Consider the following 57,671-nt stretch of genomic DNA (forward strand, 5'->3'; position numbering starts at 1 on the left):
TATCCCAAAAAATAGCATTTTTGAAAGCGGCAGGTAAAATGGGCAAACTTTCAGAAGTGATTACATAAGTACTTTTTAAATCGACTACTTTTTCGGCTAGAGTTTCGGTACTTTCATAACCGGTACAATGAATAATATGATTGGCGGTAATCGTGAATTTATTTTCGGTATGCGCGATACATTTTCCTTTTTGGTGTTGAATAGTTGTAATGTTGGTACGATCCAGAATTTGCATTCCCTTTTTTTGGCAATAAACCAGTAAATCATTTGCCAGCCTAAACGGATCCATGATGGCAGCGGTATTAGATTCTATTGCTGCAATTGCATTTAAACCCATTTTTTCGAGATCCCATCTTTCTAGCCAGTTTACATCAAATCCATGTTCTTTTCGGCATTTAAATTCATTTCGTAAAAACGGAATATCTTTTTTTACAGATGTAAAATAAATGCTTTTTTTAAATTCAAACTGGCAATCACTTTTTATAGTATCGATAATAGTACGCAAATCAAATATGGCTTTTTTACCATTTTGATAGCTGTCAACAGCACATTTTTCTCCTCTTATTTTAATTAGTTCGTGTAGCGAAATATCAATTTCGTATTGCAGTAAAGCGGTGCTGGCCGCAGTACTTCCGTTACAGACATCGCGACGATCTACAAGTATTACTTTTTTGCCTTCGGTAATTAATTTGTAAGCCATTAAAGCTCCTGTTATTCCGCCTCCAATGATAAGAATAGTGGTATTCAAATCTGAATTAATTGACGGATAACTGTTTTTCATAGCATTTTTTAATGGCCAGAAAGTTTCGGTAGAGCGTAGTTTCATTTTTTATTGATATTTCGGGTACGGGATTTAGTTCTGTTTTTGTCTTTGCGTTCGTGTTGTTCTAGCGCTTCTGCAATAGAATGTGAATTTCTGATGCTCTCATCTTTCTTCGCTAATTCACTTAGTCTATGATAGTATTTTTGAACTATGATCATTTCTTCTTCGGTCATACTCTCAATATCTACAAGGCTATTGCTCGAGTATTCGTTTGATGCTACCAGTTCATTTAATTTTAACTGAATTGCCAGTGAATCTTTGTTCTGTGCTTTCTGAATTAAAAAAACCATCAAAAATGTAATGATCGTTGTTCCTGTATTGATTACTAATTGCCAGGTTTCTGAATAATCGAAAATTGGACCTGAAATTGCCCAGGCGACTACAATTAAAAATGCGCCAATAAAAGCAGGCGTGCTTCCTGCTGCTTTAGAGACATTTGTCGCAAATTTTTCAAAGGCGCTGCTTTTATTTTGTTTTTTAGTTTTCATTTCAATTTGATTTATGGTTTACTCACTTTTTCTTCCCGAATTACTTTATTGTGTACTTCGTCATAAATGGCGTCGTTTATTTTTTTACCGGTTTTACTAAAAACTTTAATTTTTGGATCTTGATGTGTACCGGTTATAACGATTGGAATTCCAATAAGACCAAATGGCGGAAGCCCTAATCGCATTCTTAAATCCAGTAAACCATCAAAACTTGTAGTTCCTTTTATTGTAGGTTTAAAGGCAGCTACGGTAAAGGAGAAAGGTTCTACATGAATTAAATTGTTATCGATACTTGATTTAATTTCAATTCCTTTCATATCAGGATTATCCAAACCTTTTTGACCGGTTTTAGAACTAATTCCGTCAAATAATTTTAAACCTTTCAGTTGTACATCGCGCAAGTTTAAAGTTCCGCCGCCTTCAAGAGATTCGTAAATTGGTCCCATATTTCCGTTTAAATCTCCTTTAATTTTATAATCGACAGAAATAATTCCTTTTGCTTTTTCGGCTACGGTAACCATATCATGAAACATCGGAATTTCTTTGTAAGCTCTTTCTACACTAAAATCTTTGGCTTTAAAATGAGCATCAAAATGTGCCGAAGTTGGCGTTTCATCTTTATACGAAGCGTCGATTCCTAAAATGCAGTCAATGATATTAAAAGTGCCATTTTCTAAATAAAAACCACTTTTAGCAATTCCTACTTTTCCGGAAAGTTTATTCAGGACTAATCCATTATATTCTACTTTATCGGCATTGGCATTAAGAGTAACATTTAAATTTTTGGGAACAATAACGACACCGCTCATTTTAGGATGATCTTCTTTTGCATATTCTACTTCGATATTGCGATCTGTGTTTTCTCCTTTTTTAAGTGCCATAAATTCATCAACATTAATAAGTTTAGATTTCATGTTGAAGTTTCCTGTCAAAGTTCCGTGCGATTCCAAAAAGTAATTAATCGTATTGAGTAAATATCCGTTAATATCAAAATCTGATTTTCCATAGGAAGCATAGAATTTATCGAACCACATTTTTTCATTTTGAAAGCGAAAATTTCCTTGTTTGATAAAAAATGCTTTCGGGAATAACTCAGATGTAGCTTTAATGTTTTTTAATACAAGAGTTCCGCGATTATCCAGTTTATCGTATTGTCCTTTAGTGGCATAACTTTGTTTTCCTTTAAGTGAAAGATCGGCTTTTGCATAACCTGTAACATCAAGACCTTTTTGAGAAAAAACCTGATAAATTCGCCCGACATTTAATTCACCTTTAATTTTGGCATTGTAAGCCAAATCGCTAAAGTCTGAAAGTGTAGCATTTACATACATCGGATTTCTTTCAAAAACAAACGATGCGGGAGCTACAGCAACAATTAAATCCTGATAGGTTCCGGCTTTATTAAGCACATTGGCGACAAACGTAATATTGGTAATAGGATTAGGGTAAGAGTCTGTTTTAAACCAGCCATCTCGAAGTGAGATTCCGCCAATAGTTTTAGGAAACAATTTTTTAGTAGTACTAAAAATCCCTTTTGCCTGAATGTTTGTTTTTAAAATTCCTTTTATGTCAATAGAACTTAAGCCCAAGGCAGCATCGACTGTAGCTAAATCCAGAGCACCTTTTACGCTGGCATCGACTGTCATTTCAGTAAAACCTTTACTGCGCAAATAAGCGTTAAAATAATCTTTTTCACCAACTTTAAATTTAAAGGTTTCAAGATTAATTAAAAGCTTTTCGACATCAAGTGATGGCAAAACAGCATTTAGATTCATTTGAAAATCTGTTAATGGAGCAGGTGCATTTTGATAATTTATAGCGCCTTTATCAATTTTTAAATTGAAAGCTAAATCGGGTTTTTGCTTTTTGGCAACATTATAATTTCCTCTAAAAGTAAAAAGTAAATCACTTTTACCGGAAATTTCGGTTTCTTCCAGCCAGGTTAAATATTCTGGTGGCATGACCGAAAATAAATCTTTTAAGGTTGTGTTTGTAGATGCTGCTTTAATATTGATTTTATAACCATCTCTTAAAATAGTAAACAAACCAGTAAATTCTAGTGGTAATTTATTGATTTTTAATTCGTTTTTTTGAAGTATAAACGAAAGAGCATGTGTATTAATTCTGGTAATTAAATCTGCACGGACTTCTTTTTTTCTAAGATAAGCCGTTCTGTCGTAATAAAAATCGACAGTATCAATTCGGGCATCAGTATTTAAATCAAAAATATCTTCGCTTAAATTTCCTTTTCCAATATAATTAAAACCTTTTGCATCAACTAGAATTTTGGCAGATCGATCATTGTATTTTACATGACAATCTTCAAGATCAATTCGTTCCAGCCTTATAGCAGTTCCTTCTTCAGGAGCATTAGGATCGTTTTGTTTTTCGTCGCGATCTTCGGGCGCAACATAAATATTATAATTGGCTTGACCTTTTTGGTTTACCATAATATTTATAAGTGCTTTTGAAACATATAGTTTATTAATTTTTACTTCATTATCAAAAATTAATCTTTTTAAATTAATTCCAAAAGCAACCTGATTTGCTTTCAGTAAAGTATCATTACGAAAAGGCGCAGATCCGGTAAGTGATACATCATCAAGCGAAACTGTTAATGAAGGAAAATGTGTAAAAAATGACAATCTGGACTTGGTAAAATCTAATTTTGTATCTAAACGTTCGTTCGCAACTTTTTTAACTTCAGTAGCAACTGTTCCAGGGAATAGCAATGGTATTAAAAACAATAATAGCAAGATACTTGCTATTATTATTCCTGTAATTTTTAGTATTTTTAGGCTTATATTTTTATATGAAGTTCTCATATTTAAGGCTTTGATGTGTTACTTTTTTGCTTTGTCGGCCTGAGCTTTTTTAGCGTCTTCTTCTTTTTGCTTATCCTGCTTTTCTTTCTCTTTTGCGGCTTTTTCCTGTTTTTCTTTCTCCTCTTTTGCTTTTTCTTCTTTAGCCTTTTCCGCTTTTTTTTGCTGCTCTTCCTGTTTCTCTTTTATTTCTTCTTGTTTCTTTTCTTTAGCTTTTTCTTTTTTCTTGAAATATCCTTTTAGCAGGAAATTACTTTTTGCAGCTTCCATATTTTCGCTAAAACCTTTGGTACCTGATTCTAAATTACTAATTGTATTCGAAACGCTACTCGCCATTTTATCATCACGAACTAATCTTGCCAGCGCACCGTTTCCGTTATTCATACTATGGCTAAAAATGGCTAATTCGTCAGTTATTACAGCAGCATTGTCAACACTTTTCTTTACACTTTTCATTAAATCCTGCATTTCGATTCCATTTATCGAAGCAATTGCGCCACCATTTTCGATCACTTTTCGAGATTTTACACCTGGAGAAATAGTCAATACTTTATCGCCCATTAAACCATCAGAACCAATACTTGCGCGAGCATCTGTTTTAATAAATTCTCGTACATCATCTTTTATAACCATAGACACCACAACCGAAGAATCGTTTATAAGCCTGATTTCTTCGACAGTTCCAATATTAATTCCTGAAAAACGTACATTATTACCTACTTCTAAACCACTAACGGTTTTAAATTTTGAGGTAAGATGAAATGTTGAGCCAAATAGATTTTTTTGTTTCCCAATAAAGTAAACTGCCATTATAAAAAGCAATAAACCTATTGTTACAAACATTCCTAATTTCCAAGTATATCCAGATTGCTTATCCATGATTTCTAATGATTTATTTTTAATGTTATTGAAAAAAAGAGCGAACCCATTCGTCTTCGTCTTTTTCTAGTTCTTCATAAGTTCCTTCGGCGTGAATGATTCCATCTTTCAAAACCATAATACGATCTGCAGTTAATTTGGCGCAAGCCATATCGTGCGTAATAATGATCGAGGTTGTTTTTCGTTTATGTTTAATATCTAGAATTAATTCACTTATTTCTCTTGATGTAATGGTATCTAATCCTGTTGTTGGTTCATCGTATAAAATGATTTCCGGTTTTAAGATCAAGGTTCTGGCCAAGCCAATTCTCTTTTGCATTCCTCCAGATAATTCAGATGGCATTTTATCAATTGCATCGCTCAAACCAACATTATCCAGCGCTTCCATTACTTCGCTTTCAACTTCCTCCGGAGTAAGATCTTTTTTGTGTTTTTTTAGTGTAAAAGCTAAGTTTTCTCGAACAGACATTGAATCGTACAAAGCACCACTTTGAAACAAAAATCCAATTCGGACTCTAATTTTGTTTAATTCAGATTTGCTTAAATTCAATACGTTTTCATTAAACACTTTTATCTCGCCTTGATCAGGTTCAATTAAACCAACGATACATTTTATAGTAACTGATTTTCCTGAGCCTGAACGTCCAAGAATCACTAAATCTTCGCCTTTATTAACGCTTAGATTTACGCCTTGTAAAATTTTGTTATCTGTACCAAAAGTTTTGTGCAAATTCTTAATCTCAAGGATTGGGGTTTTGCTTTTTTCTTTTGTTTTAGGTTCTATATTTTTTTTCTCTTTAATCATTTTTAGAAGAATAAATCGGTTATTTGAACTGCGACCATATCAAGTATAAAAATGGTTAGCGAAGCCGTTACTACTGCAGAATTTGCAGCTTTACCAACACTTTCTGTTCCATTTGAGGCATTAAAACCTTTGTAGCACCCAATCATTCCAATAAAGAAGCCAAAAAAGAAGGTTTTAATAGTGGCCGGAATTAAATCTAAAAATTCTAACGACTGAAAAATTTGGGTTAGATATCTGTAGAAGTTAACATCACCATGAATGTTAATACCAACATAACCACCAAGAATACCTACAGCATCTGCAAAAAAGACTAGTAGTGGCACCATTAAAGTACAAGCCAAAATTCGGGTAACTACTAAATAATTATATGGGTTTATTGCCGAAACTTCCATGGCATCAATTTGTTCTGTAACTTTCATTGAACCTAATTCGGCACCAATTCCAGATGAAATTTTTCCGGCACAAATTAGGGCTGTAATTACAGGTGCAATTTCTCTAATTAAAGAAAGTGCCACCATTCCGGGTAACCAAGATTCTGCACCAAATTTTACCAAAGTTGGTCTTGATTGTAGCGTAAGAACCAATCCCATTATAAAACCGGTTATTGCTACTAAAGGCAGGGATTTGTACCCAATAATATAACATTGTTTCAAAAGCTCTTTTGTTTCATAAGGAGGAACAAAAACTTCCTTAAAAAACTGCTTAGCAAACAAAGTTACGTTGCCTATTTCGGTGAATGTATTTTTTAAAGTGAGTATCAAAATACTAATGTTTTAGTCGTTAAACCTGCTGAATGAAAACCAACAGTTTAGATGGTTATAAACTCTTAATTATTATAGATTAAAATTACTTTAGAAGTAAGGAAAAAATCTTACACAACTTTTTACGAAGTTTATATAATTAACATAATGAAACACAATAATTAAAATAAAGTAGCGTTAGTGCGAAAATGTTAAAAAACAAAAAATCCCTTCGAAAAGGGATTTTTAGGGTCAATAGTATATTTAGTTAGGAATATAATATTAGTCAATTATGAATTAATTGCGATTCCGGATTTAGTTTTCATAAGTGGGATAACTTTAATTTCAGATAATTTAAGGTTCTCCATTAATAATCTCGCATTTAAATAACATACAGTAGATTCAGCACCTTGGTTTAGATTTACGTTTTCTTTTTCGAGTCCGTCATAACCGCCTCCGCTTATTGGATTGTACATTATTTGTCCAAGATGATTTTTTCCTAAAAACCAGTTAAAGGCTATTTTCATTTTTTGCTTGTATTCTGGAGTACCAAAAGCATTATAAAATGAATTTAAGGTATGAATAGTGTAGGCAACATCAATAGGTTGTTCTCCGTATTCCTGAGGTTCAGAGCCTTTATGTAACCATCCATTATTAGAAATTACTTTAAAGTTTTTATCGTTAAACATTTTCGACATTAAAAAGTCAAGTGAATCTAAAGCTACTTTTTTGTAAATAGGTTTATTGGTGGTTAAAAAAGCAAAAAGCATAGATTCCGGTAAAATACCATTTCCGTATGTCATGTAGTTTTCAAACCATTTCCAATCTTTTGTAGCATGGATTTCATAATTAGAAAGCAATTTAGCATTTAGTTTATTGATAATTGCTGAAACGTACAAATTAGGAACGGCTGTATGATAAAGATATAAGCCTTTTGTAGCAAAACCTATTGAACGTGGCGACTGAATAGTTTCGGCCCATTTTAATGAATTTAATAAACATTGCGATGCTTTTTTAGATATAGCTTCAGGAAGAATATCGCCAATCGAAATTACAGTTCCTAAAGCCCAGATTGCTCTTGCATTAGAATCTTCGAGGTTAACTTCGGCATTTTGTTCAATGTGTTCGCGATTTTCCTGATCGACATAATTGATAAAATCTCCTTTGGGCTGTTGGCAACGAATGATAAAGTCTAAATAAATTAAGATATAAGCTAAATCTTCTTTGTCCTGAGTAAGTTTATAATGCATACAAATTGCAATTAATGCACGTGCATTATCATCTAGTGTGTATCCTGATTCTAAGTCCGGGATTGAAATTTTGCTAAATTGAATAATTCCCAAATCTGTTGTCATTCTTTTAATATGCCCTAATTGAATAGATGGATATGTGTATTTTATTTCTGCCGGATTTTCAATTAGTTTTTTATAAGTATCCATATGTGTAATGGCTACGTTTTCCCAAGATGAAGCTCTAGTTTTTCTAAACGCATTAATTCCCATTTCTCGTCTTAAATTATCATCAGAAAGGAGTTTAATAGTGGCTTTTGCAAATTGATCTACATTTCCAATATCAACTAAAATTCCAGAATCTGGGGTTAATACTTCTAGTGTATGCGGAATTTTTGATGCGACTATCGGGCAAGCGCAACTCATAGCATAAGAAAAAGTGCCGCTTACTGCCTGATTAGGATCTTTTGAGGTAAACAAATAAACATCGGTTGCTTTTAAGTAATCCAAAAGTTCATTTGTATCTAAATATTGATTGATAAAACGAACATTGTCTTTTAAGTCTAAATCTTCGACCAAAGCTTCCAATTTATCACGATAAGCATCAACGCCATCAATAATTAAATTTGGATGTGTTTTTCCGATAATTAAATATAAAACATTAGGTTCTTTTTTGATGATTTTTGGAAGTGCTTGTAAACCGGTTTCAATGTTTTTTCCTTCGCCCAGAAGTCCAAAAGTCGAAAGTACTTTCCTGTCTTGAATATCAAATTTTAATTTTGCCTGATCTGGAGTTTCATAAATTACAATATGAGTTCCGTGTGGTACACAAGTAATAATTTCTTTTTCGATTCCGTAATCATTAATTAGAATTTCTTTGGATTGATTTGTCATTACAAAAACGGAGTTGCTGTAACTCAAAAGTAATTTTACAAAAGTCCTCAATTCGTTATTTGGATTTGGAATAACGCTGTGAAAAGTATAGGTTAAAGGCTTCTTGATTACGTTTAAAAAATCTAATAGATAATCGCCATAATTTCCACCAAATAAACCAAACTCGTGCTGTATATGAACCAATTTTACCGATTTATCTTTGTTGATTGCTTCGGCAACTTTGGCGTATTCTTTTTTATCTTTTGTATTTAAGGTAAAGGCTTGCGTAGGTTTTTCTTTTGGACTATCAACTAATTCACAAATTTGGCAACTGACTGATTTGCCAAAAACATCTGTAATTCCTTTAATGGTGTCTTGCGTATACGTAGCTATGCCACATTGTGTTGGCGGAAATGTAGATAGAAAAACTATTTTTGATTTATTTGATATCGTCTTCATGGGGTTTTTACTTTAAATCGATTAATAAGTCGTTTGAAATTCAGTCAAGCCACCGCAATTTTATTGTTAGTAGCACCGTAATAAATATATAAAAGGCTGTCAAAAAAGGCATTTCTCGATAGAAAGCAACATATTTTAGATAACCATGACGTTCATATAATTCAGATCGTTTTAGGATCCTTTTTTGCATTTTTATGCTAAAGGATAAATAATCAACTATGCGTAAATAAGTACTTTTAACAGTCTTAACTCAGTGCCAAATTTGTTGCTAAAAATACTTTCAGTTATGGTTGATTCCATGTGTCTGAATTTTTATCTAAAATTACTTTGAGAATGAAGGGAGCTTTAATCCAATCAATCAAAAAATTAACTCAAAAGCATTCATATGGGAATTTTGTAATTAAAAAGAGGGATTCTAAAATTACACTAATATTTTGATTTAGAATTAATTGAGTTAATAAATTATTGTTAAGAGTTAATGTGATGCGTAGAAAATAATCAACTTTGAGTAACAATTAAAATAGATCTTAATTGATCTTTATTATGAACTTAAAAATCAAGATTATGTTACGATGGACCGTTATTTTTGTAATTCTCGCGATTATAGCCGGAATTTTTGGTTTTGGTGGAATTGCCGCCGGAGCTGCTAGTATTGCTAAAGTTTTATTCTTCATATTTATTGTATTATTTATTATTTCACTAATAAGCGGAAGAACAAAAGTGTAGCAGTGAGTTTTAATGAAACAAAAAAAGCGAAACTAATATAGTTTCGCTTTTTTTGTTTCGAGTTTTGCTTCAACTTAAATTATTTGCGCAATAATTGATGTTTTTTGTTGATTAATGCAATTGGAATTCCAATGCAAAAAATTAAAATAAGTATTGATAACACTAAAGGGAAATCGAAATTTTTGGCTGGTAAAACAGGAAATACAACTGGTAAAACGACCAAATTCATAACAATCCAAGTAAAGACGCCGTAAATAATTCCAGATCGATAAACATTCTTTTTTAAGAATGAGAAATACGGATAGACTGCAAAATAAAACCACGCAAAAACAAAGGCTATCAAGTAGTGTAATAACAAACCATACAAAGCCATTTGCGATCCGCCTGTGTAAGCCTCTTTATGAAAAACGCCGCTTGCAATAGATTGTAGAATTTTAATGGCGCTTGTTTTATTGAGTATAACAGCATAGATAAGTATTGCTGCAAGGATATCTAATGTTCCCGCAATTAATCCGGACAAGAAAATGGCTCCGCTTTTTGATTTCATATAAATGGTTTACTGATTTTGGTTTTGAAAGGTAGAAATTTAAACCTGAGTGAGCCTTCTAAAAATTGAATTTAATTGATGTGTATGTCTTTGCGTATGAACGAGTGCAAAATTAATCCATTCATATATTGTAAACTTCTCAAAACCCGGAACCTCAAAATCTAGACAAGTCAAGGTTAAATCTTGCGTTTCTGCTGCTTTAAGTAAATCAGATTCTATTTTTGCCAAAGCCAAATTTAATGAATCTTTGTTGTAGTTGGTTATTGCAGGTTTTAGAAAATCAGGCGCATTCATTTTAATGTCGAAGTTTAAAAACAGTTCTTCCAATTCTTTTACATGCTCATCATATTTGCGAATTGTTTTTTGTGTGTTTCCGGCAAATAATTCGGGAAATCCGGAACTCGCGAGAATAATGTGTTGAGTAGTTTGTCCTCCAGTCCAACTGTCTTTGTATGGTATAATATTAAATTCTTCTTCTGAAAAAGAAGAAATGGTTTCATTTAATTTTTTAAATGTTTCCTCAATATTTTCTTTAACTGCTGTTTTCATTGTAATGATTTTGAAGATTTAAAGTATACTTAAAGTTATAATGAATTATTAGGTTGGAAGTATTTTGATATTTATTATTAATGTGAAATATTTACAAAAGTACTTCGCAGTAATATCCGTAAGAATCGAGAAGTTCTATTATTTTTTGGTTTGAGATAGATGATCCGTGAACGCGCAAAATTTTATCACAATCTTCGAGATCAAAATTAATGGCACTGTTTGGAAAATGTTCAAGAAGTTTTCCAACTATAAAAATAGATTGCTCGACTTCCTGAACATTTGTTTTAAAGACTTCTATCATCAGTTTGAAGTGTTACAAAGCGATATTTTTGTATCGTTCTATTTTATGATAATAAATATAAGAAAGCCCCAGAATCACAATAAATATTAAAGGAAAGAAAGCTTCAAACCCAACACCATCGACTGCGAAATGACTAATGGAAGCAAATATAAAATCGAATAAAAAGCCGGCATAAGCCCATTCTTTAATGCGATGTGATACTTGTGGAATTATTAAAGCAAGCACTCCTAATATTTTAAAAACAACTAATGCATTCATAAAATACTGCGGATATCCCAGATGTCGAATTCCTTCTTTTGCCATTTCAGATTGTGAAGTTAGGGCAGGCATAACTCCTTCGAATAAGAAAATAATAATTGTAGTAATCCAGAAAATAATTTTTGCTTTCTTCATAAGTTTGTTTTTTTTAAATGGTTATTAGTTAATGTATTACAAACTTACGAATCTTATTTTTCTGAGTAAATATGTATTTAAGACTATTTTAGGGGCATATGGGACAAAGTGGGAGATTTTAGATTTTTTTTGAAGAAGGAAAGAGGAAATAATAAAGAAAATAGATTTTAGATTTTTTAATGGAGTTTACCGCACAGTTTGTCTTCCTGAGCGAAGTCGAAGGACACACAAGTAACTCTGCAATCAAGATCACCAATCTTTAGCGAGCTTCTTACGTGTCCTTCGACTTCGCTCAGGATGACAAGATTGCGAATAGCTATTGTGAGTAAATAAAAAAAATCCGTTTTAAATCCGCGCTTTCGCGATAGCGAATCCGCGTCATCCGTGTGCCAATAACAGCAAACCACTAAGCAATAACATAATTCTTAATAACAAACAAATCCTCAAAACCTAATTTGGTATAAATGTCTTTTCCCATTGCGGATGCTTGCAATAAAGCATAATCTGCTTTTAAATCAATAGAAAGGTTAAGTGCAAATTTCATGATTTCTTCGGCAAAGCCTTTTCTGCGCATTTCAGGGATTACGCCAACACCATGAATTCCGATATTGTTTTGAGTTTGAAAAAGCATGAAAGTTCCAATTGGCTTTTCTTCTAAAGAAACTAAATAGAACTGAACATCATTATGATTGTGAATCAGGATTTCTTTACTAATAAGATAACCAAAAGCATTTGGATACAAGTCCGACCAAATTTTGGCATCTTGTTCGTTCGAAACTCTTTTAAAACAAAGATTATTTTGCATTGTAAACTTCTGATCTAGTTTCATCGCCATTGCAACTTGTTCGGTTTTTACCGTAAAACCATAAGCATCTAAGATTTCATAAGATTTTGTTTTGTAGATATCCCAGTATGGTAAAACCAAACTAGAATTGGTTTGCATTGCTTTTTTAATATCCGAAAGATCATTTTTGGTGATGTCTTTTCGAAGCCACAATTTATTTGGCCAACCAGAATTTTCGATTTTGCAATACTCGAAAGTGTCGTTTTTATGGTAGGATAGAAAAGGAATTCCAACGGTTTTCCATAATTGGGTAAGGTTATTAATATTTTCTTCTAGGAGGTCTATATTTTTCATTTTGATATTATTTATGCAGAATATAAAACAAAGGTAATTATAGCCTTTACGGGAAACCTTTACATATGTTGATTTATAAATCTTTTTCTAAAGTTTTTCTAATGCGACTTAACTGTGTAGGTGTAATTCCTAAATGCGATGCAATATGCAGTAACGGAATTCGTTCTGAAATATCCGGATGTTTTGATAGAAGATCAAGATATCTTTCGGTTGCATTTTCCATTACGATCGAGATTTCTCTTTGTTCTTTTTCAATTACCCAATTTCTTTCCAGATATGCAATATAGAAGTTTTTTAAGTCATCGTTTTGAAAAATGAGTTCTCTGTATTTTTTATAATTTATGTTTATCAGAATGGAATCTTCGAGTGCTTCTATAGAAAAGTCTGAAGGTGTTTGTTGAATCAAAGAAACTGTTGAACCTGCAAAATCACCATCTAGAAAAATGTTTTTGTTGTAAATATTTCCTGGCGCATCCGTTATAAAAGCTCTCATGGCACCTTGAACTATAAAGTGGATTTCTTTTGCAATTTGCCCGTTTTGTAAAAGTATTTCTCCTTTTTTAATAGATTGTACTTCAATGATATTTTCGATTAATTGCCAGGATGCTGGAGAAATAGGAGCGTAGCTTACGAATTTCAGTTTTAAATCTTCACCGTATTTATCTTGATTAAGTGTCATTGTAAGGAATAATTATGTACTATCAAAAGTAAAGAAATAATGCGGAATGACGGCACGCGGATAACGCGGATTCGCTATCGCGAAAGCGCGGATTAAAAACGGATTTTTATTGTTTTTTCTCGCAATCTTGCACTCGCATTATTTGTCATCCTGATGGAGGAAGGATCTCCACTAGTAGCTCGACAAAGATTGGAGATTTATTTATGGAGTTTAGTCAGCATAATGATATATACTTCTTTTAACCGTATCTTTTATTTTTTCTAGCGTTACTTCGGTCACGCCGCCTTCATAATTCATAGTAATGGCGACTTTATCTTTTGTGATTTCATAATCAATTGAGATTAATCCGTTTTTATTTATTTCGACAGATTTATTCTCGTTTGGAATTGTCTTTAAAAAATAATCTGATTCTTCTACTTCTTTATTTTTAATTATATTTTGATAGACTTTATCTAAGTCGGTGTTCTCTAAGATACATTCTCTTCCGTCTCCCATTTCAACCAATACATCTTTGCAATCTTCTTTTACTGCTTCTTTTTTTTCTTCTTTTACAACAGCACTTGTATTTACTGGTTTTGTTACAGGTTTTAAATCTTCATTCGAATTGTTTTGTTTGCAATTTGTAAAAACTAAAGCTAAAAGCGCAATGCATGCAATTTTCTTCATTGGGTTTGATTTAATTATTAAGGATTATTTTATTTTTTAATTTATAAAAATGATATTTTTCGTTCTTAAAGTAATTTAATCAAAAATAAAAAAATAATCTGAAATATGGGGATTGGCGGGTAAATGGTACACGGATGACACGGATTCGCTTCGCAAAAACACGGATTTAAAACGGATTTTTTTTCCTGTTTTTTGTCATCCTGACGGAGGAAGGATCACACACGGAACTCTATAAAGATTGTCGATTTAGTTTGTGGCATTTCTTGTGTGATCCTTCCTCCGTCAGGATGATAAGAATACGACAAGATCCATTGTGAGTAAAATAAAACCTGTGTAAATCCGTGCTTTCGCGAAGCGAATCCGCGTCATCCGCGTGCCATATCTCAACAACATAAAAAAACGCCATGAAACTAAATGTTTCACAGCGTTTTCTTCTCAAAAAAAAATAATTAACGGGTATTATCTCCAACCACCGCCCAACGCACGATATAACTCGGTATTGGCAGTAAGTTGCTCTCTTTTTATGTTGGCAAGTTCCAGCTCGCTTTGCAATAAATTTGCTTGCGCAGATAGTACTTCTAAGTATTCAGCCATACCATTTTTGAATAACAAATTGGCATTTTTGATGGCTTGTTGCAAGGTTTTTACTCTTTCCTTAAGGAAAGATTCTTGCTGTTGCAATTTCTCCACTTTTACCAAAGCATCAGATACTTCGCTAACCGCAACCAAAACTGATTGTCTGAAACTTAAAACAGCTTTTTCTCTTTCGGCAACTGCAATATTATATTGAGTTCTTACCTTTTTGTTGTTCAATAAAGGTTGTGTTAAACCTCCGGCAACGGTTCCGAATAATGAAGCCGGAATGTTGAACCAATTACTGGTTTCGAAAGAGTTTACTCCGCCTTGAGCAGTAATTTTAAGTGCAGGATATAAGTCTGCTTTTGTGATTCCAACATTTGCGTTGGCTACTTTAAGCGCTAATTCGGCACTTTTTACGTCTGGTCTGCGGCTTACTAATGAAGACGGGATTCCGATTGCATTATTGTTTTTAACTTCAAGAGCACTTAAACGTGTGGTTCTTGTTTTAGAATTCGGGAATGATCCTGTTAGAACACTTAAAGCATTTTCCTGAATGGCAATGTTTTGTTCTAATTGTGGAATTAATTGTGCCGAAACTAATTTTTGTGCTTCAGATTGTTGAATTGCTAATGATGTTACCTGACCTGCATCGTATTTTAATTTAATGATGTTGGTTGTACTATCATTTAATTTGTAATTCTGTTTAGCAATTTCTAATTGTGCATCCAACATTAAAAGATTGTAATAACCTTTAGAAACATTGGCTACAATAGTAGTTTGCAACGCTTTTTTTACTTCTTCTGATTGAAGGTAACCTGCAAAAGCTCCTTTTTTCTGATTTTTGATTTTACCCCAAATATCGGCTTCCCACGAAAGTGTTGCTCCGGCAGAATAATCGTCAATATGGTTTTGACCTAAAGCCTGACCTAAATTTTTTCCGGTAAAACTATTATCAGATGGATTGCTCGTACTTGCACTTACATTTAAATTTAGCTGAGGAACATTTCCCCATTTGGATTGTGTGAATTTGTACTGTGCAATTTCAATATTTTTAGTAGCAATCTGTAAATCATTATTTCGGGTTACAGCGCTATCGATAAGCTGAATAATATCTTTTTCTGTAAAGAAATTTTTCCACTCCAGATCAGCAATACTCGTTGTATCTTTTGAAACCGATGCATTCCTGAAATTTTCAGGAAATGCATCTTTTGGAGTTTCAATATCCTTCGAAACTTTACAGGATATTATAGTCGTGATCAAAATGGCGATCATCACGATTTTGGTTATATAATTTTTCATTTTATATGTTGTCATTAAATTTCTGTACAAGTATCTTTTCTGTTATCAAGATCTCTTGAGATTTTATAGGATATGTATCCAACGCCAATTATAATGGCTACGAGGATTGTCGTTATATAATTTTCCATTTTTATTTTTCTTCGTTATGAATTACGGCAACTGGTTTTCCAGAAACCTTTTCTTGTAAATGTTGGAAGATGATAAACAGAACCGGGATGATAAACAATCCAAGTACTACTCCTGATATCATACCTCCGGCGGCACCAATACTAATAGAGTGGTTACCTTGTGCTGATGGACCTTTTGCGCTCATCATCGGGATTAATCCCACAACAAATGCTAATGATGTCATGATAATTGGTCTTAGACGTAGTTTTGCAGCATCGATTGACGCTCTTACTAATGCCTGACCTGATTTTCGTTTCTGGACGGCAAACTCGACGATCAAGATGGCGTTCTTGGCGAGTAAACCAATAAGCATTACCAGTGCAACTTGTACATAAATGTTGTTTTCGATTCCAGTTAATCCAATGGCAACAAATACTCCAAAAATACCTGCAGGAATTGATAAGATTACAGCCAATGGCAATATGTAACTTTCATACTGTGCAGCAAGTAAGAAATAGATGAATATCAAACACAGTAAGAAAATCGTTGCTGACTGACCTCCAGAAGAAATCTCTTCACGAGTTTGTCCTGAAAACTCAAAACCATAACCCGCAGGTAATTGTTGTGCTGCAACTTCCTGAATTGCTTTAATGGCATCTCCGGAACTAAATCCTGGTTTAGGAATTGCATTGATCGAAATTGAATTAAACAAATTGTATCTCGAAGCCGTTTCTGAACCATAAATGCGAGTAAGTTTTACTAAAGTATTTATGGGTACCATATCGCCCGTTTTGTTTTTTACAAATACTCTGTCAATTGATGATGGATCAGCTCTATCGTCGATATCGGCTTGAACTACAACTCTGTAATATTTACCAAATCTATTAAAGTCAGAAGCTTGCGCACTACCAAAGTAGGTTTGCATGGTTTGTAAAATGTCTTTTACTTTTACGCCTAATTGATCTGCTTTTTCATCATTAATATCCAATTGCAATTGAGGATAATCGGCTTTGAAGGAAGTAAACGCTACTGCAATTTCCGGACGTTTCATCAACTCTCCGATGAAGTTTTGTGAAATTCCACTAAACTTATCCAGTTTTCCTCCGGTTTTATCCTGAAGTACTAAATCTAAAGCCTCAACGTTACTAAATCCGGGAACGGTTGGGAAACTAAATACGAAGAAACTTCCGCCAGAAATAGCTCCAAGTTTACCACGAACCTGATTCATGATTTCGTCAATATTTTTAACATCTCCACGATCTTCATTTGGTTTAAGCAATACGAAAACAACTGCCGAAGATGGGCTTGTAGAATTCGTCAATAAGTTGAATCCTGAAATCGCTGTTACAAATCGAGATGCATCTAAACCTCTTAATGTATTTTCGGCCTCAGTCATTACTTTTTGAGTTCCGTCTAATGATGTTCCAGAAGGAGTATTTACTGCAATGGCAATAAATCCTTGATCTTCTGTTGGGATAAATCCTGCCGGAGTTGTTTTAACCATTACTATAGTTGCTACAGTAATTAAAGCTAAACCTCCTAAACTTAACCATTTTCTACGGATTAAGAATTTCAAACCTCCAACATAACGGTTGGTAAGGGAATCAAAACTTTTATTGAATCCGTTAAAGAATTTCTCTTTAAATCCTTTTTTCTCATAAGGTGCATCACCGTGTGCTCCGTGATTGTCTTTTAAGAATAAAGCAGCAAGTGCAGGGCTTAAAGTTAAAGCGTTTACTGCCGAAATTACAATTGCAATTGCCATTGTAAAGGCAAACTGACGATAGAAAACTCCTGTTGAGCCTTCCATAAAACCAACCGGCAGGAATACAGCAGCCATTACCAACGTAATCGAGATAATAGCACCCGTTATTTCGTGCATTGCTTCATGAGTTGCTATTTTTGGAGACAAATGTTTGTGCTCCATTTTAGCATGCACGGCTTCGACGACCACAATGGCATCATCGACCACAATACCAATCGCCAGAATTAATGCGAAAAGCGTAAGAAGGTTGATCGAAAATCCGAATAACTGCATGAAGAAGAACGTTCCTAAAATTGCTACAGGTACAGCAATAGCCGGGATTAATGTTGATCTAAAATCCTGAAGGAATATAAATACTACGATGAATACTAATATAAATGCTTCAAGTAAAGTATGCTGAACCTGCTCTATAGATTGATCTAAGGCAACTTTTGTACTATAGAAAATGTTATGTTTTATTCCTTTTGGAAAGTCCTTAGAGGCTTTTTCCATCAATTTGTTAATCGCAACCTGAATATCATTTGAGTTAGAACCTGCTAACTGGATAATACCAATTACAACTCCTTTTTTACCATTTAAACGTGTTAAACTGTTATAAGAGTAAGCACCAAGTTCGACTCTGGCAACATCTTTTAAACGAAGAACCGAACCATCTGCATTAGAACGAATCGCGATATTTTCATATTCTTCTGGTTTGGTTAGTTTTCCTTTATATTTAATTACATATTCGAAAACTTCTTTACTTCTTTCTCCAAATTTACCCGGAGCAGCTTCCAAACTTTTATCCTGAATCGCGCCCATGATTTCGTTTGGAGTCACTTTGTAAGTCGACATTTGTGTTGGATTCAACCAAACACGCATAGAGTAATCTTTTACACCTCCAAAAATACTGGCAGAACCAACTCCTGGAATACGTTTAATCTCCGGAATAATATTAATTTGTGCATAATTGGCAACAAAAGTCTGATCGTATTTTGACTCATCTTCGGTAAACATACCAATGGCCATGATAAAACTGTTTTGTTGTTTCGCAGTGGTTACACCTTGTTGCACAACCTCTGCAGGTAACTGACTTGTTGCCTGCGCAACTCTGTTTTGTACGTTAACCGCAGCCTGATCTGCATTAGTTCCTAATTTAAAGAAAACTGTAATAGCAAGAGATCCGTCATTACTGGCTGTAGAACTCATGTACGTCATGTTCTCAACACCATTTATTGATTCTTCCAGAGAAGGTGCCACAGAACGTAAAACCGTTTCTGCGTTAGCTCCCGGATAAACTGCCGTTACCAAAACCGATGGTGGCGCAATATCAGGAAACTGTTGTAAGGGTAATTTTGTAAGTCCAAGTATACCCAAGATCACCAATAAAATGGAGATAACGGTAGCGAGTACTGGTCTTTGTATAAATATTTTGAACATTTTCGTAAAAATTATTTTTTGTTAATTATTTGGGCAACTTTTGAAGGAGTTGATTTTTCAGGCTGAATTACTTGTCCTTCCTGAAGTTTATCGATACCGCTTAATACAATTTGGTCACCAGATTTTACACCGTCTTTGATTAAGTAGTTTGTACCACTTTTGCCAATAACTGTAATAGGCATTTTAGCAACTTTGTTTTCTTTGTTTACTGTAAAAACAAAAACTTTATCCTGCATTTCTACTGTAGCCGATTGTGGTACTAAAACAGCATCATCATGTTGAAGACCTAAACGAATTTTTCCAGTATTTCCTGAACGTAAAGTTCCGCCAGTATTAGGGAAAGTGGCTCTTAAAGTAATTGCACCAGTTGTTTTATCAAATTGACCGTCTACCATATCGATTTTTCCGGTTTGAGCATAAGCATTGTTATCTGCTAAAATCAAAGTTACCGGAGGTAGTTTTTTTAGTTTATCACCTAAACTGTTTCCAGCATATTGCGCTTTAAAGTTGATGAAATCCGTTTCACCTAAAGAGAAATAAGCATACACTTCATGAACGTCAGATAAGTTTGTTAAAGGTTCAACATCAGTTGCAGATACTAAACTTCCTTGTTTTTTAGGTAATCTTCCAATGTAACCGCTAACAGGAGCAGTTACTGTAGTATATCCTAAATTAATTTTGGCAGATCCTACCATTGCTTTTGCTTGTTCGATGTTTGCAGCGGCAATTTTTTGAGAAGCTTTAGCTGTTTTTAATTGATAATCAGAAACTACTTTGTTTTGTACAAGTGGAGTCAATTTATCAACTTCTAACTGAGCGTTAATTAAAGCAGCTTCGGCAGCATGAAGATTAGCTAAAGCATTGTTTAATTGCTCACGAAAAGGACGTTCGTTTATTTTAAATAAAGTTTGACCTTTGCTTACATATGCACCTTCGTCTACAAAAACTCTTTCAAGGTTTCCGCTTACTTGTGGGCGAATTTCAACATCAACCGTTCCTTGTATCGAAGCAGGATATTCTGCATCAGTAGTAGTATTTTCGCTTGAGATTGCTAAAACAGGTAATAATGGGGGAGCAGGAGCTGCTGGAGCCTGCGACTTATCTGCACAACTGCTTAACACAAGTGCCAGAATAAAACTGGTTATAATTACATTTTTCATTTTCGTATTGGTTTTAATTTGTTGGACATTCTTATTGTTTAAATTTTGTGGTATTCGGATATTCTGGGTATTCATATTTAATTATATTAAATTATCTAACGTTGTTAAGTATAATTGTGCAAAATTCCAATAAAAGTGACTTCCCGATCTATTTAAGAATAGGGATTAAATTATTTATCACTGTTAAGTAACTTCAGAAAAAAAGCCTCTCTATTACTCTATTAAATTTTCTAACACTGTTAAGTAAAGTAGTAAAAAAATAGTTGCTAAATTACTCTATTAAATCATTTATCACTGTTAAGTAAAAATGAAATTTTTTTTATTGTATTGATTTTATAATACCACTAATTGCATCTTTTAAGATTTGAGCATTTATGGTTGCCATTATATCACTTTTATTAATGATATTAATTGCAATTAAGCCATGAATAACAGAAAAGAAAGTAAAGTACTTTTGTTTGATTATATCTTCGGTTGGATTACTGTTTTTCATTATTTCAGCAATTACAGACGTAAACAACTTGTAAGGTGCTTCGGCAGCAGAACATCGTTCAGAACAACACGTCATTTGTACACCAAACATTACCTGATACATTTCGGTATCCGTAAATGCAAAATCCCAATATGCCATCCACATAGCTTCTAATTGATCTTCAGGTTTTTCAAATTTTGATCTTGCTTTTTCAAGCTCTTTACTTAATTTAATAAAGCCTTTACCGGTTAGTTCACTTAAAATAGCCTCTTTATTAGAGAAATATTCATAAATAATAGGAGCCGTGTATTCTATTCTGTCAGCAATTTTACGCATACTTAAACCATTCCAGCCGTCTTCTTTTACGATATCATAAGCAGCGCCAAGAATATTATTTCTTGTCTCTTCTTTTTGTCTTAAAATACGATCTTTACTTGCCATTTTGATTAAGTATTAAATTGTTTAACACCGTTAGGCAAATGTATGGCGGTTTTTCTAATAATGAAATATTTTTGTCATAATATTTTCTTATTGTTGTATAGACAAGTATTAAAAACCGCCGAAAGGCCATAATTATAAGGAATTTTTTAAGTTTAATTTTTTAAGGAGCTGATGGTTTTTTGTATTTCAAAACCATTTTTCCCGCTCTACACTATATCTTTTATGGTGAAACCCACCATAAAAGGATGCCGTTTCGATCGGGGCTAGGCGAGAAAATATCTTTTTTATGAGATTTTGGTTTAATAAAGCGATAAAATTCCAAAGAATAATTCCATATTGTAGAGCTGGATTTTAATCCAATTAAAAATGGAATATCATTGGTTGCGCAAAATTATGCTGGATTAAAATCCAGCCCTATAATATAATTAGAGCCTATAGCTCTTTGTTCATCTTGAAACTAAATTTAAAGCATAATCACAAAATAAACTGAATTCCGAAGGAATAATAAATGTTGTAGGGCTGGACTTTAGTCCAGTTTAATATAAAGTTACATTAGGAAGCCAGATACAGAGTATTAATTTTCTCATTCACACCATTATAATAAGGAGTTTCAATTCCGAATTTAACAGCATTTTCAATCACATAATCCACTAAAAATTGTTTCTCGGTTTGATTGTGGTTTTCAAAATCCAATTGAAGGGATGATTTAGATTCAAACGGAAATTTAGTCAATAAATCTTTAGAAGTTTCAATATCTTCATTCGTCAAAATGATGTTGTTTTTAGCGCCAAGTGACTGAATCTCAATCATCATATTTCCTAAAATTTGCATGAGATTTTGATCTTCAAGAAGTTGACCAAAAGTAACTTTATAAGCAGATGTTATGGCAGCAACGGGAGCAACAAACAAATATTTCTTCCATAAGATTTCGCTGATACTAGCAACATAAGTAATATCTAAACCTCCTTCAACTAATAAAGGGATTAAAGCTTTGTTTTCTTTTCCTCCAATGAAAATTTTTCCAGGCCCGCCAAGATGTTGAACATGTCCTGGTTTCTTTACATTCGAGGCTACATAAATACAACCTTCCATAATCTGACCAACTTCGGGTAAAGTTTCTCTGATTATTTCTTTGGCATTAACTACATTTTGCAACGTTATTATAATCGTTTTTTCGTTTACACAATCTTTGTAAGTTGCTAATATGTTGTTTATTGAATAAGATTTTGAGGTAAGAATCAATACGTCGAGAATTCCAATTTCTGCTGGATTATCTGATACTAAATCGGGAAATATAGTTTCGCTTATACCTTTAGATTCAAATAATAAACCTTCATTTTGAATCACTTTTTTGGTTTCGCCTCTGCATATGAATATAATTTTAGTGCTGCTATCTTTATATTTTTTGGCTAGGGGAGCACCAACAAATCCGCCAATTCCACCAATTCCAAGAATTCCTATTTTTAATGTATCTGAGTTCATATTGTAGTATTTTGGGTTTTAAATCTTGGTACAAAGTAAATAGGTTCAGGATCATTAATTGATGTAAAAATATCGGTTATATTTGTAAAAATTAAGGATTATGAAAGACACGTTTTTTATATACAAAGATTTCGAAATTTATTCGGTCGAAGAACTTACCTGGAAAAAGGAAGTGCATAGACATAATTTTTTCGAACTATTATATATCGAATACGGAACGGGAAATCATATCTTAAACTCAATTCATCATCATTACAAAGAGCATGATATTTATTTGCTTACGCCAAAGGATTATCACTCTTTTAAAACTCTTGAACCTACCAAATTTCACTGCTTAAGGTTTCTGCCTAATTTCTTTTCGAATAAAAAGGAAATTGAAGAAATAGAGAAGTTATTTTACTACCACAATCAAACCAATGGAAATTTGATTTTCCTCGAAGAAGATAAAGATTTTTGTGAAGTTTTAATTTTAAAAATATTGGAAGAAGTTGCGAAACAAAAAGGACAAAACGAAATTATAATCAAAAGTTTGATGATGTCTTTGATTCAAATAATAAGAAGAAACGCAACTACAAACGAAAGTAGTTTAGAATTTCAAACTATAGAGGTTTTAAAGATTGATACTATTTTAAGTTACATTAGGTCAAATATTGCCAATCCGCATTTATTGAAGAAGAAAGAAATAGCCAATCATTTTAACGTTTCTATCCACTACATTGGTGAATATTTTAAAAACCATTTGAACATTACTTTAAGAGATTATATCGAGCAAACAAAACTAAAAGTAGTGAGGGAAAAGTTAAGTAAAAGCAATTTGACTTTTTCAGAAATAAGTAATGATTTGGGTTTTATTGATAGTAGCCACTTTAATAAATTCATCATGCGAAGCACAGGAGTTTCTCCATCAGAGTTTAAAAAATCATTGAGTACTTCTTAGTAGAAATCCAAACCTTTTAGTTGTTTTATGGCTACTAAGAAATACTTTATTGATTATTATTTTATAAAATCCATTTCGACGTGTTCAATTCCGGCATCTAGAAAATAATTATCAGTTTGTCTAAAACCATTTTTGATGTAAAAGCGACTTGCATTAACTTGTGCATATAAGAAAATCTTACTTTCATCTTTTAAATCCTCTAGTATTTTGAGTAAAATAGCTTCACCAATTCGTTTGCCTCTATAAGTATTAAGAACAGCAATTCTTTCAATTTTTGCTCCTTTTTCGGTTTTTCTGTAGCGTGCGGCGCCAGCTGGTAAGCCATTAACAGTTGCTAGGTAATGAACGGCTTCGTTGTCGTCCATAGATTCACGTTCTTGCGATACATTTTGTTCCTCTACAAATACTTGTCTGCGGATAGCAAAAGCTATTTCGATTAGTTTTTCGTCAGTTACTTGGTCAACTTTAATAGAATTTTCTTTTGTTGTTGCAGTAGAATTGTCTTTTATTTCTTTAATAGCAGTCATTCGGTCAAAAAGATTTTTTGATTTTAAATTTTGATTTACTTCGTTTATGGCTTTGAATAAATTATTTTCGGTATCGGTAAGTTCAACTAAAGCTTCGGTCATAATTAACCATAATGGCTGTAATTGAATGATCATTTTGTTGGCTTTGTCTGTTAGTGTTATTAAACGTTTTCTCTCATCTTTAGCATCTTTGGTAGACCCAATCAATTCCTTTTTTTCTAATTCTTTCAGTAATGAAATTGTGGTAGGATGTGAGTATCCAATTTCCTGAGATAGTTCGACAATACTAATAGCTTGTTTTTGAGCAAGCACATAGATAACCGGAAACCATTTGGGCTCAAAATCTATATTTTGACTCTTGTAGAATTGCTGAGCTTCTTTCCTTAGGTTTTCATTCAATCGTTGCAAAAGATTACCTAATACTAATGATTTTGATTTTTCTAATACCATAAAAATAATTTGTAAACAAATTTACGTAGTTAACTACATATAATCAAAAAGAATTAAAATATTTTAAGATATATTTATAATATTTAAGCCAGAGATTCTTGTTTTTAAAGTTCAAAAAATAGATTATAATTCTTTTTACGTTTAAGATTTCGTATGTTTTTCAAAATATTCTATTGCCATTGCAACAATTATTTCTCTAGTTGTAAATCTATATTTTATTCCATTATTTGAAGTGTATAAATCGTCTAGTTTTGGGTGATATTCTTTTCCGTTTTCATTAAATGGTTTTATAACTGTCAGCCAGTAATTACGATCTTGATCTTTAAAAGAAAATAAATGATAATTTGATGCAATAAATATGGTACCATTATCTGTGTCTAGAATAGAGGTGTAAATACTAGCTTGATGTGTGCCCAAAATACTAATATTAGAATTGTAATTTTTCGATAATAATTCATTGATTTTTTGTGTAGTTTGCATCTTAGGAGTTTTTAATTTTTGGCGTGGTTTCGTAAATATAATAATGTGGGTTTTAGCCGTATTGCCTCTAAAAGTTTTTTTTGTAACAGAATAAGGTTAAAAATAATAATCATAAAGCGATAAAGGATGTACAAAAGCATAGTGAATTTGTACCATTTCGACTGGGTTTATTGTGTGTATCTTTGTGATATTAGTTTAAATAAAAAAGATAAAATATATGAAAGCAATAGGATTTATAACCTCATTATCAATAGAGAAGGAAGATAGTTTTATTGAGTTTGAAATTCCAAAACCAATTCCGGGATCACAAGATTTATTAGTTAAAATTGAAGCAGTTTCGGTTAATCCGGTCGATTTTAAAATACGCCAGAACAGTGCAAAAGACACTATTTTAGAAACTCCAAAAATCATTGGTTGGGATGCCGTAGGAATCGTTGAAGCTGTTGGAGATAAAGTAAGTTTATTTAAAGTGGGTGACGAAGTTTTTTATGCGGGAGATCTTACCAAACCAGGAAGTAATGCCGAATATCAAGTTATCGATGAACGAATTGTGGGTAAAAAACCAAAATCGCTTACTGTAGAGCAATCTGCCGTAATGCCATTAACGGGTTTAACAGCTTGGGAGATTTTATTTGACAGGATTCGAATCGATCGTGAAAAAGACAAAAGCAAAACCGTTTTAATAATTGGTGGAGCTGGCGGAGTAGGTTCTGTAGCCATTCAATTGGCCAAAAAAGTTGCGGGATTAACCGTAATCGCTACAGCTTCTCGCCCCGAATCTATAGAATGGTGTAAACAACAAGGTGCAGATTTTGTTGTAAATCATAAGAATTTAGTAGAGGAAGTTCGCAATGCAGGTTTTCAGCAAGTTGATTTTATTTTAGATTTCGTTGATGTAAACCAATATTGGAGTGCATTTGTCGAATTAATTAAACCGCAAGGACATATTGGCTCTATTAGTGATCCAAAGGAAGATGTAAATCTTCGCGAATTAAAAGGTAAAAGCGCTAGTTTTCATTGGGAATTAATGTTTACGCGATCAATGTTTCAAACAAATGATATGATTGAGCAACATTATATTTTAAATAAATTATCTGATTTATTAGAAAACGGTACAATTCAGTCTACCTTAAAAACTACATTGAATGGTTTGACTGTTGAAAATTTCAAAAAAGCGCATCAATTGTTAGAATCAGGAACTACAATTGGTAAAATTGCAATTAAATTCTAGGTACTGTATGAAGTTGAGATGCTTCTTTAGCCTATAATTTTTTAAACAGATTTTAATATTCTATAAGACTTCGATAGTTAGATTTATCTATAAAATAAATCTTATTATGTTGTTTTTTAGACTTTTAAGATCTGTTTTTGTTTTGTCGTGTGGCTACATTTGCACCGTAGATTTTAAAAAGCTATTTTATGAAAATTTTCAATTTGACTTTGTTTTTTATAGTAAGTTTTTTTTGTAGTGCAAAAGAGAATAAAATTGAGGTTGTACCAATAAAGCCAGAAATAGAGCGATTTAATAATCAGCTGGCTGCTGTAAAAGAATTACTGAATAAAGAGGGTAAATACAATGCTAAAATTGCCTTTTTTATTGATATGAGAATTAAATCCGGTAAAAACAGATTCTTTATTTACGACTTGGTTAACGATAAAATTTTAGAAGAAGGACTTGTTGCAAACGGTTCAGGTTCTGAAACTAAAGTTCGAGGAGACTTAAAGTTTAGTAATGAACCCAATTCTAATTCGACTTCTTTAGGACGATATTCTGTAGGTAAATCGTATAGAGGAATGTTTGGTAAATCATACAAATTATCCGGATTAGACGATACAAATAGTAATGCCGAAAAAAGAGCAATTGTATTACACTCTTATTCTGCGGTTCCAGAAGGAGAACAAGATTATTACATTTCTAACAGTCATGGTTGTCCAATGGTTAGTGACGTTTTCTTTAAAAAACTGGAGAAAATAATTGACGGTTCTAAGTCTAAAATAATTATGAATATCTATTATTAAAAAATAGCATTTCCAGTTTTATCATAAAGTCTAAGGACTATAAACAAACATGCCAACTTTAGTTAAAAGTTGGCATGTTTTATAAAACCCAAAAAGTTTTTTTAAGAGTCAATTATTTTACAATAATTTCTTTGTTTAAGTATTGAGTTCCTATCTGGAAAACAAAAAAGTACAATCCTTTAGACCAACCAGATACTTCTACTTGTGTAGGATTTGCAATCGTTTTTACTAAAGCACCCGTAACCGAATAAATTTTTACTGCATCGATTGGGCTTGGAGAATTAATTGTTACCACATGACTTGCTGGATTTGGATAAACGTGAACTGCGCTATCTAAAACAACATCATTTAAACCTAAATTATATTGACAATTTGTGCTAAAAGTTGCTTTAGTATCATATTGCCATGTTCCAACTCGAACACTATTAAGATTATCAACTTGTATACACGTTAAATTAGCATTTCCGGTAGATTTCATTAAATTAAAGAAAAGTGTTTTTCCGTTATTTAAGTTCAAAGATTTAAGTAGATTGGATCTACAATCTATAGAAGTTAGTTTAACGTTTAAACTAATATCTATATTCTCAATCTTGTTATTTTCGCAACCAAGATCATAAAGTAACAGGTTTTTAGACAAGTCTAATGCTGTAAGTAAATTCGATCCGGTTCTTAATGTTTCTAATTTAGTATTTTTAGAAAGATTTAATGCAGTAATCTTATTTATACCACATTCAAGATTTTTTAACTCTAAAAGTGGTGCTGTATTCAATGCAGTTAAATAATTTGCAACGCAATACAAGGATGTTAATTTTAAATTACTACTTAAATCCAATGTCGTCGAATTGTTGTAATTTGTATTTAAACCGGTAAGGTTTATAAAAGATTCAATTCCGGCTAAATTTACGATTGATTTGGAGCTACAATCCATGTAACCCGTAAAAGCTTCTGCTTCGGTTTTGCTTATTTCGGCATCACCATTGGTATTAATGGCAGTATTTGCAACTAAATAAGCTTTGAATTTGGCATCGGGAATTGTAATGTTTTGGGATTGTACTAGTGTAATTGCTAGTAAGAAGAATGTAGATAGAGTAATTTTCATTTTCATAAATATGATTTAGGGATTATTAGTAGTGCAATTTATAAATTTTAACATTACAAAAAAATGTTAATTTAAAAATTTATACAAAAATATCTTACAGTCTTAATTGCCTTAAAAAATTAAACTTCAAGTAGATACTCTTTCATAAATCTTGATACAAAAGGAAGAATCTGGTTTTGTTTTTTCTAAAAAAAAGAATGAACTAATAACAATATTGAAGTGGGAGCGATGCTGAAAAATCGTGTGTAATAGTTAATAATCTTTAAGAAAGAATACTTTGAAGATCATAAAATTCAGTACAAATCGTTAATGTTTTATTTGTAGGAAAAGTTTGTTGATGATGTGTCTTTTTTACTATATTTGTTATTCCTAAACGTACAGAAATAACTATTGTAAAACTTACTCTTCATTATGTGAACAGTATCGGAAACGACTGTAATTGCTATTGAATGCATGAAAAACACAATAAGACAAGAGTTATTATTCTTAAATTAGGATTATGAATACAAACAATCTTTCTAAAGAAGCCGAAACTAGGCTTATTAATTTTTTCAACAACGCAATCGATCCACAAGAAATGGCGAAATCTATCAGGCAAGTAAATTATGTTCTTGCTTTAGGAGCTTTGAGACAACATGAAACAATCCAAAACGAAATTACCAATTTGCAAAACAGCTTTTATTGGCTGAATGAATTGGCAGAAGTTTTAAACCCTTATTTGGATTTGGATTAAGATTTTTGAAGTATTATATTTTATAAAAGAAAACCTCGACTTTCTAAAAGTCGAGGTTTTTTTGTTATAGATTTTTTGCCATTCTTTGTGATCACGAGTTGGACGCTCGCGCTAGCAGGGGATTTAATAAAGGAAAACTCCGTAAATTTTTGCGAGTTTACGGAGTAGATGTATATTATTTGTTTTAGATTGTGAAGGTTAATGATTTACAAAAACTTTTGCATTGCTTATTTTACCATCTGAAAGTGTAACCTTAATAAAATAGATTCCTGCAGATAATTTACTCACATCGAATTTTACTTCATTTTTTAAGTCTTCATTTAATTCTGTATAGATTTTTTTTCCTGAGAAATCCCATAACTCAAATTTAGTAATTTCAGAATGATCAAGAGATTTAATGTTAACTAATTTATTTGCTGGATTTGGATAAACAGTTATTCGTTTTAAATTATTGTTTTCGAGATTGATATGATCAGAAATCCCTAACGAAGAACTATTTATTTTAGTAATATAAAGTTCATTTCCACTGAGATCATTCCTGCCTTGAAAATATAAATTATTAGAAGTTGCTCCTAATTCATATATAGAATTATTTTCTTCAAAATTTGGGCCATTTAAAACATTTATATTTAGATCAAGTGGTTTACTTAGATTATCATTAATCAGCCATATTTTACGAGCGAATAATTCAGCTAGATACAATATATTATCGTTATAACAGGTAAGATCTTTAATTGATACAAGATCTTTTGAATCCTGTCCGACAATTTTTTCGGTTGTTTTACCATTCGTTCTCCATAATTCTTTATTAGAACCAAAGTAATCTTGAATAGCGAAATATACGTAACTGCCGCATGTTAAAATATTCTTGATGCTTAAGTTTTGTAGTGTTGGGTGAGTTGCTCCATCAAATAATAAAATTGTACCTGCAATAGTTCCGTCAGTTTTATAAAGAGCTTTATTAAAACTCTCAGGACTGGTAGCTACAAAATATAATTCATTATTAAAAGTTGCATTATATCGAATATCACTACTTACACTAAAAGTTTTTAAATGATGGGTCCCTACTTTAGTTCCATCTGATATCCATACAGCATCTGGAGCATTATTCCCTGTTGACGCAAAAATAATTAATTTATTATTTACAGCTCTTAAAGTTCTGACGTCGTTCAAGTCTATTATTTTAATTGTTCCAGACGCGGTTCCATTTGTACTCCATATACCAGTACCAATAAGGTCATTAGCAATAAAATAAATTGTATTATTCAGTAAAGTAAATTCTCTCGGAGAACCACCATCAAAAGCAATTCCAGTCGTTGGTTTTATATCTTTTATCATATAAGTTCCAGATTCTGTTCCATCACTTCTCCATAATTCAAAACCATTTACTCCATCATTAGCAGAAAAATATAAAATATCATTGATTACAGTAAATGACTGTGTTTCATTGTAATTTCGCAAGCTGCTTGAGCCACCAGGATTTATGTCTTTTACCATAACAGTACCTTTTTCGGTCCCATCACTTTTCCATAATTCGTAACCATGAGTAGCATCAATTGCACTAAAAAATAAAGTACCATTTATAACTTTCATATCGGAGAGATTATCAATAGCATCGTATCCTGGATTTATATCTTTAACTAATTGAGTTCCAGAAATAGTTCCGTTGCTTTTAAATAATTGGTTTCCAAATTCTTTTCCTCTTGCTTTAAAAAAAACATCTCCATTTACTTCTGTAAATTTAGAAGGACTACTACTATTTGAATAATTAAGATCTACAAAAAAAGAAGTTCCTGCCACCGTTCCATTGGTTTTCCATATTTCATTTCCATTTGTTTCATTTTCACCTGAAAAAAAGGTAATATTATTAATAGTAACGAAGCTAGGTACAAATCCTGAGTTATTGCTGGACTTAACATCGGCTAATTCGATTGTACCATTCAATGTTCCGTCACTAGACCAGAGTTTCTTTTCTTTATAATTTGTGGAGGTTGCATAAAATAGAAGTTTATTATTTACTCTATCAACATAAAATTGTTCTACAGATGATGATGAGTCACCATTATTAATATCCTTTAATAAAATTGTACCATTTGATGTTCCATCAGTTTTCCATACTTCAAAACCATGAACGTCATCGTTTGCAACAAAGTAGATCTCATTGTTAAATTCAATGAATTTACTATCATATAGTAGGCTGTTACTACTTGTTTTATTGATATTACGAATCATTGAAGTTCCAGATTCTGTTCCATCACTTTTCCACATTTCAGAACCATTAATTCCATCATTAGCTTCAAAAATTATGAGATTATTTGCTACTCCTCCTTTTAAAGAATATGAACTCGAATTGATACCTGCTCTTATATCTTTTACTAAAGTGCTCCCAGATTCTGTCCCATCACTTTTCCATAATTCAAAACCTTCTTTTCCACTATTTGCAAAAAAATAAAAATGATCATTCAAAACTAAGAACTGATTGAAAAACTGAAACGAAGATTCTTTAGGATTAATTTTATTCATCATTTTAGTTCCAGCTTCTGTTCCATCACTTTTCCATAGTTGAAGTCCATTTATACCATCGTCTGCTACAAAATATAGATTATTTTTAAAAATAAATAGACCACTTGGATTACTACTTCCATTGGGATTTATATCTTTTATCATGTAAGTTCCCGACTCAGCCCCATTACTTGTCCATAGTTCAACTCCATTGATGTCATTGGTAGCAGTAAAATATAACTTCCCATTTAAATTTAATAAATTTGACGGGCCATCATAATAGTCATCATTATTATTGTTAAGTCTGATATCTTTAATCATTTTAGTTCCAGCTTCTGTTCCATCACTTTTCCATAGCTCAGCTCCGTTTTTTCCGTCAGAAGCGGTGAAGTATAAAGTGTTATAGATATAAACTAACGAACGTGGGTTTGAAGAGTTTTGTCCGGATTTAATATCCTTAACCATTTTGGTTCCTTGTTTTGTACCATCAGAATACCATAATTCTTCTCCAAATTTTTTAAGGAAACCATCAGTAGCTGTAAAATAAAATCCAGATTTGGCAGCTGTGAAGTTGTGGGGATTGCTATTTTCATGAAAATTTAATTCTACTAAATTTGCATCTATCGTTTGGGCAGTGTTGAAATTAAAAATAGCGATAATAAGAATAAGAGTAAAGTTATATTTCATTTAGTATTTTTTAATATATTAAGTGTTGTGTTGTTTTAAGGATTAAGTTTTTTTGATAAATGAATATAGGAATTAAGAAGATAATTTTACTAAAACCTTATTTCATTAACTAGACGAACAGTTTCTATAATATCATAATTCTTTCTTCAAACTTTCTTTCGTTAGTGGATTGTTGGTGCTTAATTGTAATATTAAATAAAGCAGCATATAATGTTACTTTGTGGAACATTAATTACTTAATGATTATTAGTTTTTTATGCATGGCAAATATATTTTATTTTGTAATACAATTATTATTTAAATTATTATTTAATAGTTTGAATTGAAATATGATCTCTATTAGAAAAAAAATGAAGAGGTTTAATTGAAGTAATTTAAATTAAAATTTTTTATGCAACATTTACATGGTTGTAAAAAACTTTACAGTTTAGAAATTTACCGAAAGATTGGGCACCTTAAACAAAACTTTGATTTTTAGTGGTCTCGTAGCAAGATAAAAAAACAAAAAAAAGGACGATACTATAAAAGCATCGTCCTTTAAACTAAATTGTAATCTACATTCTAAAATTAAATTTTAAAATGCCGCATTAAGCGTACAGTTTTTGGTAATCACTAAAATGAAGACTAAACGCAGGTTATTCGTTTATTGTATCGCCTTCTTTAGTTTCTTCGCTGGCAATTTTTACCAATTTATCTTTTGGGTTCAAGTCGCCAAATATTTCAATTTTATCATCGATTTCTCTACCTTTTTTCACGTCGACTCTTGTTGCTTTATGATTAACAACTTTTATCACAAATATTCCTTCGGCTGCATTTACCACCGCCGATTTTGGAACCACAAATGTGCTGTCTTTCGCGTTAAGCGGCAATAAAACTTCGGCTACCATTCCAGGTAATAAATTTCCTTTAGTATTGTGAACATCCATTTCTACACGCTCAGAACGTAGTTTTAAATCTAAAGCACCAGACATTCTAGTTATGGTTGCTTTAAAAGTTTCGGGTAGCGATTTTACATTAAAACTCATTTCGTCTCCAATATGCAAATATCCTGTATACAATTCTGGTACAGAAACCGCCAAACGCAATTTACTTTGCTCCTGAATTGTTAATAAAGGCAAATCTGACCCTTTTCCTGTCGGACCAACAAATGTTCCTAAGTTTACGTTTCTTGCTGCAACAACACCATCAAAAGGAGCGCGAATTTCTAGATAACCTCTCATAATCGACACTTCTTTGTGGGCTGCAACTGCGGCTTGATATTGTGCGTAATCTGAGTTTTTCTTTCCGTTGGCCATTTCTAAATCATTTTTAGAAATAGTTCCTTCAACTTTACTCGTTTCGTACAAACGGTTGTAAGTACTTTTGCTGGTTGCATAAATCGCTTCCATCGATTTTAGTCTAGATTCGGCAGCAGCCAATTGAGAGCTGATTTCCGGTGCTTCAAGAACAATTAAAAGTTGTCCTTTTTTTACTTTAGAACCAATATCTACTTTTAGCAGTTTTACAAAACTACTTACTTTAGCATATAAATCTACTTGTTGAAAACCAGTTAATTCGGCAGGCAAACGCAACTCTGTAGTTAGTTTTTCTTTTTCTAAAGAAATGGTTTCTACTTTAGGTTCAATTTCTACAGTTGGAGTTTCTTCTTTTTTAGAATTACAACTTGTTAGAAAAAAGACTGCTACAAAAAATAATGCGGTCGATTGTATAATTTTATTTTTCATTTTTCAATTTTAATGATGAGATATAATGGATACTTTCTTCGTCTTCAGGATCTAAAGAAACAGATTGAGTTGTTGTTTTTTCTTGCGCCCACGCAAAAATTAATGGCAAAATTAATAAAACGGCAAAGGTCGAAAATAATAATCCGCCAATAACGGCTCTTCCTAAAGGAGAAACCTGATCGCCACCTTCGCCATGACCAATTGCCATTGGTAACATTCCCGCAATCATGGCAACAGATGTCATAATAATTGGACGAAGACGTAACGCCGCAGCTTCACGTGCAGATTCTAATGCGTTTCCGTTTCGTTTTCGAAGCTGTTCTGCATTTGTAACTAATAAAACGGCATTTGCGATAGAAACTCCAACCGACATAATGATTCCCATGTACGATTGTAAATTAAGCGTAGAACCTGTAATAGTTAGCATTAATAATGAACCTAAAACTACGGCAGGAACTGTGGTTAAAATTACCAAAGAAACTTTGAACGACTGGAAATTAGCGGCTAACATTAAGAAGATTACAAAAATGGCAACCAATAAACCAACTTGCAAACTGCTTAATGTTTCTACCAATACTTTACTCATACCAATTGGCGTGATGAACAATCCGCGGGGTAATTCTCCCAAAGATTTTATTGTTGCATCAACATCTTTTACTGCCGTCCCCAAATCGGTTTGGTTGATGTTTGCCGTAACGGTAATGTATGGCATAGCCCCTAAATTGTCGTTTTCACCACTTACAAATCCGGGTGTAATTTTGGCAACGTCACTTAAAACAGGACGAAGCGAATTTTTTAATACCGGAATTTCTCCAATATCGGTTTTACTTTTCATTTGGTTTAAAGGAACCTGAACCTGAACATTGTATGATAATCCTGCTCTTTCGTCGACCCACATATTCTTTTCGGTATATCGAGATGATGAAGTCGAAGCCACAAGCGATCTTGAAATGTCATTCATATCAACACCCAATTCGGCGGCGCGAGTTCTGTCAATATCAATATTCATAGCAGGATAATGAATAGGCTGACCAATTTGAACGTCTCTGAAATAAGAAATTTTATTTAGTTTTTCTACAATTTGATTGGCATACAATTCATTTCGTTTTTTGTCTTTTCCTGCAATACGAACTTCGATTGGAGTAGGAGAACCTTGACTCAATACTTTGTCTGTAAGCTCGATCGGTTCAAAAGAAAGTTTTACATCTGGAAGTACTTTTTTGATTCGGGCTCTAAAGTCGTCCTTAAAATTATCCATATCGACATGATATTCTTTTAAACTCACCTGAAATACTGCTTCATGCGAACCTGCCATGAACAAATAAATGGGGTTAATTGAGAATAAAGATGGGTGTTGACCTACATAAACAGAGGAGATTCCGATGTGTTCTTTGCCCACCATTTTTTGCAATTCTTTTAAAACAATGATGGCTTTTTCTTCGGTACGCTCTAAACGAGTTCCATCTGGAGCACGCATTCTTAACTGAAATTGACTTGAATTTACTTTTGGAAAAACGTCTTTTCCGATGAAATTAAGAAAGACAACAGCTATAAGTGTAATCCCAATTAAATAGATTATTGTAACCGCTTTTTTATGTGGGAATAAACGATTTAGAGTTTTCATAAAACGGATTTTGAAACGCTCAAAAGCACTAATTTTTCCGTTATTGTCAGTATCTTCTCTTTCTACATATCCTTTTTTCTGAGTGATTAAATCTCTTTCAGATTCGGGAGTAATTCCGCTATCAATAAATTCAGCTTCATCATCAGTAATACCAGGTTCATGTTCGTGTTTTTCGTGTCCTTTCATCAACCAGTTTGCCATTACGGGCACAAAAGTTTGAGAAAGCAAGAATGAAATAACCATCGAGAATCCAATTGCTAAAGCCAAAGGCAAGAACAACGCTCCCGGAATACCAACCATTGTAAATGCTGGCGCAAAAACCGCTAAAATACAAAGTAAGATCAATAATTTTGGCAAAGCAATTTCCTGACAAGCATCCCAAATGGCGAGTGCCTTGGGTTTGCCCATGTCGAGATGCTGGTGAATATTTTCGATCGTTACCGTACTTTCATCCACCAAAATTCCAATTGCAAGAGCCAATCCTGATAAAGACATTAAGTTGATCGTTTGTCCGAACAATTTCAAGAATAAAACTCCCGATATAATCGAAATTGGAATGGTTAGGATTACGATTAAAGCTGCACGTTTATCGCCTAAGAATAATAAAACCATTAATCCGGTTAAAACTGCTCCAATAATTCCTTCGGTAATTAAACTTTTTACGGAATTAATTACATAAACTGATTGGTCAAATTCATACGATAATTTTACATCTTCGGGCAACGTACTTTGAATCTTTGGTAGCTCAGCTTTTAATTTCTGAACTACATCCCAAGTCGATGCGTCTCCCGCTTTTGCAATACTAATGTAAACCGAACGTTTTCCGTTTACTAAAGCATAACCTTGTGTAATATCGGCACCATCTTTTACGGTGGCAACATCTCCTAATTTTAAGTTTTGAACGCTTCCTTTGAATAATGGAATATTCTCAAAATCTTTAACTTCTTTAATTGTATTGTTGGTTGGTGTAATATAGTTTTTATCGCCAATTCTAACGTTTCCGGATGGAGCCGTTTGGTTGTTTATACGAATAGCTTCAACGATTTGATCTGGCGTCATATTATGCGAACGCAATAAATCCGGATCTACATTAACCTCGATTGTTCTTGGGCTTCCGCCAAATGGTGCCGGAGATAATAAGCCTGGAATCGAAGTAAATGAAGCACGAACATAAACGTTGGCTAAATCTTGCAATTCGTTATTAGACCTAATTTTACTGCTCAAAACCAATTGTCCAATTGGGAGAGAAGAAGCATCAAAACGAATGATAAACGGTGGTTGTGTTCCAGGAGGAAATGCCGCCTGAATTCTGTTCGAAAGTGAACTCAACTCCGCAGCAGCCTGAGCCATATTGGTATTTTCGTAATAGGTTAATTTCATAATCATTAACCCCTGAATATTCTTGGTTTCAACAGATTTTACACCATTTGCAAAAGGTAAAATGTTGACATAAGTTTTAGCAAAGTAAGCCTCCATTTGGTCTGGTGTATAACCTCCAAAGGGATGTGCAATATAAATTACCGGCAAGTTCATTTTAGGTAGAATATCTACCTTAATGTCCTGTATGGCGCCTATTCCGAAGAAAAATAAACCCGCAACCAATACCAGTATCGAAATGGGTTTGCGGAGTGCAAATCGTATTAAATTCATTAGGATCTATAATTAAAATTCATTTATAAATAAGTCAAAATTGCCTGTGGCCGCCACTTTTAATAAAAACGATTGCCAAACATTATTGTTGACGATATCACGATCGATTTCGGCGCGATTTAGTGTGTATAATGTTTGTGTGATATCTGTTAAATCAGTTAATCCGTTTTTGTACAAAGTCGATTTTTGCAAGTAGGCTCTTTGTGCAGCATTGACTTGAATTGGCGCTTCGGCAAAATTTTCAAGTGTAATTTGTATTTTGTCGTCGGCTAATTTTAGTTGCGATTTCAACTCTCGGTCTGCCTGATTGTATTCTTCCTGTAAACCTTGCGAAACATACTTTTGAGCACTTACTTGTTTACTCATTCTAAACGGAGTTGTCAAATTCCAACTAATTCCAATTCCCACTAAATAGTTGGTACGATCCGGATTTATGCCATCCCAATAATTTCTATTGAATGAAGTTTGATCTGTTATATAATCGCTATTAAATCCTGAAGCACGCGTTTGTAAAACTCCAAATGCGCTCATGGTTGGATAATAAAAACGTTTGTATAATTTTGTTTGCTGATCGCTGTAATCTATCTTAGTTTTATAATATTGAAGCAACGGATGTAAACTGTCTGAAGTTGCAGTTCCTCTTAAAACCTCTTTCGGAATCTCGTTTACAAATAATGTATCTGTAACAAAATCCTGAGGTGCAACACCCATTAAATCGACCAGTTTATTGTTTTGTTCTTTAACGAAATTTTTAGCCAGATTTAGAGAGATTTTAGCTTTAGAGACTTCGGCGGTTGCCAATGTAGAATCTACTCCGGCCAATAATCCGTTTTTAACACGTGCAACGGCTGTTCTCTTAAAAACTTCGGCACGACTTAAATTCTTTTGTTGCGAAATCAATAATCTTTGGCTAGCCAATAAATTAAGATAGGCAGCAGAGATTTTAATTTCTTGTTGAAATTTTTCTTGCTTTAAATCATTTTCTTTGGCCTGAACATCAATTTTAGACAAATTGATTTTTTCCTGAATTTTTCCAAATGTGAAAAAATCCCAGTTCATATTAACCAAATACAAAGCTCCAAAAGCTGAGTTCCAGTTTTGATCTGGTAAAGCTGGTCCAGACGAAGCAGTTCCTAAACCATTAAATCCGTACAAAGCACCATTTTGCCCATTAATGGTTCCATAATCTTGTTGTGCAGACAGGTTAAGATTAGGCAAATAATCACGCTTTGATTGTTTAAGTGTCTCGCGTGACGCGTTGGTGTAATTGGTTTTTGCTTTTATAGAACCATAATTTTCAAGACCTGTTTTTATGGCTTCTTTTAAAGACAAGGTTTGTGAATGACTTACGGTTGCAAAAATCAATAAGAATAATAAAGTAATTTTTTTGAAATACATAAAACTCAAAGTGTGAAATTATGTAACAAAATTATTTGTCTTAAACTGATAATTGTCATCTTAAATGATGTACTACAATTATAAATGACCAATTGAATTTGTCATTTAATGGAAATAAAAACTAAAAAAATGTTCGTAATTTGTAAACTATTTAAGTATTAATAATGAGTATAAAATTTAATAACATATTGGATAACAAATGGTGGCAGGAAATTGCCGTTGTTGCTTTTTCATTTACGCTTTATACGCTAAAAAATGATTGGATGTTATTTAGTTCTTTCATTTCTATTTTAATGGGGATTTTTTTCTACCTCGTTTTATATATGCATGCTCAATTCAATCGTTTTTTTTTGCTTCCAATTTTATTTAAAACCCAACGTCCTTTAACTTATGTTTTTTTAACGATTTGTGGTGTATTCCTGTTTTCGGTTATTTTATTCGAAATGACAAAACTCGACATGTTTAGTAATTGTCATTTGTATCAAAACTCGCATCAAAGAAGTTATGTGTATCAATTGGCCAGTGTTTTGGGTACTTTAGTTTGTATTTTGAGCCCTATAATTGTGTTTAAATTCTATAGAATACATAAAAGAAAAACAGACGAAACATTATTATTCAATCAAATGCAATTGAATGCACTTAAAGGACAATTGAACCCTCATTTTTTGTTCAATACCTTTAATACGCTTTATGGTATTAGCCTTGAATTTCCGGATCGAACACCAGATTTAATTATGAAAGTCTCTCAATTGATGCGTTATCAATTGGAAAGTAATAACAAACAATGTGTTTCTTTAGAAGAAGAATTAGAGTTTATAAACAGTTACGTACAGCTTGAAAAAGAGCGTGTGGCATATCGATGTGAGATTACTTACGATTACAAAATAGACAACGAAAACGCTTATAAAGTTTCGCCAATGTTGTTGATTGCTTTTATCGAAAATGCTTTTAAACACGGAACTTGCGCTATCGAAAAATGTTTTGTTCGAATAATTATTACTGTCGAAAATGGTTTGTTGCATTTGCATGTTGTAAACTCGATTCCGCAGAAAAAAACAGATGTGGTTTCGACCAAAATTGGTTTAAAAAATACGATAGAAAGATTGAATTTAATTTATGGTAAAAACTATAAATTAGATATTCAGGAGAATAAAAACACATACATTGTGGATCTGAAATTGCAACTTAAAAAGTTTGTAGAATGAGAGAACCAAAAAAATGTATAATTGTAGATGATGAGCCGGCAGCACATTATGTTTTGGCAAATTACATTAAGCAAAATCCGCAATTAGAGTTGGTTTTTCAAGGTTATAATGGTATCGAAGCCATGGATTATCTTCGTGAAAACAAAGTCGATTTGATGTTTTTAGATATCAATATGCCAGAAATTTCAGGAATGGAACTGTTAAAGATTATTCCAACTCATCCAAAAACTATTTTAACAACGGCTTATTCTGAGTATGCTCTTGAAAGTTACGATTACGGTGTGATTGATTACCTTTTAAAACCTATTTATTTCCCCCGATTTCTAAAAGCTATTGACCGCTTTTTTCTGGCAGAAAATGTAAAAAGCAAAGAGGAAGAAGTCGAAATTAATACTGTAAATGTTAAGGTCGATGGTTATTTTATTGACATAGCGTTAGATCAGCTTTTGTTTGCACAAAGTTTTGGTAATTATGTAAAGCTTCACACAACAAAAAGAATTTATTTAGCATCAATTACTACGAGTGAATTTGAAAAGTGTCTTCCTGAAAAAAACTTCGTACGTATTCATAAATCCTATATTGTGGCTTTGGATAAAATTGAAGCCGTAGAAAAGGATTTTGTGATTATTAAAAAGGAGAAATTACCAGTTGGTATTACTTATAAAAGAGAATTATCTGACCGTATAAAGAAAGAGAGCGAATAAAAAAATATTATCATTTTTTGATTTTTATAGTAGTAAATTTACTACTTTAGCTATTGGTTATTAATTTGAAAAATGATGAGATATGAAAAATGTTTTGCTTGTACTACTTTTTTTGTACAGTAGTTTTTTGATTGGTCAAAACGGAACTTCTCCTGATAAAGTGGTTACACCACCGGAAAAAGTGTCGTTTACTTTTCAAAAAGAGTATCCTGGAAAGACCGCAGTATGGGCTCTAAAATACGTTGGAGATGATGATGATGAAATTCGATACGAAGGAAAGTTCAGAACGAATGAAAAAACAGAATCATTGGCTGTTTATGATAATTTAGGAGTTTTAAAAGCTTTTGAAACACAAATTCCGCTTAACAAGCTTCCGCAGAAAGCACAGGCTTATTTAAAGAAAAATTACCCTTCAAATGCCATACGCGAAATTGCAGTAGTTGTTGATGATAAAAATAAAACAACTTATGAAGTAGGAGTACAAAAGAAAGGTCGATTTTATGATCTTGTCTTTGACCAAAATGGAGGATTTGACGTTGCAGTCGAAAAAGATTAAAAACACGCTTGCTTACTAATTCAATTATATTTGAGACAATAAACCCGACAAATTTTTATAGTTTGTCGGGTTTTGTTTTTATAATTTATAAAACGTTTCAGGTTTAATTGTGATACTAAATTACAGCATCATTCCGCCAGAAACCTCGATACGCTGCGCATTGACCCAACGAGCCTCTTCTGTACATAAAAAGGCAACTACACTGCCAATATCATCTGGTAAACCAACTCTTCCTAAAGCAGTTACTGATGCAATTTGCTGATTCATTTGCTCATTATCACGAACAACTCCACCACCAAAATCGGTTTCAATTGCGCCCGGAGCCACAACATTTGCTCTAATTTTTCTGGCACCTAATTCTTTTGCCTGATATTTTGTTAAGGTTTCAATCGCACCTTTCATCGAAGCATATGCAGCGTAACCGGGAAATGAGAATCTTGCCAAACCTGTTGATATATTTACAATTCCGCCACCGTCATTCATTACATTTAATGCTTTTTGTGTTAAGAAAAATGGACCTTTAAACTGAATATTTGTCAATTGATCAAATTCTGCTTCTGTAGTTCCAACAAAAGAATTATGAATTCCGATTCCCGCGTTGTTAACTAGGAAATCGAATTTATTGGTTTTAAAAATACTTTGTAAAACATCTGATACATTCGTGAAAAAGCCATCAAAAGTTCCTGATTCTGCTACATTTAATTGAAGTGAAGCGGCTTTTTGACCTAAGCTCTCAATTTCTTTTACAACAGCATCTGCTTCTTCTTTTTTACTGTTGTAAGTAATAATAACGTCGATTCCTTTTTTTGCAATTGCAATTGCCATATTTTTCCCTAAACCTCTGCTACCGCCTGTAACTAGAGCTATTTTTGTATTTACTGCCATTTTATAGTTGTTTATTGTTTGCTGATTATTGTGAAATGTGATAAGTAAAATGTGATAAGTAAAATGTGATAAGTAAAATGTGATAAGTAAAATGTGGAAAGTGCAATATTTTTGGTATGTTACATCTCATATTTTACATTTCACTTTTTACAAATTAGAATGTAATGCGGTAAAAGAAGCTTTTAGCTCCTGTACACTTGAATTTATTCTTGTTGTAGTTGTTCCAAAAGTTAGTTCCTCTTTCCCTTCTTTTATTTGTTCAAAAATAGATACGATAAAATCATCTACACTTGGATGTGCGTCATGCAAACCAATACCTCCAAGATCAGTATTTAATGCTGGTGGAATGATTTCGATTACTTTAATGTTTTTTGCTTTTAGGATGTGGCGAAGCGAAATGGTGAATGAACGGAAAAACGCTTTTGTAGCTGAGTATACTGGGATTTTTGCAAAAGGCGAAAGGGCTAATCCTGAAGTAACATTCATTACGGTTGTAAGCGATTTTAACTGAATAAATAGGGAAGTCAAATGTAATGGAGCTTCGGTATTTGTGGCAAGTTCAGTTTTGGCGCTTTCAAAAAAGTTTTCATCTGTAACTGAAACCCAATTTTGGATGCCTGCATTATTCACTAAAACATTCAAATCAGAATGGTTTTCTGTGATCCATTCATAAAGTGCGTTACGTTCTGCTTCAATTGCTAAGTCACATACTTTTGTAATTACTGTAGGGAACTTTGTCTTGACTTCATTTAAAACAGATTCGCGTCTGCCGCAAATAATCACAGTATTATTTTCCTGAATAAATCTTTGGGTCAGTCCAAGTCCAATACCGCTTGCACCTCCCGTTATTAGAATTTTGTTATTGGATAAATTCATCTTTTCGATCTTTAAATTGATAAGACAAAGGTAGGAGCGAAGTAGAACTGGGGAATTGTAAAATTCAAATGGATGTTTGCGAAATTCAAATCACAAGGGGTAAATCACAAAAAATAAACTGCAAATTCCAAATCTGCAATCTAAAATCAACAATCTACAATCTAAAAGCCAAAGGCGTATAAGAAGTTTGTTTTTTAAAGAAATTTGAAAAATGTGCCAATTCTTCAAAACCTAAGGAAAAAGCAATTTCAGAGATATTCCAATCCGTTTGTTTTAAAAGAATTTTAGCTTCGTTGATTAAGCGGTTGCTAATAAGCTCTGTTGTGGTTTTACCTGTATTTTCTTTTAAAACTTTATTCAAATGATTGACATGTACTGATAATCTTTCGGCAAAATCCTTTGCTGTTCTTAACTCTAATCGTTGATTTGGAGATTCGATAGGGAATTGTCTTTCTAATAATTCTGCAAATAATGACGAAACTCTGGCCGCAGAATTATGTTTAGAATAAAGCGCTGTAATAGGCTGCAATTTTTGTCCAAAATGAATTAATTCAGCAACATAATTTCGAATTAAATCGTATTTGTAAATATAATCAGAGTTGATTTCTTTTTGTATTTTGTTGAAAATCAATTCTACTTCGATTACTTCTTCATCTGTAAGCTGAAAAATAGGATACCCATCCGAAGCAAAAATGGGAAGTTCGTCTAAATCAATTCCGCTTTTATTTTTTGATAAAAATTCACTTGTAAAAACACAAAATTGCCCAGATTGATTAGTGTCTTGCGGAAGATAATTATACGGAATTTTTGGCGTTGCAAATAAAAGACCTTGTTTTTCAATTTCGATTATTTTATCGGCATATTCAGCTCTGTTTTTACCTTTAATCAAACTTATTTTATAATACGCTCGGCGATCATAAGGCATAATAGATTTTCCTTGTAGACGCTCTAAAAGCTCTTTAATATCAAAAACATTAAAGTGACCAATTTCTTTTTGAATGTCATTTGGTAATAACGAACTCGGTTCAATTGAAGAACCTTGAGTGATATCTTGATAAAATGAATCTAGAGATTTCATAAGAGTGAATTGTAAAATTCAAATATACGGAAAATAGGAAGTACTTTTTTATTGCACTCGTTTTTGTCATTTCGATCCCGAAGCGTCGGGAGAGAAATGACAAACTTTATGAAAACACTAAAAATCAAAACAAACTACCTTGAATTAATTCAGGTTGGTTATTTCCATTAAATGCAAAAGTGCCAATTACAAAAAACTGCTTTTTAATAGGGTCAAATTCTCTTAAGACAATAGAATTACATAAAAAATCAATATCTATTGATGTAAAAAGTTGTGAGGCTATTTTAAGATTTTCCGGAGTTAATCTTCTCCCTATTGAAATATGTGGATCGTTACTTTTTTTAAGATTTGAAAGTTGGAGCGCTTCCTGAGTTTTTTTTAAGATAGGTTTTAAATTCAATTTTGAATCTTCGTTTGGAGCAATAAAAAACGCGCCATTTTCATAAGCATTAAAATGGTTTAAATGGACTTGAAAAGAAGTAAATGAATCGGCAATTTTAAAGAGTCTCAGTTTAATTTTCTCTAATTCTTTTTCCATTACTTTAAATTCGCAAATTGTAATATGTGCAACAGAATTTTTACTATTAAACCAGCCAATATTTGTTGCCAATTGCTCTTTCATAGTTTTAATATGAGCAATTATATTTTCGGGCGGATAAATGGCTACAGAATAATGTTTCTCCATTTTTAGAGTTTGTTTTTTAAATGTAAACGATGGTAAATTTCAGATTGCAGTAATCCGCTTCCTCCGCCAAAATGTTCTATAACTTCTACTTCGGGCTGATTTTTTATGCAAAATTGGGTAAACTCTTTTTCAACATGATCTTCGATTCCCGAACTCAATAAAACAAAATCTAAGTTGTTTTTTAGAAAATATTCCTGAGCCAGTGTTTCATGATTAAAACCTATTGCATTCCAATTTTCGTTTGCATTTACTAATCTAAGCAAGATTTCCAGAATAGCTTCGTTCTTTCCAAGTATTAAAAACTCTAATTTTTTCATAATTTTTCGATTTACTAAACAAATTTACTAGATTCTAATTTGTCTTAACTTAATGTAGGACAAGAAATTGAAGAATCTAAAGTTTAATTAATTCTTAAGTTTTTGTTACAATGTGGAAAACCGTAAGTTTTTTTTAATCATTGCTTGTAGCTTTGTCCTATAGATATCTGGAAAATATGATGTTTTTACCTTTTTAAACACATATAGATTTCTATTGTAACTGTTTTTGGAGAAACATTTTTACAATGAAAATTTGACATATTCATTTGATTGTGGATACAGCTTTGTATAAATTTGCAAGCATACAAAAGAGTCTAATTTTTAGTGGGTTTTTAGATTAAGTTATTTGTTTAACTGAATCTAAAAACCCTTTTTTTATTTTAATAGTTATGGTTTTTAAGCCATTCTTCGCAATCTCTAGTCCAGAATTTACTCGTGTCTTTTACACCTAAACCAAATCCGTGTCCACCTTTCTCATATATATGTAATTCAGCAGGAACATTATTTTTTTTAAGAGCTAAATAGTAATTAATGCTATTTTCAGGTAAAACTGTTTTATCGTCTGTGGCATGAATTAGAAAGGTTGGTGGAGTTTGTGAGGTAACTTTTTTCTCGTTTGAGAAAGAGTCAATTAATGCTTGAGATGCATTATCACCTAATAAACTAATTTGCGATCCTTTGTGGGTAATGTCGTTTTGCATTGAGATTACAGGATATATTAAAAGTGAAAAATCTGGACGAGCACTTATTTTTGAAGTCGACTCGTAAACTTTTTCGTCATAATGTGTTGCCAAGGTTGAAGCTAAATGTCCACCGGCAGAGAATCCTATTATTCCAATTTTGTTTGCATCGATATTATATTTTGCGGCATTTTGTCGTACATAACGCATTGCTTCTTGCGCATCTTGTAAAGGGCCAACGTTTTTGTTTTTCATTATTTTATCGTTGGGTAATCTGTATTTTACAACAAATGCTGCAATTCCTAAACTATTAAGCCATTGTGCTACTTTAGTTCCTTCTTTGTCAATAGCTAAATGCTGGTATCCTCCGCCTGGAAAAATTAGAACTGCGGTTTGATTGGGTTTGTTTTCTTTTGGTAAAAAAATACTTAAAGTTGGAACTGTAACCAAACTTGTGCTTTGCACTTTTCCGTCCATGATCGATTCATTTTCTTTATAATCTGGAGCTTTAATTTCGTCTGGAATTGTTTTCCATAATTGAATAATCTGATTTTGAGCCATCATTTGAGTTGTAATTCCTATAAATAAAGTAAAAAACAGGGCTGTTTTTTTTAGATAATTAGTTTTTAGAGTCTTCAAGGTAAGATGAATTAGGTGAATGTAAAATTATTTGCTGATTTCAAAAATAGAGCTTTTTCTTGGTCAATTTCAGACAAGTTGCAAGTGTAACAAGTTATTTTTATTACAAAAGGCACTTGACTTACAATAATTGTTTAAAAGTGAAAGTTTTTTGGACAATTTTGACATCTAAAATGGGTGATTTTTTCCCGTTGGCATTTAACAAATATATTGTTTAATATGTAATTTTGTGTTCTTTTTTTTAATCTATATGTTTATTTAATGGATTAAAATAATTTTTTATATAATTTATTTGGAATATAAAGATTTAAAACTATATTTGTGCAATCGATTACATTATTTTGTTTTACAGCATTTAATTCATTGATTCTTTTGTTTTTGGATTAAAGTTAGAAGGCGGAATAAATTACCCAAAAAATATAAATTTTTATAATTAACCATTACCATGAATCAAACAGATGCAGTTGCTATGAGCCAAACCAAAAAAACTACAGGAAGCTATCGTTGGAGTATATGTGCGTTACTATTTTTTGCAACAACAATTAATTACCTAGATAGACAAGTACTTTCGTTAACCTGGAGTGATTTTATTGCGCCTGAATTTCATTGGACAAATAATGATTACGGAAATATAACGGCTTTATTCTCTATTTTTTATGCAGTTTCGTTATTGTTTGCTGGTCGTTTTGTGGATTGGTTAGATACTAAAAAAGGATTTCTTTGGGCAATTGGAATTTGGTCTCTTGGGGCTTGTTTACATGCTTTTTGTGGTATTGCAACTGCCGGAATTATTACTGGAGACTGGTTTGTAGGTTTTGAAGGTGCGAGAGAAGCGATTCATCTTGTAAAAGATACAGGACTTGTTATTAATGTAAGTGTTACATTGTTCATTTTTGCTCGTTTTGTTTTGGCAGTTGGAGAAGCAGGAAATTTCCCTGCGGCTATTAAAACCACAGCTGAATATTTTCCTAAAAAAGACAGAGCATTTTCTACTAGTATTTTTAATGCAGGTGCTACTGTAGGGGCGTTGGCCGCTCCTATATCGATTCCGTTTATTGCAAAATCTTTTGGATGGGAAATGGCATTTATTATTATTGGAGCCTTAGGTTTTGTTTGGATGGGATTCTGGATTTTTATGTATGATAAACCGGAAAAACACCCAAAAGTTAGCGCGGCAGAATTAGAATATATTCAACAAGATGATATTGCTGATAGTAAACTAGCAGGTTATGTGCCTGAAACAAGTACTAAAGTTTCGTTTGCGGATTGTTTTAAATACAAACAAACTTGGGCATTTGCTTTTGGTAAATTTATGACTGATGGAGTTTGGTGGTTCTTTTTGTTTTGGACACCAGCTTATTTGAAGTCTGTTTACGGAATGGAAGCTACAGATGCAGCATTGCCATTGTTCGTTTTATATATGATTACTTTACTTTCAATAATTGGAGGTTGGTTGCCAACTTATTTTGTAGAGAAAAAAGGTATGAATCCATACGAAGGAAGAATGAGAGCGATGTTGATTTTTGCATTTTTTCCACTATTAGCCTTATTAGCACAGCCTTTAGGATATATTAGTTATTGGGTTCCTATTATAGTTATTGGAATTGCAGGAGCAGCACACCAATCATGGTCGGCAAATATTTTTACTACAGTTGGAGATATGTTTCCTAAAAAAGCAATTGCAACTGTTACCGGAATTGGAGGATTAGCCGGAGGTTTAGGTTCTACATTAATCAACAAAGGATCGGGGCTTTTATTCGATTACACTCATAAAACATTTACAACTATAGATGGTTTACCATTTTTAGAAAAATTCCCTCAATTCACGACACAACCTATTCCTGAGACGTTTTTCAAAGAATTAGAAAAAACAGGAGTTGTTGTTTATGACGGAATTAATACTGGATATATGATTATTTTCTCTATTTGTGCAGTTTGCTATTTAATAGGATGGGCAGTAATGAAAACGTTAGTGCCAAAATATAGTCCAATTACTAATCTATAATAATTTATGTAATCAAGCACTAACTAACCAACCTTAAACCAACCAAAATCATGAATCAAGCTAATGCAGCAATCGGTAAATACCGCTGGACTATATGTAGTTTAGTATTTTTTGCAACTACTGTAAATTATCTGGATAGAAATGTAATAAGTTACCTAAGACCTTTTTTGGCAGAAGCTTTTCATTGGACACCAGAACAAGAGGTAATAGATTATTCGAATATTGAGTTGGCTTTTAAGATTGCGTATGCAATGGGTATGTTGGTCGCGGGCGGAATTATAGATAAATTAGGAACAAAACTTGGCTATGCAATTGCAACTGGTTTATGGAGTTTGGCTGCAATAGGACATGCTTTTGCAACCGGAACGGGAGGTTTTTTAATTGCACGCGTGTTTTTAGGAATTACTGAAGCTGGAAATTTTCCTGCTGCAATAAAAGCAACAGCAGAGTGGTTTCCTCAAAAGGAAAGAGCGTTGGCAACGGGAATCTTCAATTCGGGGAGTAATATAGGTGCTATTATTGTACCGTTGTCTGTGCCTTTTATAGCAGAGAATTATGGTTGGCAGTGGGCCTTTATTTTAACCGGAATTGTTGGTTTTGTTTGGTTGGGATTATGGTTTCTTTTTTATGAAGTACCGCAAAAACAAAAACGTTTATCTCAGGCTGAGTTAGAATATATTACATCAGATCAGGTTGAGATTGTTGAAGTTGAAGATACAGGAAAAGTTTCTTGGTTAAAGTTGCTTTCGTTTCGTCAGACTTGGGCTTTTGCAATTGGAAAATTATTGACAGATCCTGTTTGGTGGTTTTATTTATTCTGGTTACCAGATTTTTTAATGAAGCAATACAAGCTTACAGCAACCGAGATTATTTGGCCTTGTGCATTAGTATATGTTATTGGAAGTGTTGGAAGTATAGGTGGAGGTTGGTTGCCGTTAAGACTAATTAATATTGGCTGGCCTGCTTACAAAGCCAGAAAAACAAGTATGCTTCTTTATGCATTTGCTGTTTTGCCAGTTTTGTTTTCGCAATATTTAGGTTCAATAAATATGTGGTGGGCAGTTTTAGTTATTGGTTGTGCGGTTTCGGCACATCAAGCTTGGAGTGCTAATGTTTTTACAACAGTTTCAGATATGTTCCCTAAAAAAGCAACTGCTTCTGTAACAGGAATAGGAGGGATGTTTGGAGCACTTGGAGGTATTTTACTGACTTTAGTTGTTCAGAAAAACATGTTCGTTTACTATACTAAATTGGGTAAAATAGAAATAGGATATTTTATAATGTTTTGCATTTGTGGAGCATCTTATTTAGTGGCGTGGTTTATAATGCATCTTTTGGTACCACGTATGAAAAAAGTAGAATTATAGTTTATAAAAAGTATAAATAAAAATAAATTTTGGTTTCAATTATGGTTTTTAAAGATAAAAATCTAATTTTGTGCAATCGATTACATTAAATTAAAATTATGACAAAATATAGCTCAAGATACGCGTCAAGTCCAGAAGCAGTAAAAAAATATGATACACAACAATTAAGAGAAGAATTCTTAATTGACAACTTAATGCAAGAAGACGAAATTGTATTAACGTATTCTCATTACGATCGATATATTGCTGGTTCTGCAGTTCCTGTAAAAGGAGATTTGACTTTAGAAAGCATTGATCCGCTTAAAGCACCTTATTTCTTAGAAAGAAGAGAAATTGGAATTATCAATGTTGGAGGAAGTGGTTCTATAGTTGTTGAAGGAAAAACTTTTGAACTTGGGTTTAAAGATGCTCTTTACATTGGAAGCGGAAATAAAGAGGTAATCTTTAAAAGTAATGACAGTACAAATCCAGCTAAATATTACATTAATTCTGCTCCGGCTCATACAAGTTATCCAACGGTAAAAGTAAGCTTGGCAGAAGCTAATAAATTAGAATTGGGTACAATGGAAACGGCTAATCACCGTACAGTAAATCAAATGATTATTGGTAGCGTTGTTACAACTTGCCAATTGCAAATGGGAATGACGGAATTAAGACCGGGAAGTGTTTGGAATACTATGCCAGCACACGTACACGATCGTAGAATGGAAGTATATTTCTATTTAGATATTCCGGAAAATCAAGCAGTTTGCCATTTTATGGGACAACCGCAAGAAACAAGACATATTTGGATGAACAATCATCAGGCAGTTATTTCTCCGCCATGGTCTATTCACTCAGGTTCAGGAACTAGTAACTATACTTTTATTTGGGGAATGGCTGGTGAGAATTTAGATTACGGAGATATGGATGTTTGTAAAATCACTGAATTAAGATAAATAATTATGGCACACTCATTATTTGATATAAACGGAAAAGTAGCCTTGATTACAGGAAGTACGCACGGACTGGGAATGGCGATGGCAAAAGGATTAGGGGAGGCTGGAGCAACAATTGTTGTAAACGGAAACTCTTCTCAACAAAAAATTGATGATGCTGTAAAGGAACTTCAAAGTCAGGGGATAAATGCAGTTGGATATAAGTTTAATGTGACTGATGAGCAAGAAGTTATTGAGGCTGTTCAGAAAATTCAAAGTGAGGTTGGGCCAATTGATATCTTAATTAACAACGCAGGAATCATCAAAAGAATTCCGTTACTGGATATGGATGTGGCTGATTTTAAAGAAGTCATTGATATTGATTTAGTAAGTCCTTTTATCGTTTCAAAGCATGTTGCTAGAGGAATGATTGAAAGAAGACAAGGGAAAATAATCAACATTTGTTCGATGATGAGCGAATTGGGTCGTAGTACAGTTGGCGCTTATGCTGCTGCAAAAGGCGGTTTAAAAATGCTGACTAAAAACATGGCTACAGAATGGGCAAAATATAATGTTCAAATCAACGGAATTGGACCTGGCTATTTTGCTACAGAACAAACAAAACCTATTAGAGTCGACGGACATCCTTTTAATGATTTTATCATTAGCAGGACTCCAGCCGCAAAATGGGGAGACGCTGGTGATTTAGCAGGAGCAGCTATATTTTTATCATCAAAAGCAAGTGATTTTGTCAATGGACATATTTTATACGTAGACGGTGGAATACTGGCTACAATTGGTAAACCATCAAACGAATAATTATTTCAATTATATTAAAAAGACATGAGCGCAAATCAAACATTTATAAACGATAATTTTCTTCTTGAAAATAAATTTGCTGAAGAGTTATATCATAATTACTCAAAAAATCAGCCTATCATAGATTACCACAATCATTTGAATCCTCAGTTTATTGCTGAAGATAAAATTTTTGACAATATAACTCAAGTTTGGATAAACGGAGATCACTACAAATGGCGTGCAATGCGTACTTTGGGGATCAACGAACAATTTGTAACAGGAAACGGATCTGATAAAGATAAATTTCTAAACTGGGCAAAAACAGTTCCATATACAATGCGTAATCCTTTGTATCACTGGACGCATTTAGAATTAGCACGTTATTTTGATATTTACGATTTGTTGAATGAAAAATCAGCAGAGAAAATTTATATCGAAACAACGGAGAAAATTAATTCTCAAGCATACAGTACACAAAACTTACTTAAAAAAGTAAATGCTGAATTAGTTTGTACTACCGAAGATCCAATTGATAGTTTAGAGTTTCATCAGAAACTTGCAAAAAATCCTATTGGAACTAAAATGAGTACGGCTTTCAGACCTGATAAAGCTATCTTAATTTCTAATGATGGTTATAATGCATATCTGGACACATTAGGGGATGTGTCCGGAGTTGCAATTAACACGTATGCGGATTTATGCAGCGCGTTAAGAAACCGAATTGAATTTTTTAATCAAAACGGTTGTAAATTAAGTGATCATGGTTTAGATCAAATTTATTTTGAAGAATTTACAGAATCAGAAGTTGCTTCAATTTTTAAAAAGAAAAGAGAAAACAGAATTATTTCTCCTGAAGAAGGTTTAAAATTCCAAAGTGCCATATTGCAATTCTTATCAGAAACCTATCATGAATTTGGTTGGGTACAACAATTTCACTTAGGAGCTTTAAGAAATAATAATGCTCGTATGCATAGAATTTTAGGTCCTGATACTGGTTGGGATTCTATTGGAGATTATCCTCAGGCACAAAAATTATCAAGCTTTTTAAATGCTTTAGATAGTAAAGATAAATTGACTAAAACAATCATTTATAACTTAAATCCAGCCGACAATGAAGTAATGGCAACCATGATTGGAAACTTCAATGATGGAAGCGTTCGCGGAAAAGTACAGTTTGGATCTGGTTGGTGGTTTTTAGATCAAAAAGATGGAATGACAAAACAATTAAACGCCCTTTCAAACATGGGATTAATTAGTTGTTTCGTAGGAATGTTGACGGATTCAAGAAGTTTCTTGTCTTTCCCAAGACACGAATATTTCAGACGTATTTTATGTAATCTTCTTGGAGATGAAATCAAACGTGGTGAACTTCCTAATGATATGGAATGGATTGGAAAATTAGTTTCTGATATTTCATACAACAACGCAAAAGAGTATTTTAAATTTTAGTTTAAAAATAAAGATAAAAGATTTTTACCATTAAGATATTAAGGTAATTAAGTTGAAATGGTAAAAAGAACAGTAAGCTTAACTTTTCTTAATCTCTTAATGGTGGAAAAGAAAATTTTACTGGTAAATACAATTTAATAATATGAGTAAAGTAGTTGCATTTGGCGAAATTATGTTGCGCCTTTCTACAGAGAGACATTTGCGTTTTTCGCAATCTACAGCATTTGGTGCTACGTACGGAGGTGGAGAGTTTAACGTATGTGTTTCTTTAGCAAATTACGGCGTGAATGCTGAATTTGTTACAAGATTACCTGAAAATGAAATTGGTTTTTCTGCATTAAGAGAAATCCGAAAAATGAATGTAGAATCTAAGAACATAGTTTACGGAGGCGAACGTTTAGGGATTTATTTTTTAGAAACCGGTGCGGGAACACGTGGGAGTAATGTAGTGTATGATCGTGCACATAGCTCGATGGCAACTATTGAAAAAGGTATTGTTGATTGGGAAAAAGTATTAGAAGGTGCAAGTTGGTTTCATTGGAGCGGAATTACTCCAGCGATTTCTCAAAGTGCCGCCGAAGCTTGTTTAGAGGCAATTAAAGTTGCTCATAAACTTGGAATTACAATTTCGTGCGATTTAAATTATCGATCAAAATTGTGGCAATATGGTAAAACGCCAAGCGATGTTATGCCGGAAATGTTGAAGTATAGCAATGTTATTTTAGGAGATATTGATACAGCTTATTTTATGTTAGGAATTCCAAAAGTAAATCCTAATTATCAAGATGAGAAATCGCTTCCGGTTTTGTATAGTAAGTTGTTTGATTTGATTCCGAATTTAAAAACTGTTGCGACTACTTTGCGTTATTCTGTAAGTGCATCACACCAAAGAATTGGAGGTATTTTGTTTGATGGAAAAGCAATTTATCAAGCTGCAGTAAAAGAAGTTACACCTGTTGTAGACAGAGTAGGGAGTGGAGATGCTTTTATGGGCGGATTGATTTACGGATTACAACAATATCAAAATAATAATCAAAGAGCTTTAGACTTTGCAGTTGCAGCTTGTTGTTTAAAACATACAATTGCTGGAGATTATAATTTAGTTACTTTAAAAGAAGTTGAAAATATGATTGATGGTGATGGTTCAGCATTAGTATCAAGATAATTAAAATAAAATGGCAAAATATTCAAGAATAGAGGTGGCTTTACAAATGAGAGAGAACGGAATGGTTCCGTTGTTTTTTCATTCAGATTTAGAAATCAGTAAGAAAGTATTGAAAGCATGTTATGACGGTGGAGCCCGATTAATGGAATTTACAAGCAGAGGCGATTTCGCTCATGAAGTTTTTGGTGCTTTAAACAAGTATGCTTTGGCAGAATTACCGGGAATGATGTTGGGTGTAGGTTCGATTACAGATGCTGCGGCAGCGTCGTTATATATGAGTTTAGGAGCTAATTTTATTGTAACTCCTGTTTTTAGAGAAGACATTGCCATCGCTTGTAACAGACGTAAAGTATTGTGGTCACCAGGTTGCGGAACGCTTACAGAAATTGCAAGAGCTGAAGAATTAGGTTGCGAAATTGTAAAATTATTTCCAGCTGATATTTATGGGCCAGAGTTTATTAAAGCGATCAAAGGACCGTGTCCGTGGACAAATATAATGCCAACCGGAGGTGTTTATCCAACGGTAGAAAGTTTGACTTCGTGGCTTAACGCAGGAGCAACTTGTGTTGGAATAGGATCGCAATTAATTTCAAAAGAGATACTGGATAATAAGGATTTTGACGGATTAAAAACAAAAGTAAGTCAAGTACTTGATATCATTAAAAATATTAAAAATAAATAAGGAGTAATCATGCCAATTCCTTATTTACATGCGTTTTTTTTAGATTTTAGAGATTGTAATTGAGCATTACGCTTGAAAAATAAATTTTGTCATTCCTCACAGCAAAATTTATTTTACTCACTCGAGTGTAATGTTTCTTTTACAGTTTAAAAAAAAGCTAATAACAGAATAAGGTATTTAATGTGATTATTTAGAACACTTTAAAGAAATTTTAAAATGAAAAAATTAAATAGAATAAATACAGGATTAGAAAAGTTACAGCCAATTAAGGTAGTTCAGTTTGGAGAAGGTAATTTTTTAAGAGCTTTTGTTGATTACGCTTTTCATAAACTAAATAAAGAAGTTGATTTTAATGCGGGTATTGCAATAGTTCAACCTTTGAAAGACGGTATGGTAAACCTTATTAATGAGCAGGACGGTCTTTATACCTTGTTTATGAACGGAATTAAAAAAGGCGAAAAGATACAAGATATTGAGTTGATTACTAATATTGTAAAAACGATAAACCCATATACTGAATTTGCAAATTATTTGGCTTTAGCCAAAGAAGAAGAACTTCAGTTTATTGTTTCTAATACCACTGAAGCTGGAATTGAATTCATTGAAAGTGATACTCCGGACATGCAGCCGCCAGTGTCATTTCCTGCAAAGTTGACTGTTTTATTATATGAAAGATTTAAACATTTTAATGGAGATGCTTCTAAAGGAGTAACAATCATTCCTTGTGAATTGATTGATTATAACTCAGAGACGCTGAAAAAATATATTTTGCAATATTGCGATACATGGAAATTGGAAGATGCATTTAAAACTTGGGTATCAGATGCTTGTACATATCACAGTACTTTGGTTGACAGAATTGTTCCTGGATATCCAAGAGCTGAAATTGAAGAATACAATAATAAGTTAGATTATCAAGACAATTTAATTGTTGCTGCTGAACCTTTTTTCCTTTGGGCTATTGAAGGTGGAGATGCTTTAAAAGCAAAATTGCCTTTTCATAAAACGGATTTGAATGTAAAAATCGTTGACGATATACGTCCCTTTAAAATGATTAAAGTTCGTATTTTAAATGGTGCGCACACAGCAATGGTTCCTTTTTCACTTTTGTATGGTAACAAATTAGTAATGGAAACTGTTGACGGAGATTTTACAGGAAAATTTGTCAATAGTGTTATTGGTGAAATTAGTGAAACTCTTGATATGGATAAAAATGAAATTACGGCCTATTCTGAGGAAGTAATGGATCGATTTAAAAATCCATTTATCAAACATGCACTTGCTGATATTGCATTAAATTCTGTTTCGAAATTCAAAGTAAGAGTTTTACCTAGTTTATTAGGATATTATAAAGCTAACAAAAAATTGCCTGTTAATTTGACTTTTTCATTAGCGAGTTTAATTCGTTTCTACAAAGGAACATGGAATGGTCAAAGTTTACCGGTTAAAGATGGTGAAGATATTGTTTCGTTTTTTGATGGTTTATGGAAATCAGATGATTATGAAAAAATAGCTAGACTTACATTGCAAAACAAAAGTTTCTGGGATGAAGATTTAACTGAAATTCCGGGATTAACAAAAGCGATTACAATTGCTTTAGAAGAAATTGATTCAAACGGTGTTGAAGCCGGTTTTGCTAAGTTTCAAGAAAGAGTAAAATAAAAAGATACAAAGAACAAAGAACAAGGTTTAATTATGGCAACGCAAAAAAAATTAATAAAAGTTCACCCAACCGACAATGTTGCGGTTGCTTTGGTGAATCTTACAGCAGGCGAAGTAATTGATTTTGAAGGAGAATCAATTGCTATTGAGTCTGATGTAAAGATGAAACATAAGATTGCAATGGTTCCTTTTGATATAGGAGACAGAATCATTATGTACGGAGTTTTGGTTGGAAAAGCAAGTGCACGAATCGAAAGAGGAGGGTTACTTTCTACAGCCAACGTAAAACATGAAAGTGATAAAGTAACCGGTAAAACGGAAACTATTGGATGGACCGCTCCAAATATTGATAAATGGAAAGACAGAACTTGGCAAGGATATCATAGAGAAGACGGGCAAGTAGGAACTGAAAACGTTTGGTTGTTTTTTCCATTAGTATTTTGTGAAAACAGAAACATCGAAATCTTAAAAGATATTTTCGAAAAAGAGTTGATGAAACCTAAAGAGAACGATTATCAATTGTTATTGCGTTCTTTGGTAAAAACTGAAACTGGCGGTGCTGGAAACGAAGCGGCTTCAAACGATGCTAATTTGTTTAATAACATCGAAGTAAAATTTATTACACACCAAGGTGGTTGTGGAGGAATTCGTCAGGATTCGCATAGTTTAGCTAAGTTATTGGCTGGTTATGTAAATAATCCAAACGTTGCCGGAGCTACAGTTCTGAGTTTGGGTTGTCAAAACTTGCAAATTCAAATCTTTAAAGATGCTCTGGATGCGATAAATCCAAACAGTAAAAAGCCTGTTTTAATTTACGATCAGCAACAAATTGGAACTATCGAAACAATGCTAAGCAGTGTTGTTAAAGATACTTTCGAAGCGATTAAAAAAGCAAATGAAATTAAGAGAGAACCGGCTCCATTATCTAAATTAAGAATTGGATTGGAATGTGGTGGATCTGACGGATTTTCGGGGATTTCAGCTAATCCAACATTGGGAGTATTATCAGATCATTTAGTTGCTTTGGGAGGTACTACAATTCTTTCTGAATTTCCTGAACTATGTGGAGTAGAGCAGGAACTAGTAAATCGTTGTATAGATGATAAGGATGGAAAACGTTTCTTAGACTTAATGCAATGGTACGAAAAAACAGTTGTAGATGCAGGTTCAGGATTTGATATGAATCCTTCTCCAGGTAACATTAAAGACGGTTTGATTACAGATGCAATGAAATCGGCTGGTGCTGCTAAAAAAGGAGGAACTTCACCAATTACAGGTGTTTTCGATTATGGAGAATATATTAATGAACCAGGTTTTACATTGTTA

Annotated in this window: 49 protein-coding genes (2 of these 49 cut by a window edge); 17 read left to right on the top strand and 32 right to left on the bottom strand. The window is 32.8% G+C overall.

From position 1 onward, the window contains the following. The 7 genes from IW18_RS01515 to IW18_RS01545 all read right to left on the bottom strand — a co-directional run. Nucleotides 1-826: the 5' portion of an NAD(P)/FAD-dependent oxidoreductase gene (locus tag IW18_RS01515; RefSeq protein ID WP_041515793.1), read on the bottom strand. It extends 374 nt beyond the left edge of the window; the window shows 826 of its 1,200 coding nt (coding positions 1-826); it begins with the start codon at nucleotides 824-826; the stop codon falls past the left edge of the window. Continuing rightward, nucleotides 823-1,311, bottom strand: a complete 489-nt coding sequence (locus tag IW18_RS01520) for a low affinity iron permease family protein (RefSeq protein ID WP_041515794.1) — start codon at nucleotides 1,309-1,311, stop codon at nucleotides 823-825. The genes IW18_RS01515 and IW18_RS01520 overlap by 4 nt, the downstream gene beginning before the upstream one ends. 11 nt (nucleotides 1,312-1,322) lie before the next feature. After that, on the bottom strand, nucleotides 1,323-4,136 hold the full coding sequence (locus IW18_RS01525) for an AsmA family protein (RefSeq protein ID WP_041515795.1): 2,814 nt from the start codon (nucleotides 4,134-4,136) through the stop codon (nucleotides 1,323-1,325). 18 nt (nucleotides 4,137-4,154) lie between these two features. Then, complete coding sequence (locus IW18_RS01530) at nucleotides 4,155-5,012, bottom strand: MlaD family protein (RefSeq protein ID WP_041515796.1); 858 nt, start codon at nucleotides 5,010-5,012, stop codon at nucleotides 4,155-4,157. A gap of 25 nt (nucleotides 5,013-5,037) precedes the next feature. After that, on the bottom strand, nucleotides 5,038-5,817 hold the full coding sequence (locus IW18_RS01535) for an ABC transporter ATP-binding protein (protein WP_041515797.1): 780 nt from the start codon (nucleotides 5,815-5,817) through the stop codon (nucleotides 5,038-5,040). 2 nt (nucleotides 5,818-5,819) lie between these two features. Further along, on the bottom strand, nucleotides 5,820-6,578 hold the full coding sequence (locus IW18_RS01540; RefSeq protein ID WP_041515798.1) for an MlaE family ABC transporter permease: 759 nt from the start codon (nucleotides 6,576-6,578) through the stop codon (nucleotides 5,820-5,822). Nucleotides 6,579-6,847: 269 nt separating this feature from the next. Continuing rightward, nucleotides 6,848-9,118 (bottom strand): glycosyltransferase, encoded by a 2,271-nt coding sequence (locus IW18_RS01545; RefSeq protein ID WP_041515799.1) that lies wholly within the window; start codon nucleotides 9,116-9,118, stop codon nucleotides 6,848-6,850. Between the two features lie 564 nt (nucleotides 9,119-9,682). On the opposite strand from IW18_RS01545, the gene IW18_RS01550 reads away from it, so the two are divergent. After that, nucleotides 9,683-9,844, top strand: coding sequence for a DUF1328 family protein (locus IW18_RS01550; protein ID WP_041515910.1), 162 nt, complete (start codon nucleotides 9,683-9,685; stop codon nucleotides 9,842-9,844). 79 nt (nucleotides 9,845-9,923) lie between these two features. Here the strand turns inward: IW18_RS01550 and IW18_RS01555 are convergent, their stop codons facing one another. The 12 genes from IW18_RS01555 to IW18_RS01610 all read right to left on the bottom strand — a co-directional run bounded on the left by IW18_RS01555 (nucleotide 9,924) and on the right by IW18_RS01610 (nucleotide 22,842). Then, nucleotides 9,924-10,391 carry a hypothetical protein gene (locus tag IW18_RS01555; protein ID WP_041515800.1) on the bottom strand — a complete coding sequence of 156 codons (468 nt, stop codon included), beginning with the start codon at nucleotides 10,389-10,391 and terminating at the stop codon, nucleotides 9,924-9,926. A 39-nt stretch (nucleotides 10,392-10,430) separates the two neighbouring features. Further along, nucleotides 10,431-10,940, bottom strand: a complete 510-nt coding sequence (locus IW18_RS01560; RefSeq protein ID WP_041515801.1) for a DinB family protein — start codon at nucleotides 10,938-10,940, stop codon at nucleotides 10,431-10,433. Between the two features lie 91 nt (nucleotides 10,941-11,031). Then, on the bottom strand, nucleotides 11,032-11,241 hold the full coding sequence (locus tag IW18_RS01565) for a hypothetical protein (protein WP_041515802.1): 210 nt from the start codon (nucleotides 11,239-11,241) through the stop codon (nucleotides 11,032-11,034). Nucleotides 11,242-11,253: 12 nt separating this feature from the next. Continuing rightward, nucleotides 11,254-11,634: a DoxX family protein gene (locus tag IW18_RS01570; RefSeq protein ID WP_041515803.1), complete on the bottom strand. Its 381-nt coding sequence runs from the start codon at nucleotides 11,632-11,634 to the stop codon at nucleotides 11,254-11,256. A gap of 406 nt (nucleotides 11,635-12,040) precedes the next feature. After that, the gene (locus IW18_RS01575) at nucleotides 12,041-12,772 is read right to left on the bottom strand and encodes a GNAT family N-acetyltransferase (protein ID WP_041515804.1); all 732 of its coding nucleotides are present in this window, start codon (nucleotides 12,770-12,772) and stop codon (nucleotides 12,041-12,043) included. A 73-nt stretch (nucleotides 12,773-12,845) separates the two neighbouring features. Next, entirely contained in the window at nucleotides 12,846-13,451 is a 606-nt protein-coding gene (locus IW18_RS01580; protein WP_041515805.1) for a Crp/Fnr family transcriptional regulator, read from the bottom strand. A gap of 210 nt (nucleotides 13,452-13,661) precedes the next feature. After that, entirely contained in the window at nucleotides 13,662-14,117 is a 456-nt protein-coding gene (locus tag IW18_RS01585; protein WP_041515806.1) for a hypothetical protein, read from the bottom strand. 459 nt (nucleotides 14,118-14,576) lie between these two features. Further along, on the bottom strand, nucleotides 14,577-15,995 hold the full coding sequence (locus tag IW18_RS01590; protein ID WP_041515807.1) for a TolC family protein: 1,419 nt from the start codon (nucleotides 15,993-15,995) through the stop codon (nucleotides 14,577-14,579). A 130-nt stretch (nucleotides 15,996-16,125) separates the two neighbouring features. Then, a complete protein-coding gene (locus IW18_RS01595) occupies nucleotides 16,126-19,287 on the bottom strand; it encodes an efflux RND transporter permease subunit (RefSeq protein WP_041515808.1) in 3,162 nt (1,053 codons plus the stop codon). Between the two features lie 11 nt (nucleotides 19,288-19,298). After that, complete coding sequence (locus IW18_RS01600; protein ID WP_041515809.1) at nucleotides 19,299-20,522, bottom strand: efflux RND transporter periplasmic adaptor subunit; 1,224 nt, start codon at nucleotides 20,520-20,522, stop codon at nucleotides 19,299-19,301. 244 nt (nucleotides 20,523-20,766) lie between these two features. Continuing rightward, nucleotides 20,767-21,360 (bottom strand): TetR/AcrR family transcriptional regulator, encoded by a 594-nt coding sequence (locus tag IW18_RS01605; protein WP_041515810.1) that lies wholly within the window; start codon nucleotides 21,358-21,360, stop codon nucleotides 20,767-20,769. 552 nt (nucleotides 21,361-21,912) lie between these two features. Next, nucleotides 21,913-22,842 carry a ketopantoate reductase family protein gene (locus IW18_RS01610; RefSeq protein WP_041515811.1) on the bottom strand — a complete coding sequence of 310 codons (930 nt, stop codon included), beginning with the start codon at nucleotides 22,840-22,842 and terminating at the stop codon, nucleotides 21,913-21,915. A 100-nt stretch (nucleotides 22,843-22,942) separates the two neighbouring features. Between IW18_RS01610 and IW18_RS01615 the strand changes: the two genes are divergently transcribed. Continuing rightward, a complete protein-coding gene (locus IW18_RS01615; RefSeq protein WP_041515812.1) occupies nucleotides 22,943-23,779 on the top strand; it encodes a helix-turn-helix domain-containing protein in 837 nt (278 codons plus the stop codon). Nucleotides 23,780-23,835: 56 nt separating this feature from the next. Here IW18_RS01615 and IW18_RS22865 read toward each other — a convergent pair whose 3' ends face one another. Next, nucleotides 23,836-24,756 carry a bifunctional helix-turn-helix transcriptional regulator/GNAT family N-acetyltransferase gene (locus IW18_RS22865; protein WP_084607895.1) on the bottom strand — a complete coding sequence of 307 codons (921 nt, stop codon included), beginning with the start codon at nucleotides 24,754-24,756 and terminating at the stop codon, nucleotides 23,836-23,838. Between the two features lie 141 nt (nucleotides 24,757-24,897). Further along, complete coding sequence (locus IW18_RS01625; RefSeq protein ID WP_041515813.1) at nucleotides 24,898-25,236, bottom strand: hypothetical protein; 339 nt, start codon at nucleotides 25,234-25,236, stop codon at nucleotides 24,898-24,900. Between the two features lie 217 nt (nucleotides 25,237-25,453). Here IW18_RS01625 and IW18_RS01630 point away from each other — a divergent pair, with 217 nt between their 5' ends. After that, on the top strand, nucleotides 25,454-26,467 hold the full coding sequence (locus IW18_RS01630; RefSeq protein WP_041515814.1) for a zinc-binding alcohol dehydrogenase family protein: 1,014 nt from the start codon (nucleotides 25,454-25,456) through the stop codon (nucleotides 26,465-26,467). 188 nt (nucleotides 26,468-26,655) lie between these two features. Continuing rightward, nucleotides 26,656-27,255, top strand: a complete 600-nt coding sequence (locus IW18_RS01635; protein ID WP_041515815.1) for a murein L,D-transpeptidase catalytic domain-containing protein — start codon at nucleotides 26,656-26,658, stop codon at nucleotides 27,253-27,255. A 112-nt stretch (nucleotides 27,256-27,367) separates the two neighbouring features. Here IW18_RS01635 and IW18_RS01640 read toward each other — a convergent pair whose 3' ends face one another. After that, the gene (locus IW18_RS01640) at nucleotides 27,368-28,360 is read right to left on the bottom strand and encodes a T9SS type A sorting domain-containing protein (RefSeq protein ID WP_041515816.1); all 993 of its coding nucleotides are present in this window, start codon (nucleotides 28,358-28,360) and stop codon (nucleotides 27,368-27,370) included. 493 nt (nucleotides 28,361-28,853) lie between these two features. Here IW18_RS01640 and IW18_RS01645 point away from each other — a divergent pair, with 493 nt between their 5' ends. Next, the gene (locus IW18_RS01645; RefSeq protein WP_041515817.1) at nucleotides 28,854-29,087 is read left to right on the top strand and encodes a hypothetical protein; all 234 of its coding nucleotides are present in this window, start codon (nucleotides 28,854-28,856) and stop codon (nucleotides 29,085-29,087) included. Nucleotides 29,088-29,285: 198 nt separating this feature from the next. On the opposite strand, the gene IW18_RS22575 is transcribed toward IW18_RS01645, so the two are convergent. From IW18_RS22575 to IW18_RS01665, 4 genes are all read right to left on the bottom strand, one after another. Continuing rightward, entirely contained in the window at nucleotides 29,286-32,276 is a 2,991-nt protein-coding gene (locus IW18_RS22575) for an ELWxxDGT repeat protein (RefSeq protein WP_052480044.1), read from the bottom strand. Between the two features lie 635 nt (nucleotides 32,277-32,911). Next, complete coding sequence (locus IW18_RS01655; protein WP_041515818.1) at nucleotides 32,912-34,000, bottom strand: efflux RND transporter periplasmic adaptor subunit; 1,089 nt, start codon at nucleotides 33,998-34,000, stop codon at nucleotides 32,912-32,914. Then, nucleotides 33,990-37,274, bottom strand: a complete 3,285-nt coding sequence (locus tag IW18_RS01660) for an efflux RND transporter permease subunit (protein ID WP_041515819.1) — start codon at nucleotides 37,272-37,274, stop codon at nucleotides 33,990-33,992. Before IW18_RS01660 ends, IW18_RS01655 begins: the two co-directional genes overlap by 11 nt. A 12-nt stretch (nucleotides 37,275-37,286) precedes the next feature. Beyond that, on the bottom strand, nucleotides 37,287-38,672 hold the full coding sequence (locus IW18_RS01665; protein WP_041515820.1) for a TolC family protein: 1,386 nt from the start codon (nucleotides 38,670-38,672) through the stop codon (nucleotides 37,287-37,289). A 164-nt stretch (nucleotides 38,673-38,836) separates the two neighbouring features. Between IW18_RS01665 and IW18_RS01670 the strand changes: the two genes are divergently transcribed. The 3 genes from IW18_RS01670 (at nucleotide 38,837) to IW18_RS01680 (ending at nucleotide 41,137) form a co-directional block, all read left to right on the top strand. Continuing rightward, nucleotides 38,837-39,877, top strand: coding sequence for a sensor histidine kinase (locus IW18_RS01670; RefSeq protein WP_041515821.1), 1,041 nt, complete (start codon nucleotides 38,837-38,839; stop codon nucleotides 39,875-39,877). After that, the gene (locus IW18_RS01675; protein WP_041515822.1) at nucleotides 39,874-40,581 is read left to right on the top strand and encodes a LytR/AlgR family response regulator transcription factor; all 708 of its coding nucleotides are present in this window, start codon (nucleotides 39,874-39,876) and stop codon (nucleotides 40,579-40,581) included. Before IW18_RS01670 ends, IW18_RS01675 begins: the two co-directional genes overlap by 4 nt. 82 nt (nucleotides 40,582-40,663) lie before the next feature. Then, a complete protein-coding gene (locus IW18_RS01680; RefSeq protein ID WP_041515823.1) occupies nucleotides 40,664-41,137 on the top strand; it encodes a PepSY-like domain-containing protein in 474 nt (157 codons plus the stop codon). 120 nt (nucleotides 41,138-41,257) lie between these two features. On the opposite strand, the gene IW18_RS01685 is transcribed toward IW18_RS01680, so the two are convergent. The 6 genes from IW18_RS01685 to IW18_RS01710 form a co-directional block, all read right to left on the bottom strand. Further along, nucleotides 41,258-42,022, bottom strand: coding sequence for an SDR family oxidoreductase (locus IW18_RS01685; protein ID WP_041515824.1), 765 nt, complete (start codon nucleotides 42,020-42,022; stop codon nucleotides 41,258-41,260). Nucleotides 42,023-42,169: 147 nt separating this feature from the next. After that, nucleotides 42,170-42,898 (bottom strand): SDR family oxidoreductase, encoded by a 729-nt coding sequence (locus IW18_RS01690; protein ID WP_041515825.1) that lies wholly within the window; start codon nucleotides 42,896-42,898, stop codon nucleotides 42,170-42,172. A gap of 154 nt (nucleotides 42,899-43,052) precedes the next feature. Then, a complete protein-coding gene (locus IW18_RS01695; protein WP_041515826.1) occupies nucleotides 43,053-43,976 on the bottom strand; it encodes a helix-turn-helix domain-containing protein in 924 nt (307 codons plus the stop codon). Nucleotides 43,977-44,100: 124 nt separating this feature from the next. Then, a complete protein-coding gene (locus IW18_RS01700; RefSeq protein WP_041515827.1) occupies nucleotides 44,101-44,661 on the bottom strand; it encodes a 2'-5' RNA ligase family protein in 561 nt (186 codons plus the stop codon). 2 nt (nucleotides 44,662-44,663) lie between these two features. Then, the gene (locus IW18_RS01705; RefSeq protein WP_041515828.1) at nucleotides 44,664-44,978 is read right to left on the bottom strand and encodes a hypothetical protein; all 315 of its coding nucleotides are present in this window, start codon (nucleotides 44,976-44,978) and stop codon (nucleotides 44,664-44,666) included. A gap of 380 nt (nucleotides 44,979-45,358) precedes the next feature. Further along, a complete protein-coding gene (locus tag IW18_RS01710; RefSeq protein ID WP_041515829.1) occupies nucleotides 45,359-46,297 on the bottom strand; it encodes an alpha/beta hydrolase in 939 nt (312 codons plus the stop codon). A gap of 445 nt (nucleotides 46,298-46,742) precedes the next feature. Here IW18_RS01710 and IW18_RS01715 point away from each other — a divergent pair, with 445 nt between their 5' ends. From IW18_RS01715 to IW18_RS01755, 9 genes are all read left to right on the top strand, one after another. Further along, complete coding sequence (locus IW18_RS01715; RefSeq protein WP_089081963.1) at nucleotides 46,743-48,302, top strand: MFS transporter; 1,560 nt, start codon at nucleotides 46,743-46,745, stop codon at nucleotides 48,300-48,302. Between the two features lie 50 nt (nucleotides 48,303-48,352). Then, nucleotides 48,353-49,669: an MFS transporter gene (locus tag IW18_RS01720; RefSeq protein WP_041515830.1), complete on the top strand. Its 1,317-nt coding sequence runs from the start codon at nucleotides 48,353-48,355 to the stop codon at nucleotides 49,667-49,669. Nucleotides 49,670-49,767: 98 nt separating this feature from the next. Then, a complete protein-coding gene (gene kduI, locus IW18_RS01725) occupies nucleotides 49,768-50,607 on the top strand; it encodes a 5-dehydro-4-deoxy-D-glucuronate isomerase (RefSeq protein ID WP_084607896.1) in 840 nt (279 codons plus the stop codon). A 6-nt stretch (nucleotides 50,608-50,613) separates the two neighbouring features. Continuing rightward, nucleotides 50,614-51,405 (top strand): gluconate 5-dehydrogenase, encoded by a 792-nt coding sequence (locus tag IW18_RS01730; RefSeq protein WP_041515832.1) that lies wholly within the window; start codon nucleotides 50,614-50,616, stop codon nucleotides 51,403-51,405. 24 nt (nucleotides 51,406-51,429) lie between these two features. After that, nucleotides 51,430-52,836 carry a glucuronate isomerase gene (gene uxaC / locus IW18_RS01735; RefSeq protein ID WP_041515833.1) on the top strand — a complete coding sequence of 469 codons (1,407 nt, stop codon included), beginning with the start codon at nucleotides 51,430-51,432 and terminating at the stop codon, nucleotides 52,834-52,836. 142 nt (nucleotides 52,837-52,978) lie between these two features. Continuing rightward, the gene (locus IW18_RS01740) at nucleotides 52,979-54,001 is read left to right on the top strand and encodes a sugar kinase (protein WP_041515834.1); all 1,023 of its coding nucleotides are present in this window, start codon (nucleotides 52,979-52,981) and stop codon (nucleotides 53,999-54,001) included. Between the two features lie 10 nt (nucleotides 54,002-54,011). Then, nucleotides 54,012-54,683 carry a bifunctional 4-hydroxy-2-oxoglutarate aldolase/2-dehydro-3-deoxy-phosphogluconate aldolase gene (locus tag IW18_RS01745; RefSeq protein ID WP_041515835.1) on the top strand — a complete coding sequence of 224 codons (672 nt, stop codon included), beginning with the start codon at nucleotides 54,012-54,014 and terminating at the stop codon, nucleotides 54,681-54,683. A 216-nt stretch (nucleotides 54,684-54,899) separates the two neighbouring features. Beyond that, nucleotides 54,900-56,345 (top strand): tagaturonate reductase, encoded by a 1,446-nt coding sequence (locus tag IW18_RS01750; RefSeq protein ID WP_041515836.1) that lies wholly within the window; start codon nucleotides 54,900-54,902, stop codon nucleotides 56,343-56,345. 33 nt (nucleotides 56,346-56,378) lie between these two features. Further along, nucleotides 56,379-57,671, top strand: partial view of a UxaA family hydrolase gene (locus IW18_RS01755; RefSeq protein WP_041515837.1) — the 5' portion only. It continues 330 nt past the right edge of the window; 1,293 of the gene's 1,623 nt are visible here — the first part of the coding sequence; the start codon lies at nucleotides 56,379-56,381; the stop codon falls past the right edge of the window.

The organism is Flavobacterium hibernum (assembly GCF_000832125.1).
GTDB lineage: Bacteria > Bacteroidota > Bacteroidia > Flavobacteriales > Flavobacteriaceae > Flavobacterium > Flavobacterium hibernum.

What these genes read in the sequence shown, in the direction of transcription:
- IW18_RS01520 (WP_041515794.1), bottom strand. Translation starts at nt 1,311, where the DNA reads ATGAAAACTAAAAAACAAAATAAAAGCAGCGCCTTTGAAAAATTTGCG.
- IW18_RS01525 (WP_041515795.1), bottom strand. Translation starts at nt 4,136, where the DNA reads ATGAGAACTTCATATAAAAATATAAGCCTAAAAATACTAAAAATTACA.
- IW18_RS01530 (WP_041515796.1), bottom strand. Translation starts at nt 5,012, where the DNA reads ATGGATAAGCAATCTGGATATACTTGGAAATTAGGAATGTTTGTAACA.
- IW18_RS01535 (WP_041515797.1), bottom strand. Translation starts at nt 5,817, where the DNA reads ATGATTAAAGAGAAAAAAAATATAGAACCTAAAACAAAAGAAAAAAGC.
- IW18_RS01545 (WP_041515799.1), bottom strand. Translation starts at nt 9,118, where the DNA reads ATGAAGACGATATCAAATAAATCAAAAATAGTTTTTCTATCTACATTT.
- IW18_RS01550 (WP_041515910.1), top strand. Translation starts at nt 9,683, where the DNA reads ATGTTACGATGGACCGTTATTTTTGTAATTCTCGCGATTATAGCCGGA.
- IW18_RS01555 (WP_041515800.1), bottom strand. Translation starts at nt 10,391, where the DNA reads ATGAAATCAAAAAGCGGAGCCATTTTCTTGTCCGGATTAATTGCGGGA.
- IW18_RS01560 (WP_041515801.1), bottom strand. Translation starts at nt 10,940, where the DNA reads ATGAAAACAGCAGTTAAAGAAAATATTGAGGAAACATTTAAAAAATTA.
- IW18_RS01565 (WP_041515802.1), bottom strand. Translation starts at nt 11,241, where the DNA reads ATGATAGAAGTCTTTAAAACAAATGTTCAGGAAGTCGAGCAATCTATT.
- IW18_RS01570 (WP_041515803.1), bottom strand. Translation starts at nt 11,634, where the DNA reads ATGAAGAAAGCAAAAATTATTTTCTGGATTACTACAATTATTATTTTC.
- IW18_RS01575 (WP_041515804.1), bottom strand. Translation starts at nt 12,772, where the DNA reads ATGAAAAATATAGACCTCCTAGAAGAAAATATTAATAACCTTACCCAA.
- IW18_RS01580 (WP_041515805.1), bottom strand. Translation starts at nt 13,451, where the DNA reads ATGACACTTAATCAAGATAAATACGGTGAAGATTTAAAACTGAAATTC.
- IW18_RS01585 (WP_041515806.1), bottom strand. Translation starts at nt 14,117, where the DNA reads ATGAAGAAAATTGCATGCATTGCGCTTTTAGCTTTAGTTTTTACAAAT.
- IW18_RS01590 (WP_041515807.1), bottom strand. Translation starts at nt 15,995, where the DNA reads ATGAAAAATTATATAACCAAAATCGTGATGATCGCCATTTTGATCACG.
- IW18_RS01595 (WP_041515808.1), bottom strand. Translation starts at nt 19,287, where the DNA reads ATGTTCAAAATATTTATACAAAGACCAGTACTCGCTACCGTTATCTCC.
- IW18_RS01600 (WP_041515809.1), bottom strand. Translation starts at nt 20,522, where the DNA reads ATGAATACCCAGAATATCCGAATACCACAAAATTTAAACAATAAGAAT.
- IW18_RS01605 (WP_041515810.1), bottom strand. Translation starts at nt 21,360, where the DNA reads ATGGCAAGTAAAGATCGTATTTTAAGACAAAAAGAAGAGACAAGAAAT.
- IW18_RS01610 (WP_041515811.1), bottom strand. Translation starts at nt 22,842, where the DNA reads ATGAACTCAGATACATTAAAAATAGGAATTCTTGGAATTGGTGGAATT.
- IW18_RS01615 (WP_041515812.1), top strand. Translation starts at nt 22,943, where the DNA reads ATGAAAGACACGTTTTTTATATACAAAGATTTCGAAATTTATTCGGTC.
- IW18_RS22865 (WP_084607895.1), bottom strand. Translation starts at nt 24,756, where the DNA reads ATGGTATTAGAAAAATCAAAATCATTAGTATTAGGTAATCTTTTGCAA.
- IW18_RS01625 (WP_041515813.1), bottom strand. Translation starts at nt 25,236, where the DNA reads ATGCAAACTACACAAAAAATCAATGAATTATTATCGAAAAATTACAAT.
- IW18_RS01630 (WP_041515814.1), top strand. Translation starts at nt 25,454, where the DNA reads ATGAAAGCAATAGGATTTATAACCTCATTATCAATAGAGAAGGAAGAT.
- IW18_RS01635 (WP_041515815.1), top strand. Translation starts at nt 26,656, where the DNA reads ATGAAAATTTTCAATTTGACTTTGTTTTTTATAGTAAGTTTTTTTTGT.
- IW18_RS01640 (WP_041515816.1), bottom strand. Translation starts at nt 28,360, where the DNA reads ATGAAAATGAAAATTACTCTATCTACATTCTTCTTACTAGCAATTACA.
- IW18_RS01645 (WP_041515817.1), top strand. Translation starts at nt 28,854, where the DNA reads ATGAATACAAACAATCTTTCTAAAGAAGCCGAAACTAGGCTTATTAAT.
- IW18_RS22575 (WP_052480044.1), bottom strand. Translation starts at nt 32,276, where the DNA reads ATGAAATATAACTTTACTCTTATTCTTATTATCGCTATTTTTAATTTC.
- IW18_RS01655 (WP_041515818.1), bottom strand. Translation starts at nt 34,000, where the DNA reads ATGAAAAATAAAATTATACAATCGACCGCATTATTTTTTGTAGCAGTC.
- IW18_RS01660 (WP_041515819.1), bottom strand. Translation starts at nt 37,274, where the DNA reads ATGAATTTAATACGATTTGCACTCCGCAAACCCATTTCGATACTGGTA.
- IW18_RS01665 (WP_041515820.1), bottom strand. Translation starts at nt 38,672, where the DNA reads ATGTATTTCAAAAAAATTACTTTATTATTCTTATTGATTTTTGCAACC.
- IW18_RS01670 (WP_041515821.1), top strand. Translation starts at nt 38,837, where the DNA reads ATGAGTATAAAATTTAATAACATATTGGATAACAAATGGTGGCAGGAA.
- IW18_RS01675 (WP_041515822.1), top strand. Translation starts at nt 39,874, where the DNA reads ATGAGAGAACCAAAAAAATGTATAATTGTAGATGATGAGCCGGCAGCA.
- IW18_RS01680 (WP_041515823.1), top strand. Translation starts at nt 40,664, where the DNA reads ATGAAAAATGTTTTGCTTGTACTACTTTTTTTGTACAGTAGTTTTTTG.
- IW18_RS01685 (WP_041515824.1), bottom strand. Translation starts at nt 42,022, where the DNA reads ATGGCAGTAAATACAAAAATAGCTCTAGTTACAGGCGGTAGCAGAGGT.
- IW18_RS01690 (WP_041515825.1), bottom strand. Translation starts at nt 42,898, where the DNA reads ATGAATTTATCCAATAACAAAATTCTAATAACGGGAGGTGCAAGCGGT.
- IW18_RS01695 (WP_041515826.1), bottom strand. Translation starts at nt 43,976, where the DNA reads ATGAAATCTCTAGATTCATTTTATCAAGATATCACTCAAGGTTCTTCA.
- IW18_RS01700 (WP_041515827.1), bottom strand. Translation starts at nt 44,661, where the DNA reads ATGGAGAAACATTATTCTGTAGCCATTTATCCGCCCGAAAATATAATT.
- IW18_RS01705 (WP_041515828.1), bottom strand. Translation starts at nt 44,978, where the DNA reads ATGAAAAAATTAGAGTTTTTAATACTTGGAAAGAACGAAGCTATTCTG.
- IW18_RS01715 (WP_089081963.1), top strand. Translation starts at nt 46,743, where the DNA reads ATGAATCAAACAGATGCAGTTGCTATGAGCCAAACCAAAAAAACTACA.
- IW18_RS01720 (WP_041515830.1), top strand. Translation starts at nt 48,353, where the DNA reads ATGAATCAAGCTAATGCAGCAATCGGTAAATACCGCTGGACTATATGT.
- kduI (WP_084607896.1), top strand. Translation starts at nt 49,768, where the DNA reads ATGACAAAATATAGCTCAAGATACGCGTCAAGTCCAGAAGCAGTAAAA.
- IW18_RS01730 (WP_041515832.1), top strand. Translation starts at nt 50,614, where the DNA reads ATGGCACACTCATTATTTGATATAAACGGAAAAGTAGCCTTGATTACA.
- uxaC (WP_041515833.1), top strand. Translation starts at nt 51,430, where the DNA reads ATGAGCGCAAATCAAACATTTATAAACGATAATTTTCTTCTTGAAAAT.
- IW18_RS01740 (WP_041515834.1), top strand. Translation starts at nt 52,979, where the DNA reads ATGAGTAAAGTAGTTGCATTTGGCGAAATTATGTTGCGCCTTTCTACA.
- IW18_RS01745 (WP_041515835.1), top strand. Translation starts at nt 54,012, where the DNA reads ATGGCAAAATATTCAAGAATAGAGGTGGCTTTACAAATGAGAGAGAAC.
- IW18_RS01750 (WP_041515836.1), top strand. Translation starts at nt 54,900, where the DNA reads ATGAAAAAATTAAATAGAATAAATACAGGATTAGAAAAGTTACAGCCA.